Here is a 57,671-nt window from a genome sequence, read left to right as displayed (position 1 = left end):
GGCGTCATTACCGCACGTGCAGGTAAGCCGGCAACACTTAAAAACTCAACCAGCTCTTCAGGCTTTGACCCTGCCAATACTTTTTTAAATGCTTGATCTGCATCTCCCTCTATCGTTACCGCAAAGGCTGTGCCCAACTGAACGCCTGATACTCCCATGGACTGTAGTTTTTGAATGTCCTGTAAATTACTGATTCCACCTGCAGCAATTAAAGGAATTTGACCCTCTATCCCCATCGTTTTAAAAAAATTGATTACCTGAGGAATAACATGTTCAAAATCAAATTTAGGATTATTAATATCGGCAACTGAAGAGGCCCCCAGATGACCTCCAGCTAATTTAGGGTTTTCAATCACAATTGCATCTGGCAAGCGCCCTTTTTTCTCCCATTTTTTTACCAATATTTGCACACCCCTAGCCTCCGATAAGATTGGGATTAATGCTGTGGCTGGATAACCGGCGGCTAGATCTGGCAGGTCAAGCGGCAACCCCGCGCCAACCACAATCGCATCAACACCGCTCTCTAAAGCACAAGCAACATAAGCCTCATATTCATTAACAGCGCGCATAACATTAACTGCGATAAGTCCGAAACTACTCGAACCCTCTTGAGCCATCTTAATTTCTCTTTTCAAGGCCTCAAGGTTGGCTTGATTTATAGCCTTTTTACTTATTGCTGAAGGGAGAAGATGTTGGGTCAGATCCATTAAATCTGGATGTAAGCGGCGTAGATCAATTGAAGAAATGGTTCCCATGCCGCCTAATTTTGCAACTGCGCCAGCTAAGCGATGAGCTGAAACTCCAACACCCATGCCACCCTGTACTATCGGTAAAATAGTTTTGCCTTTTATTGTCAAGCTTTTAAGCCCACTTGATGCAAGCAGATGATCAGATGATTGCGGTATTAAAGGATTCATTTAGCAGCTTTAATAAAGTCTGCAGAAAACATTATTGGAGAGTATTTATGCAAATACAGCAAAAAAGCCAAACACCAACAAGCACCCGATATTGCCAGTAAGGGATTAAATAAATAACTTGGTGCCAGATGAGCTATTAACCAAAAAGTAGCAGCACAAGGCACTAATAAGTAACATGCATGTTCGATCTTGCCAGCAACCAATGGTCTGCCAGTATGGCCAAGTGCTGTGCGCGTAATCATGCCAATAATTAAACCGCCAGTAGCCCCAATCCCAAATGCATGCAAGGCCGGATAGATCGAGACTAATTTAAGCGAGTAAATGCCTAATAAAGAAAAGCCAAGCACCAGCCAAGCATATGAGATATGTAATATCCACAAGATTGGTTTATTTTTAGTTTCAAGTGGTCGCCAGCCCCACAGTAAAATGGCATGTAGCGTAGCAGTTATAAAACATAAGGCAGCTGAAATAATATTTGGCGTAAAAAATGCAAGAGTTAAAAATGATATCGCGGTAAATAATAATGTTGCTTTGGCTAAAGTGGGATGACGAAATTGCTGAATTCCAGGAACCGCATTTGCAGTAAAGCTTGGTATTACTCTGCCGCCAATCATGACTTCAATCATGGTAATTAAATACAAGGCAGTAAAAAGTAAAGGGTTTGGATCGATTGATATATAACCTAAAGCCGCTAAATAAAAAAGTCCATTCAAGAAACCTAATACTAAAATGGTCAGCGGTAGAAAAAGATTTCTAAGCATTCGACGTTGATAAATTAACCGCCCAATTACAATTGCAATTACCGGAAGAAATGCGATATCAAAAATAGCAAAAAATGGGTTTAAAAGAGGGCCAATGCGACCTAAAAGCCACAAAAGAACTAGCAAAGCCAAAGAGAGGCCTGTGGGGGTTTCTAAACCAGTCCAGGCTCGAACGGCTGTTAAAGAAAAACCAGTAATGACAGTAGCGGCAAAGCCAAACAGCATTTCATGAGCATGCCATTGCATGCCCACAATTAATTGCTGCCTTCGTATGCCATATCCATTTAATTCTAAAAGCCACTCAAATAACGCTAACGCAGACCATAAAGCGGCAAATAAATAAAAAGGTCTAAACCCCAAGGAAAAAATTGGGGGCGTTCTGCTTCTCACCTTATATACTCCAATCAATTTTATAAATAGGCTTACTGCGCTGCAGCATCACAAGCAATGCCAGCATTCTCAACTTATTAATGGAGAAATGAAATAGCTCTATAGAACTATTCTTAAGTATAGGGTTTATACCCTATAAAAAAAGCGATCTTTTTGCGCTAGATCAAATAACTAGCTAGATTTATTACTCTTTTGTAATGGTAAAGCTAAAAACACTAAAGTAATTGAAATCCTTGGGCCAGCCAAACTACACTGAGTCTTTCTTCAGGTTTGCTACCTGAGTTACTTTGAAATCACTTACCGTACACTTGCCAATCTTTTCGTTTTTAATCATTTGAATTTCGGTAGCTCTATCACGTGCTCCATCAGAATGAACTGATTGAAATCCGGGGGCAAACATTGCTTCCACCGCTGGCCAGTTGCAGGCGGTAATTTCAGCTAATAACTGACGATAGAGGCGCTCGCCTTCTGTAGCAATATTAATTTCCAGAATAGATTTACTTCACTCAATTTTTATTTAAGCCACGGGACATAAGCTGCTGAAATATTGGATAAACTAAAACCACCAAAGCAATGGCAAACATGGTGCCGGCAATAGGCCGCATCACAATTCCCCATAAATCGCCCTGTACCAAGTAAAGTGACTGCAAGGAGGAGCGCTCCAAAATTGGGCCAAGTGCTAATGCCATTAACAAAATGACTGGTTCAAACTTTAACAAACGTAATAAATAGCCAACTACGCCACTCGCTAAAAGTACCCATAAATCGAGAATACTGTTTGAAATAGCATAGGTACCTACCACACACATTAGCGCTACGATGCTTGAAATTAGATACATAGGTAAGCGTAATAACGAAACAAAAATACCAATTAAAGGCAAATTTAATAATAAAAGCATAATATTGCCCACATACATACTTGATGTAACGCCCCAAAATATTTCAGGGTTTTTAAGCATTAACATTGGGCCAGTTTGCACCCCATGAATTAGCAAGGCGGTAAGCAACATGGCGGATGCTGGAGCAAACGGTATGCCGAGTGCTAATAAGGGAATAAAGGCGCCCTGCGCAGCACCGTTATTTGCTGCCTCTGGTCCAGCTACACCCTCTATTGCGCCATGTCCAAATTCTGCAGGATTTTTTGACAGTTTTCGTTCTAGCGCATAAGAACTAAAGGTAGCAATAATTGCCGTAGGCCCAGGTATTAGGCCAAATAAAAATCCTAACACTGAGCCACGTGCGATCGGTCCCTGCGAGCGACGCCACTCTTCGCGCGTTGGCAAAAGCTCTCGTAGGCGAACTGGTAAAGGTCGTTCTGTCTTGAGTTTATCGTGTGCTGAGGCAATTAATTCCGAGACCCCAAATAAGCCAATGGCAATGGGTACAAGCTCCAAACCTTGGGCAAGCTGTAAGGAGCCAAAAGTAAAGCGGGAAACGCCCGACATGGGTTCCATGCCAACAGTGCTTAAGCCCAAACCAAGCGCTACCATCACCACTGCACGCACTAGAGATGACCCTGTTAGCCTTGAAAGCACTAATAAACCCAAAATACACATCGCAAAAAACTCAGGTGGACCGAAAGTCAACGCAGCACCAGCTAACACGGGGGCCAAAAACGCCAAACCTAAAATCCCAATAGAGCCGGCTACAAATGAACCGATAGCCGCTACAAATAATGCCGCACCAGCTCGACCACGCAAAGCCATGGCATGCCCATCGATAGTGGTAATGACGGAAGAAACTTCACCTGGAACTTTTAATAGAATTGAAGTGGTTGATCCGCCGTACATCGATCCATAGTAAATACCCGCTAACATGATGAGTGCTGCAGATGGTGTCATGGTGTAGGTGACTGGGAGCAATAAAGCCATGGCCCCAATGGGTCCAATACCAGGTAATACGCCAACAATTGTGCCAATCATTACCCCTATAAAGCAAGCGAGCAAATTTTGCCATTCGAAGGCGATTGAAAAACCAAACATTAATCCTTCAAGTGGAGACATATCAATTAAACCAAGTTGAGCTAGGTAAATTCACACGCAGCACTAATGTGAAGAGGATATAAGCTACCGCAGTCATAATTGCAGCTGCACTGATACGACGCCATCGATTTGGCATACCATAAATGCTAAGTGAACTCAGTAACAAAAAAAATGCGGCAATGACAAAACCTGCGCGAGTTAATAAGAAAATAAAGCCCGCAATAGTGAGGATAAATAAAATAATATCTTTGGGAATCTTTAATCTTATTTTTTTTGAATCGGTGTCTAACTTTAAGACTTGAACTAAGTATGTTGTAGCAGCCAAACACATTAGGAGCCCAACTAATGCAGGAAACAAACCAGGTCCCGGCTCTTCGATATTTAAACCAAGCCCACCTGGAAGTCGTAAGGATAAATAAATTTGTCCTATGCCAATACTCAAAAAGAAAAGGGCTGCAAATAATTGCCAAAATCGGGCGCTCATTTTTTACCTAGGCCCAATTCATTAACTAATTTACCGTTAGCTTGATAAGCAATCCACAGGTCCTTTCTTAGTGCTTCAGGATCTTTGACCTCAAGGTTATATCCGCGTTCCTTTGCTTGTGCTTTAAATGCAGGACTTTCAATTGCTGCTTTTGCCGATTTATATAATTTTAGCTTCACATCAGCAGGTAAGTTTTTTGGCGCAACCACTGGATAGTAAACCCCCATCGATACGTCGTAACCCATTTCTCGAAACGTTGGCGCAGCGGGAAAATTGGCATTCCGTTGATCTTCAAAAACGCCAAGGACTGTGACAGTTTTTGCTTTAACGTGGGGAAGTAATTCAGATGGATGTGCTACCACAGCTTCAATATGGCCACCCAACATCGATGGAATCGACTCAGCGCCACTTGCATAAGGAACATGCCCTAATTTGATGCCAGCTTTTTTATTTACACTAACAATAATTAAGTGGCCAACAGAGCCATTACCTGGCGAGCCTACCCTTACTTTTCCGGGATTAGCACGCGCATACTCAATTAACTCTTTCGAGCTCTTCCACTGCGAGTTAGACAAGACTGCCAAGACCATGGGTAGATTAGCGGCCTTAATAATGGGATCGTAATCATTGGGGGTGTTATAGGGAAGATCTTGGCGATGGGGTTGTACTGTTAGCGTTGCTGCAGCACTTAACACGAGGTTATAGCCATCCGGGGGCATACCAATTACCTCTGCAGTTCCAATGGTCCCCTGACCACCTGGCCGATTAGTGACCGTTACGGCCTGCCCCAAAAATGGCTTCATTGATTCAGCCAACATCCGCGCAATAATATCGGCGCCACCGCCAGCTGGATAAGGCACCACTAAGGTAACTGGGCGCGTCGGAAATTCCTGCGCTGCGACAGTCGAAATGCCTATGCTTACGGCAAAAAATAATCCTAACCCATAGTTGAATATTTGACTGTATTTTTTATATTTGTACATAAAGTCTCCTTTTTTATTAATTTAAGATTTATTTATTGGTGAGCAATCCACTAAGACGAGTTAACTCACGCGCACGATCTAATTCGCTAACAATAAAAGTAGCGGTTTGCGCTGAGCCAAGGTAGGCTGGATCCATACCCATCTTATTATTTAAGTCTCCAGTAACTTCTAATAGTGCAGCTAAACAAGCTTCGCTAATTCGCTGCAAAATATCGGTTGGCGTTCCTGCTGGTGCCATGAGTACGTTCCATGATTGGAATGCTAGATCGCAGCCCTGTTCAATCATGGTCGGTACCTCAGGTAGGGAAGTTAAGCGATTGGGCGCAAATACTCCAATAATGCGCGCTCCTTCATTCGCCAGAGCAACTGCAGTTGGAAGTTGTTCTGCTATTAAATCTGCTTGTCCTGCCTTTAGTGCCTCAATTGCAGCGGCAGCACCAGCAAAAGGTTGATGATGCAGTTTAATTTGCAACTTTTGTGCAAATGCTTCCATGCCGATATGTGGCAGACCTCCTACCCCTGGAGTCGAGTAAATAATTTTTCCGGGCTGGGCTTTTGCGGCTCGCACAACCTCAGCCATATTTTTAAAAGTACTTTGTCCTGATGCCATTAACACACTTGGCGTTAAGGTGAAACGACAGACCGGCACAAAAGAATGACGGACGTCGTACTCAACCCGATTGACTAAGGGTTGATATGCTAATGGTCCTTGTGAGACAAAGAGAAGTGTTTGACCATTAGGATTTGCTTGAGCAACCTCAAGAGTGCCTAGCGCACCAGTGCCACCAGGACGATTAATTAAATTAACAGGTCGATCTAATAGTATTGATAATTTAGGTATCACTAACTTTAGAATTAGATCGATCCCCCCTGGAGGAAAGGGCACAATGATATCCAGAGGCTTAAGTACCGGCGCTGATTCTGCTACTAATGAGGTAAATTCCATTGAGGTCATTTGCACTCCATAATTGCTTGACGTAATTTTTGAAAATGGTCTTTATTATTTACAGCCAGTGAGCTAATAATCGATTCTAGGGTTCTAAAACTCAACACATCAGCCCCCTGTACAGCTCGGTCTGCTGTCGCTGCTGCCTCAAGCGAAAGTACCCCGTAACGTGCTAAGGCTGAGCGATATCCCGCAAATAAAATGCTTTGTTCTTTTTCTAGAATGTCGACTTGTGTTAGATAAAGATTACTTTTAGTCAACTGCTGACGTAATAAAACAAGCAGCTCAGCATAATTTTTGGCTTGTTGATTGAAGCGTAAAAGTAATTTTTGGCTCTCAACCTCGTCGCGGCCACGTAATAATACATTTTTCCAATCCTGTGCATTACGACGAAGCGTGATTAACGCGTCACGTGCGGTATTTTCTGCTGCTACCGTTTCTTGCAATTGTGAGACCGCAGTCAGTGCTTCTATACACTCAGCCAGTGCATAAGCTGGCATTAAAAAAGTGATGCAAACCAGTAGTCGTAATGTATATGTATGTATTATCATCTGCAGTCTTAAGCCATGCCTACCGGCTCGGCCAGCACTTCAAGAAGTTCGCCTGGGCGTGCTAGAAGCAATGCATGCATTTGCTCCCTTACCGGCAGCCATGTGGGGTCGTTGAACCGGTTTATCAACTCTAGTGGGTCTTCGCGTAAGTCATATAATTCCCCTACACCTGAACCAAACTCAAAGGTATAGCTGTAACGCAATGTTCTTACCGTGCGCAATTGCAGTGACACACCCAATCTAGCTGGATGAACATACCACTCGCTCCAAGCGCACTCGTGCTCGTCAAGACCCTCTATTACTGGTAGCAGCGAACGGCTTTGCACACTAATATTAGGTAGCTCAGCTACTTGCATAAAAGTTGCAGCCAAATCAATGGTCGAAACAATTGAATTAACTAGGGTACCAGCCTTAATTCCTGGTCCGGAAATAATTAGTGGTACGCGTAATACGCCTTCGTAAATCATCGGTCCTTTGAGGTAAAGACCGTGATCACCCAACATATCACCATGATCACTGGCAAATACAATAAGGGTGTTTTCTGCTAAACCTGCCTGTTTTAAACCCTCAAGAATTCGGCCGATTTGATAATCTACATGAGAAATCATGCCGTAATAATTAGCCATCATTTCTGCTAGCTGAGCATCAGTTTGTGGGGGAACTTTAAAACCTTCAGCCCGAAATTTAGCTAATTCAGGATCAGCAATTTGTGGCGTACCCTCTAAGGCAGCGCGGTGCCACCATGGTCGCTGCTCTAAATCAAGTTGGCGATGCAGTGGCAAAGTCATCTTGGCTGGGTCGTACAGGGTATTCCACGGCGCTGGGCAATCGAAAGGATGATGTGGGTCGGGAAAAGAGGCCCAGGTAAAGAAAGGTTGGGATTTTTCTTGGGTTGAGTGCTCAGGGACTACTGCTCTACTTGCAAGCATCGCTAAGGTTCGCTCAGCCACCCAAGCACTACTATGCCACTCAGCTGGTAATGCCGAAGCCCAGGTTTGCGCAGCACCACTACCCTCAGACAAGCCGGTCTGCCATAAATCTAATGCTTGAGGATGACCGAGAAACCAAGATTCAAAACGATGAATTTGCGGCGCATTATTCTGCAGTCGGTTGCGATGAAACTTGCCAAGAGCAGCTAATTCAACGTGCTGAAAACCCATATAAGGACCAAACCAATCATCGGGATAACTCGGCGCACTCTTACGACACTCGGGTGTACCGGTTGCCGCAAAGGTAATCTTTGAAGAGAAGTGTGCTTTACCAATAAAAGTGGTGGCATAACCGCCGGCTGCCAAACTTGCGGCCATACCCATTTGGCCAATGTTAGGGTCAAGATCTACGCCGTTATCCCAAACCCCATTAGTCAGAGGCAATTTGCCTGTCAAAATGGCTGCCCGCGCTGGCTGACATACTATGCTTGGCGTTATGCAATTAGAGAAGCGTGCGCCACTGCGCGCTAATGCATCGAGGTTGGGAGTAAGTAACGTTGTATTTTCATACCCGATACAATCGGCGCGCTGCTGATCGGTGGTTATAAAAAGGATATTAGGACGCGAATTCATTAGTAAATTTACGCTTTCCCAATTTTTGGCACATGATGGTTACCGATCGCAACACATACATTACGCGTTTCCATATAAAAATCAAAGCTCCAGTCGCCGCCATCGCGACCTATGCCACTATCCTTCATGCCGCCAAAAGGGGTTGCCAAATTACGCGCAATTTCCGTATTAACCCAAACCATTCCCGCTTGAAATGATCGCGCCAAGCGATGTGCTCGTCCAACATTTTCGGTCCAAAGATAGGTTGATAAACCATAACGACTATCGTTAGCTAAACTCAATGCCTCAGCCTCATCTTTAAATGGAGTGACTACTAAAAGAGGGCCAAAAACTTCCTCACGACTAATTTCCATGCCACTGGTAACCCCAGTAATAATCATCGGCATAAACCAATGCCCTTGAGTACTTAATTCGGGATTATTTTTCGGGATACCGCCACATTGAACAGTAGCTCCAGCAGCTTTGGCTCGCTCACAGTACTCGCTTACCTTAGTTAGTTGCCGTGCATGAATCAGGGGCCCTATTTCGGTTGCTGGGCTAAAAGGATTCCCGACTTGAATACTTTTTGCCCGTTGTACCAAACGCTCTACAAATTGATCATGAATTGAATGCTCTACCAACAAACGTGATCCCGCATTACATCGTTGCCCATTTAAACTAAAGATCATGAACGTAACAGCGTCTACAGCCCGATCAAGATCAGCATCAGAAAATACAATGACAGGACTTTTACCACCCAACTCAAAATGAACGCGTTTTAAGCTTGGTGCAGCTTGCGCCATAATGTGTGCACCAGTTGTAGTGCCGCCAACAAACGCAATGGCTTTTATATTTGGATCTTGCGTGAGCGCAAGCCCGGCTTCCTCACCTACACCATGAACTACATTAAGTACGCCTGCGGGCAAACCTGCTTCGAGTGCAATTTTGCCTAGTAGGGCAGCACTTAATGGACTCCATTCAGCGGGTTTATGAACTACTGTACAACCCGATGCAAGGGCTGGAGCAATTTTCCAAGTTGCTAACATAAAGGGCATATTCCAAGGTGTAATAGCGCCAATTGGCCCTATTGGGTCTCGCATGGTGTAATTTAGATGGGTAGGACTAGAGTAACTACGCCCATCGGTAGCCTGATTACATAAGTCGGCAAAATAGCGAAAATTTTCCGCACCACGTACTGCTGTTTTTGTCGTAAAACGTAAAGGTTGCCCAGTATCGGCAGTCTCAAGTAATGCAATTGCCTCGGCATTTGCTTCCAGTCGGTCGGCAAGTGCATGCAATACATCTTGACGCTCGCCTGCAGGCCATTCTCGCCAACCTTTAAATGCAGCACTAGCTGCGCTACTAGCAGCCTTGATATCACGCTTTCCGCCCAAAGCAGTTGTATTTAGTAGGGCTCCATCATATGGCGAAAAGTTATCAAAAGTTCGGCCATCGCTACTTTGACATTCTTCACCATTAATTAAATGCGGCAAAATTGGCTTAGCAAGTGTATTAATTAGGGCCTGCGCTTCACGGCGATTGGCGAGTATTTTTGTTGCGAGTGCAGGCGATTGTTTCTCTATCATTGCAATTCCATCTTTCTTTTTTTGATAATTTGTTCCCAACGTCGTGTATCTGTCTCAACCCGTTCGCGCAAGATTTGAGCTGAAGCGGGCGTGACCTCAATTCCTGCTTTGAGTAATGCGTTACGGATACTTTCATCTTTTAGAGTCTCATACAGAGCATCTTGTAAGGTCTTGATGATGTCCACAGACACACCCTTTGGTACAAAAAGTCCTATCCATCCCCCAACCTCATAACCTGCTAACCCTGATTCGCTAACAGTAGGTAAATCTGGAGCCAGTGGCGAACGCTTGCGAGTTGTTACGGCAAGTGCTCGTAAAGTGCCTGCTTGAATTTGGGGTTGTGCCGCAGCTAAAGCAGGAAACATTAATTGCAAACGCATACCAAGTAAATCTGTGATAGCAGCAGACGCGCCTTTATATGGCACATGAATCATCGTGGTGGATGTCATACTCTGAAACAATTCACCAGCCATATGGACGCTTGTGCCATAACCGGGAGAACCATAATTTATTTCGCCATCATGCGCCTTAACATAGGCAATTAAATCAGCCATATTTTTAACTGGCAGTGCGCTTGGCACAACTACTACTCCGGGTACCTCACCTACTAATAAAAGAGGAACTAAATCTCGCTCAAAAACGTATGGCATCTTTTTTTGAATTGAATTACTAATCGCATTACTAGCACTACCCATCAATAAGGTATAACCGTCGGCAGGAGCTGTTGCAACAGCTGCAGTACCTATTGTTGCACCCGCACCAGCAATATTTTCAATCAATACTGGCTTACCTAAGCGCTTTTGTAATCCAGGTGCTAATAAGCGCGCAGCACTATCTGCAGCACCACCTGCAACAAAAGGAACAATAATTCGAATAGGCTTGTCAGGCCATGCAGCCCGCGCAAAGGACGATCCCATCAACAAAGGCAACATCACGCAGCAGTAAATAAAGAATTTACGCAATTTATAAGTGCCCTTACTCATTTTTCAAGATTATTTTTTTCGCTGTTTAATCCAAGAGTTGCAACAAGATTTTTCCAGAGTGCAAGTTCCCGTGCAATAACTTGGTTAAATTCATCACCACGTTCTGCTTTTTTATTAATAGCTAGTTCTGCCAACCTTTCCTCTACTGCCGGTTCATTTAAGATTGCTATTACCGCTGTAGATAATTGTTGGACTTTTTCTGCCGGCAGCCCACTCGGTCCGATGAGGCCATACCAAGATTCAAATTGCAATGCCACCCCCAACTCCCCAAAGGTGGGTACATTAGGCAAGGAGGCAATGCGTTTATCACCGGTAACAGCAAGCGCGCGTAACTGTTGCGCTTGAATTTTGGGTAACGCCAAGATTGCTGCTGGCAACATCACTTCAACACTACCATTTTGTACCTGACCAATAGCATTCGCTCCGCCGGAAGCAGGTTGGTGGATTAAATTTAAATCGCTACTTTTAAAATACAATTCTGCTACTAAATGATGTGGGCCACCAATGCCGGTTGATGCGTAACGCCACTGCCCATTAGCATTACGTGCTTGTTGTACAAATTGCCCTAAATTGGTTGGGCCAGCAATATTTACAACCAAAATATAAGGTGCTGCGGCAAACCGAATAATCGGTGAAAAACTGGTCACTGGATCGTAGCTTAATTTACCCTCAAAGGCTGATGCAATACCGTGGCTGCTGGGTGTGGCAATTAATAAGGTTTGGCCATTGGGTGCAGACTGAGCCACATATGCTGCAGCCACAGTACCACTTCGACCCGGCATGTTGACAACTTTGACCTCTCCAAACCCCCGCCGACTTAAGCCTGCAGCTAGCAAATGGGCGATTTGATCCGTTGATCCCTGTGCAGCTGTTGGCACGACTAATTCAAGCGCCGATACTGAGTCTGCTGCGATGCCGAACTGGCATAGCAAAGCTGACAAAATAACCAAGAGGCTAGCTTTCTTCATCAGCGCTAGTCTAAATCTCAATTATTTATTTATCAATTTGATATATTGAATGTATTATTTGATTTATCTTATTAATAGTTTTCTATACTTATTTTGATTGTGAGCCAATGATTAACCCCAATTTCAAGCATTTACGGGTATTTATTGAAATTGCTCGACGGGGCAGTTTTCGCAATGCTGCAAATGCGCTTCATCTCAGTGAGCCTGCAACTAGTCAAGCCATTACCCAGCTGGAATCATTAATTAAAGTGAAATTACTTGATCGCACTACGCGCTCAGTACGCCTTACTGAAGCAGGCTTAACGTTCCTCATTGATGCTGAGAAAATGCTCGATGGCATGGATCGTGCCATCGTTGGGCTGCGAGATTTTGCTGCCTCTGGGCGGGAACGAGTTTCTTTGGCCTGTTTATCCTCAACTGTGTTCCATTTGCTTCCACCCGTTTTAGTTGAAATGAAACGGCTTTACCCTGCTATCAATGTTATTTTTTTAGATGACACTATGCGTGGAATTTTACGTAGCCTAGAAAATAGCGATTGTGATTTAGCGATTGTTAGTGAAGACTCGCTGACCAAAGCTGAACTCACTATTCCCTTAGTCGAGGATACTTTTCAATTAGTATGCTCCCGTGATCATCCTCTCGGGGCAAAACGAGAAGTAACAGGGCATGATCTCAGCGCCCATGAACTTTTATTACTGCGACGCGGCTCGGGAATTCGTGATGTTTTTGATCGAGCTATCGAGCCCCTTGGTATTGACTTAAAAATTGTTTATGAAACTACGCAAGTTCACACCTTATTAGGTTTAGTCGAAGCAGGGCTAGGTGTAACCGTTTTACCGTCAATGCTTTGTCCTGGCCCAAGCAATACTGCATTAGCGGTGCGCCCCATTCAAAACCCACTAGTCTCTCGGCGTTTAGGCATTGTTTTCCCCGAAGGGAAAGAGCCCTCGCCAGCAGCCCAATTATTGGCTGAGGTCGTACGCCAAACAGTAGGCTCTGAGACAATGATCAAACCCTGTGGAGTTCATAGCATCTGCTTATAAAGCTATGCAGTAGTTCAATTACTCTTTCTTCAGGTTTGCCGCTTGCACAACTGGACGCAAACTCACTAACTCTTTCGCAATAAATGCAGTCGCTTTTATCCCAGTAATATTATTAATTGGCTGAATCGAAAGGGTAGTCAATTTTTCAATCAGGGCTGGCTCAGAAAGTACCTTCGTACTTGCATTGATTAATTTATTAGTAATTTCAGGCGAAAGCCCATGCGGTGCAGAGACAATATTCCATAAGGCCGCTTGAAAATCTTTCAGGCCTGTAGCCTCACTCACTGTTGGCACATCGGGCAATAAAGCCGAGCGCTTAGAAGTTGCAATAGCGACAATTCTTAGCTTTCCTGCTCGATGTTGATTAATTACAGAACCCAATGTATCGACTGTCATATTAATTTGGCTGCCCATCAATGCTGGTATTGATTGCGCGCTTCCTCTGAATGGAATATGTTGAATTTGTAGGCCGCCCAATTCATATTTCAATCTCTCCCCAACGATATGTAGATAGGTTCCCTCGCCTGCAGAGCCATATTGCAATTTACCTGGATTCAGTTTTGCAAATTCTAGTAGCTCTTTGAAGGTACCAGTAGTGGTGGGGCTTACAGCAAAAACAATGGGGGCATCACCAACCACAGCAATTTCAACAAAATCTTTGATCGAATCATATTGCGGCTTAGGATTGATCAGGCTATAAAGAACATGCGTAGAGGCAGTGCCGAATAATAGGGTATAGCCATCAGGATTGCTATTTTTTACTTCAAGTGAACCAATGGCACCACTAGCACCACTTTTGTTATCAACCACTACTGATACCCCAAGCTGAACCCCTAGCGATTGGGCATATAACCTTGCAAACTGGTCGGTTGGTCCACCAGCTGGAAATGGAACAACCAAACGGATTGGCTTGGTAGGGTAGGTATTTTGTGCTTGTGAAGTACCAGATAAAAAATTTGTACTAAACAAAAATAAACTCATTATTGAAAAAAATATTTTGCTTAAGTTCATCTTGCTTCTCAATTAAAGTTGACTACTATTCCAGTCGGGTGACGGCTCGGCTGGTTCAGCGAGTAGCGTAGATAATTTAATCGCTTCAATTGCGCAATACTCGTCTTTATCTGAGGTATCGCCACTAATGCCAACAGCCCCTATGGCTATTCTCTGCTGATTTAAGATCAGTACACCCCCTGGAACTGGAATAAACCGCCCACCCGCCGCGCCTCCTAAAGCATTTAGAAAAACGGGGCGATTCGCTAAGCGATCTCTAATTTGGCGAGTGTGCATGCCCATGCCAAGAGCTGCCCAAGCTTTACCAAGCGCAATATCGAAGCGCATGATACCGCAGCCATTTTCACGTTTAAATGCCACAAGTTGCCCTCCCGAATCCAGGACAGCAATCGCCTGCGGCAAAATTCCATTAGCTGCACGTATTTTAATTGCTGCATTAATAATGCTATCCGCTATTTCCAAGTCTAGACTTGAATAAATTGAAATCAGTTTTTCTTCCATGATGGTTCTTTATAAAGGATTATTAAGCTGCGTTACTAAGACCAACTGTAATGCCACCACAAACATAGAGTACTTGTCCGGTAATAAAGCTAGCGCGGTCATCCAAAAATAGTGCAACAGCGTGCGCAACATCTTCTGGCTCACCCATTCTCTTCACTGGAATATTGGCAATAATTTTTTTTGTTTTAGGATGGTCAGGATGATTACCCAAAGTAAATAATTCAGTAGCTATGGGCCCTGGTCCAATGGCATTTACCGTAATACCAAAGTGGGCCATTTCAAGCGCCCAGGTGCGCGTCATTCCGAGTAGACCAGCTTTGCTAGCAGCATAAGCCGTGCGCTCTTCTTTGCCTAGTGCCGCTCTACTAGCAATGTTAATAATTCGCCCAAATTGAGCAGTGCGCATCGCCGGCATCAGACTTTGAGCCAATAGCATCGGTGCCTTCAGATTTAAGTCCATCACGGCATTAAAATCATCAAGACTAACATCCTCAAGGGCGCCGGGACGAATAATACCGGCGTTATTTACTAAGCGTAATATGCTGGTGGTCTTCAGCAAGTCTACAATTAACCCCTGAGTTGCTTTGGCGTCAGTTAAGTCGACTCGATGAAATGTTTCGCTAGCAAGTAATTCTTTCGGGGGTACTTGATCTAAATTAATAACGCTATAGCCATCCTCAATTACTCTACGTGCAATAGCTCTGCCGATGCCGCCGCTTCCACCCGAGATGAGGATATTTTTAGTCTTGCTCATTTCATGCTAAATAGGTTATAGATAAGAATAAATTGATATGCCGGACATACCACTAGAATAGTGTGAAAATTAAGTATTCTTTAATTTTAATAGATTACAGCTAAATTGACTCAAATTTACCATCTGCAACCTAAAAATAATATACTTTCACTGGCTTAGGCGATAAGTTATCTTTCGCAGTAAAAATATAGGGCGACATCCTTGAAATATATTTTCTTCAGTATCGGCGCATTTCTAATCAGTACCTCTTCCATGGCACAACTTCAAGTAATTATTTCTGGTGGATTTAGTGGCCCATACCAGCAAATGCTACCGCAATTTGAAAAAATGACGGGGATTACAGTCAAAACTCTATCTGGAGCATCCCAAGGTACAGGACCAAAAACAATCAAAGCACAACTTGAGAGTGGCGCCACTGTAGATGTGGTGATACTGTCCCGCGAAGGGCTTGCAGAATTAGTTGCTTTAGGTAGAATTATTCCCGGCTCAGATGTCGACTTGGCTCTTGCGCCCTTAGGTGCGGCAGTTCCATTAGGCGCCTCAAGGCCGGATATTAGTACTGTTGCCGCCTTCAAACAAGCATTATTGAACGCTAACTCTATTGTTGTCCCTGGCAGTACAAGCGGTATTTATCTCACAAAAGAACTTTTTCCGAAGCTGGGAATTACCAAACAAATCTCAGTAAAAATTACTGAACGCGGTAGCCAAGCAACCTCGCTATTAGCCGCAAGAGAAGCTGCTATAGCTATTCAACCAAGCAGCGAACTTGTCAATGTCACAGGCATTGATTTTATTGGGCGCTTGCCAGAAGAAATTCAGCTTTTACAGATATTTGCTATTGCCATCACGCAAGGTTCTACACAGGTTGAATCGGCGAAAAAATTAATTCAATTTTTGACCTCTCCCGAGGCTTCAGTTCCCATTCAAAATAGCGGTATGGATTTAATTAAACGGTAATGATCATTTTAATATAAATTATTTGACTACAGCACTACAAGCAAAAGGAAGCTAAATGATTGTCGAAGAGCGAATCTATACATTACATCACGGCAAAGTTGCCGAGTATCTTAAGCTTTATGAAGATGAAGGTCGGTCAATACAGTTAAATATTTTGGGTTGTAATGTGGGTTATTACACTGTAGATACTGGCCCGCAAAATACGGTAATTCACCTCTGGGCATACCAAGACGCCGCAGATCGAGAAAAAAGACGGGGCGTTTTGGCGCTTGACCCTCATTGGCAGGCTTATCTGCCTAAAATTAGGCCACTGATGCTGGTACAAGAAACCCGAATTTTAAAACCAGCACCCTTTTTTGCGCAGTGGCTTGAGCAGCAATTAAAAGCTACAAAATGAATTACGAATTACGACTTTATCTTGATCAGCTAACTGCAAAGTCAGCATCGATCGAATTGAACTCAACCTATGCTCGAGCCATATATATAGTTGAGGGAAGTATAGCCATCAAAAATGGCGTCTCTACAAGGCTCACTCTATCGCAGAATAGCGCCCTTTCTATTCCAGAATCATTTTCCTTGGGTGGTGGAAGTGCTGACGCAATCATGTTGCGCTGGGAACTGGTTAATGAAGTTGATAATTCTAATAAAATTCAAGCGTCACAAAGTACTCTACTCTTAGCGGCCAAGATGGCGTTAGGTGATTTAAGTCAGTACATTATTCGCTGTGATAGAGTCGATTTTCCTCCTGAAGGCGAGGCGCTGACTCATCGACATCTGGGTGGGGGTATTCGCTGTTTACTATTTGGTTCTATCCAAATTCATACCCTCGGCAATATCCATACTCATCAACCCTTGAGCGCCTGGTTTGAGGCTGGCCCTGATGCAGTTTATGCTGCCACCGATAAGACCTTAGCCTCAGCGTTTGCAAGGGTCATGATTTTGCCGAGAGGGTTAATTGGTGGAAAAACATCCATTGAATATGTGAATTCTGAAGATAAGAATAAACCCAAAAGTCAGCGTTACCAGATTTTTATTGACGAATTAATACAACATTAAACTCTAAAGGAAAAGCATATGCGGAAAATAATCATTGCTCTTTTTTTTGCAAATTTGTTCACGGGGTGTGCGAGCAATTTCAGTAAAGATGGCGGGATGGATGATGACTTCAGAAATCAGATACCGAATGCAGGCAGTAACTCTCTTAGCTCTTATTAAATTTGGTATTTGCAGTGCACTAGTATGTCTGTAGTGCAAAGTAATCTTGCCATCTTGGCCGAAAAGATTCTGCTTCAGCCTGACTCACTTTTGCCGCATTGAGTGCTAGCTGTAAAACAATCCTCGCCTTTGGGGGTGATAGGCTTCCAGCAGCAATGCAGCCCTCAGGATCTTGTGCGGGTATGTTGGGCCGAACGATACCAGCGCCAGTTCTGGTGGCTCGAACGATCGCAACCCCTGCGGCAATTGCTTGATTAACCGAGTCTTGCCATGCCTTATTAAACCCACCCTGACCTGTTCCTGCAAGAACTAATCCTCTTACCCCAGCATTAATACACAATTGAACAAGGTCGGCGCGTGCGCCTGCATGGCTTGTCAAAATCTCAACCCAAGGCCACTCCTGAACTTGGGGGATAGGTAAATCGTCTACTAATACTGCTTGTGCTGCTCTTACTGTGGATAGCCATGAAGGATTAATTAACGAGACGGAGCTAGAGGGCGAGTCTAGCAAGGGTGCAGCTAGGGCACTACTATGTCGTTTTGCTAAATCACGCGCCATACAGACCTTACCTGCAAAGACTGCGAATACACCCCCTGGACAGTTATCAATCGCCGTGTATGCCCATTGAATTGCGTTGAGTAAATTTTCTGGTCCATCTGCACCAGCCGCATTCGACGGCAACATCGCCCCTGTAAGGACAACCCGCTTTCCCAGCTTTTCAGCATACTTGCCACAAGTAGCTTGTAAAAATATACCGCTTTCTTCGATTGTATCTGTGCCATGCGTAATAACTATGCCTATTAGCGTAGAACTTGCTAGCGCCTTTTTAACCTGCTCACCTAATTCCGTTAACAAGGATTCACTTAAATTACTACTGTTAATATTTGCAATCTGCCTAGAAATAATACGAAGACCTTGAGGGAACATTTGCTCAATTTTTGTTAACAAATCACCAATTTCAATTTGACCCGCCTCATAAGCCAACGGATTTACTTCTGGGTTTGGTGCTAGCCCAGCAATCGTCCCTCCCATTCCTAAAACTAAAATATGGGGAGATTGTTCGGCATTTAAAGGCTTAGTGTTCATACGCCATTAGCAAAAAAATTGCACATAAAAACGCCCCCTTGGTTAGACTTGAGGTCCAACTGTTGGGGGCTCTAGGTCAAGAGTAACCTTAAGGGCTTACTGTATGCCAGATATTGTTTACTCCATCACCTGTTTTATCGCCAGGATTTTTATCTTTGGCAAAAAAGTATAAAGGCTTCCCTTTGTAGGCCAGCTGCTTTTGTCCATCACTACGAGTAATAACGGAGAAATCTCCTGAAACTTTAATGCCCGACTCAACGTATACAGGCGGCCAGTTATCAGCGCAAGTGGCTACGCATTCAGATTTACCTGAATTAGCCTGATCTTTATCAAAAGTATAGATAGTTTTGCCATAACTACTAGTCAAGATACCGTTATTGATTTTAATAAAATCTGCTGATGGGGTTTTAACATCTGGCATCCCTGAGCAAGCAGCCAAAAGAAGACCAGTAACTACGGCAGCTACTACTTTAAATTGATAACTCATTTTTAATCCTTAATTAAAAAAACTGGAGATTAGGTACCTGGGCCAACTAAGGTAACTTCAATACGGCGGTTTTGTGCACGACCATCGGCGGTATCATTTGGCGCCATAGGACTAGCTTCACCCATACCTTGCGCAGAAATTAAACCAGGGCTAACGCCTTTTTTGATGAGGTAATCAACCACATTGTCGGCACGTCTTGAAGAGAGATCAAGATTTGTTTCTATGCCTTCTTTTTTGAGGCCTGCCCCAATTGGCACATTATCGGTATATCCCCGTACAACAACTTTCGTATTTTTAAAACCCGATAAGGTTGGTGCCATTTTGGCTAACACTGCATCAGCCTTACTATTCAAACGATATCCGCCTTCTGGAAAGAGGATTTTATCTTTAATGGTGATGCGTAATTCACCTTGTAACTTACGAATTTCCACTTCATCGCCTTGAAACGCCTGCTGTAATTGACTATAAGCCCCGTCAAGCTGGTTATAACTTTGTTGAGTTACACAGCCAGCCAATAATCCAAGGCTTGCTGTACAAATTAAAAGTAAATACTTTTGAAGTAAATTCATACCATTCTTTCTTTGTTGATGACTCAAATAAAGTCAATTGATTCTTTATAACTGTCTTTTTGAGTATAGCAAATGCGCAAGTCACATTTGCAGTATCTTGGCTAAGATTATGAAATCAAGCTATTTACAGTTTGCCATATCGACAATTTTATGTTGAGTTGCCTTCTTAGCCATTGCCTCAAGGCGGCTACGAATGTTATTTTTTATAAAATAAGCAATTACAAAAGATGGCACTACTGAATCTAGCTCAACTAAGCTATCGTATTTGAAGACTGTTTTAGCTTTCTCAGATACAAGTCTCCACGTGCCTTTATAGAATTTAGCATCGCCACTAATTTGTTCGAAACTAATTAATTGATATGGGGTCTCGGTATATTCAACCAAGGATTTCAGCTCAACCTGAAAAAAAAGAATCTCTTCCTCTATCGCCCTGTATACGCGAACTCTATTGGCAGTTCGTGAAATGATCTGCGCATCAACAATACCAGGAATATTTTTTGAGGCTTCATAGTCGGTAAGGAATGTGTAAGCACTACACATATTAACTGGTACTGCATAAGTAGCGCTGATTTGCAAGCGTCCTCCTAAGGAGGTAACTGTCACTTTTACATCATAAGGATTAGTGCTGTCTTGAGCATGACTCGATATTAAAAAAAAAGTTGCTGCGAAGAAACTAAATAATTTTAAGTGCATTAACTTCAAGTTAAATATCTCGTACCTCAACACCCTTCCAAAAAGCAATATATCCTGCGATATTATTAGCCGCCGCCTTTGGCTCAGCATAATACCAAGCAGCATCTTTATTGACTTGGCCATTTGCCTCAATATCATAATAACTAGCAGTACCTTTCCAAGAGCAAACTGTTTTTTTATCTGATTTCTTAAAAAATTCCATATTTAATGCCGTAGATGGGAAGTAATAATTACCCTCCACCACAATAGTCTGATTTGAATCTGCCAAGATTGTCTTATTCCAAATTGCTTTCATCACTTACCTTTTTTATTGAGGATAAATCGAATTACTATTGCTGGTTGAATTTGCCTATCTTGGTCTTTTTGCCGCTTCCCAAGGACTATCTATTAATTTTCAAATTCACCAGCCACAATGCACTTGGTCCAAATAATTTAGAAATTTGATGTCTATTTCTAGCAAAAAACCGATAGGCTACTTCTAGGCTGGGCTGAAGTGTTTTTCTGGAGAATAACCAAGCTAAAAAAGATAAGCGTGCCCGGCAATAAGCCTCGGGGAAAACAGCAACTCCATGAATGATTGACCCATCTTCATATTGAGCGTACATTGCTGCCAATGCTTGTTCGCACGTAACGCCAATACTAAGAGGATCATATCGAGTGGAATGAATATCAATAAAATTTAAGAGGCCTGCTTCATTTCGGCTGGAAAAAAAACGAATTTCTGCCTGACATAAGGGGCATTTACCATCATAAAATAAGGTAAGTGTTTGCAATTTTTTTGACATTTAGTAAGTGTAAGACCAATTTACTAAAGCTGCTTGCAGGCATATCATGCTTAATTTTTAGAAGATAAATCAATACCCTCAATAGGACGCCATGGGATTACTGCCTAAACCATTCCGCGCTTTAGTCATTGGCTCATCTGGAACTATCGGCTCTGCTTTTATGAGGCTGCTTGAAAATAATCCTGCTTGTGCAAAGGTGGAGGGCATCAGCCGTCACTCTATTTACCCTATTGACTATCGTCTACCAGAAACGATTGAATCTTCTGCCCACAGTCTTGCTGCCCTAGGGCCATTTCAGCTCATTATTAATACAATTGGCTTATTACATTCTGAAAAATGGATGCCTGAAAAGAAAATGGCTGACTTGAATCATGCTCAATTAAATGAGCTAATGAATATTAATGCCATTGGCCCAGCATTAAGCATCAAAAACTTCTCAAAACTGTTGGATCCACAAAATAGCGTAATGGCTACCCTCTCGGCTAAAGTTGGCAGTATTGAAGATAATCGGCTTGGGGGCTGGTATAGCTATCGTGCTTCTAAAGCAGCATTAAATATGTTGATTAAAACAGCGGCCATTGAACTCAAAAGAACAAAGCCAAATATTGCTTTAATCGCCTTACATCCTGGTACTGTCAATTCCAATCTATCGAAACCATTTCGTGGCCAAGACATTGGCAGGAATGCAGATGATGCCGTCAAGGATATGTTTCATGTCTTAGAAAGCGCTACCAAAGAAGACTCTGGCAGCTTTCTTTCTTATTCAGGAGAAAGGCTACCCTGGTGAATAGTAAAGCAAGATGGAAATTCAAGCCTGCTAAATCTTTTTTTTACTGCTGTGCTTTATTGGCTTTAAAGGCAACCGCTGCGCCTGGTGCAAGGACAATATAGGCACGTTTCCATGGTGCAGAGCCGACTAATTTCCAAGAATGCCCAGTGCCAGTTGAATCTTCGGCCAACAAGATATCACCTGGATTAATGGTGAAGCGCTCATTATTGCGCGTGACAAAATCTAAAGTGCCGGTTAAGGTAATGACAATCTGCCTTACAGGGTCATTATGCCAATCATATTTACCCCCCTCGCTTGTTTCTTGAAATGAAATCGTTTGAGCTGTAAATGCTGATGAAAGTACATCACCGCGATTATTTTTTAAATTCAAATCAATCACGCCCTCTTCAAAATACGAGTTATTGTCTGCGCCTGTCCATAAACGGATACATCGAATCACGTTAGTTCCTCCAGAGAATTTTCATATGCTACCCCAAGCCACGCCTTAATTGTAATGAAACTGGCAATTGAACCCGAGCATACTGTCATAGGTTTATTTAATTAAACTCGTAGGAATATTTGCAACATAGCCATTCAATGCAATCGGACCCGGTAAATAGGTTCCTAAAAGATTATTTTGGTAAACAGTATTGGCATATTGGGTTGTTGCTCCAGGAAAGACTGCTTGGACCCATGTTGGGGTAGTTGTAAATCCAGCCGTTTTTAAGGGTCCTAAAATGGTTCTAGTCATGCTGACCAAAGCACATGAAACGGCACCGCCTGAGGTTACTTGACCAAACCCAGCCAAATAATATCCGCCGTTGCCATTAGTCGTAATACCTTCAAAATGGGTCAAAGCTGAAGCCTGGTTATTGTAGGTATACGTTGTTGTATTAGTTATAACCCCCGTACTTGAATCGTAATCAAGAATATAGGCCTGCTCTTTGGTGGTTATATCGGTATAACCACCAACAATGGTGTAACTGTTACCACCATTGTGCCAAACACCATAAGCGGTCACCGCATTGTTGGCATCAGTTACTACTTTAAGATCGGTAAATTGGCCAGTACTAATTTGGTAAATAAAAGCCCGCAATTTGCCGAGCGGCGTCTCATATCCCCCAACCACCAGATCATTCATAACACTATGTGGAATGGTTTGACGAGCGCTCGGATAATTCAGCGTGACATATCCAGAAGTCGGATTATTCGTGACAGACCCAGTATAAATAAAGCCCTGTTGATTGGCATTTTGAGTAGTGGTATAGCTACCAACTAAGTTCACTGCACCATTTGCAAGATTGTCAACACTATATGAATTAGTACTGCTAATAGTAGCTCCAGTAGAAGAGGGAAAGGGCATCGTATAGTATGTGCCGCCTCCAGTAAGGGGACCTTTATAGAGCTGGGCTATATATGTTGTCCCTACTATGGTTGCTCCAGTAATGTAAACATCAGTGGAATTATCAACACCACGAATACCAGTCAAGCTCATATAATTTGCTGCAGTAGCTATGGGGTTATTCAGAGTAGTGTAAGTAATAGCTGTTGAAGAACTACTAGTCCCGTCGCCGCCACAGGCTGCTAATACACTAGCGATAACAATGCTAATTAAAAAAATACTTCGTTGCATTGCTGATGTCATGAAAACTCCATATAAAGGGTCGGCGATAAGTTAATAAAATATTTAGTAATGATTTATCCAGTATTACATATATGTCAAAATTTATGAAAATTAGTTTAGCCGGCGCTGAAAATCTATAATAAAAGGTGTACAGTTATCGTTTAAATAAACAATTAACTCAAGTGACTAAATTTTTACTTTCTTTACAGATTCTAGTTTCTACGCTTTACTACTTAAGCGCGCCTTTCAATTTAACTTTTTTTATCTATCTTTTCTGGTCTATCAATTTCTGTTCAGTAATCTATTTGTTGATCAATGCAAATAAACTCCATGCTCCCTTGTTACAAACCCTAAAAAAGGCACGCTTAATTTTTACAGCTTCAGTTGTGTTTTTAGAATTAGCGATTAATTTAAACTCGAACTCTTACGCGGCAGATAATTTTCACGGGCTGGTAAGTGATGCAGAGGTCTTGATAACGGGCATTATCTTAGGGGTACTTTGGTTTCATAACATTACCGCACCAATTAAGAAAAAAATTAATTAATTCACATCCCTGGCTAATAGAAGTGAAACGTTTGAGCCACCAAAGGCGAAGGAATTACTCATCGCATAAGGAATCGGTATTTCAGCGGATCTTAATGGCAAGAAATTGAGATCGCAGTCAGGATCGGGTATTTCCAAGAATGCGGTTCCAGGAGCAATTCCTTTTTGCATTGCTTGAATAGTAATCAGCAACTCTAATGCGCCTGCGGCTCCAAGAGTATGCCCATGAATGGCCTTAGTTGAGCTAATCGATAGGCGTTTGGCGCCCTCATCTCCAAATATTTTTTTAAGGGCAATGGTCTCGGCAATATCACCAACTTGCGTGGCAGTACCATGAGCATTAATGTAAACCACCTCGGCAGAGTTAAGGCGGGCCTCTTCTAAGCTTTGCTGCATTGCTTTAGCCTGACCCAGAGGATCTGGCTTGGTAATGTGTGATGAATCTGAGCAAGTGCCATAGCCAATAATTTCTCCAAGGATAATAGCGCCACGCTCTTTTGCGCTAGACCATGATTCCAACATAATTGCAGCAGCTCCCTCACCCAATACAAAGCCACTACGATTTTTTGAAAATGGTTTGCAAGAATTGGCAATATTTTCGAGATCAGGAGTGGCAAGTGTTTTCAACGCCTCCCAAGACTTAATCGACGCTGCAGTAAATAGGCTCTCTGCACCGCCTGCAATTGCGCGATCACAGTAACCATGTTTGATGCTACGATAAGCCTCGCCGATCGCATGCGCTGAGGAAGCACATGCTGTGGCATAAGTCATTGAAGGGCCTTTAAAACCCGTCTTCAATGAAATTAATGCCGCTGAACCATTCGCCATTACACCAATAACAGTAAAAGGTCTAACACGCTGCTTCTGTTTGATAAAAATATCCTCGAAGGCACTTTCAAGCGTATTTGCGCCCCCAAAACCAGTGCCCCAAAAAATTCCGCAACGATCTAATGTTTTCTCGGGCAGATCCTTTAGCCCAGAATGTTCAAGCGCTTCTCTTGCCGCACTCCAAGATAACTGCGCCACACGATCGAACATGCCTTGTGATGAAGCATCCAATTGGATTGGCAGTGGATTGGCGACTAAACCAGCACAGGCTAAATCAACGGGGATAGCTAGTGCTTTATTAAGGCTGGTTATTCCGGACGTACAAGTAGCGGCTTTTTGAAATTGAATAACTGCACCAACGCCTAAACAAGAAACTGCACCTAAACCAGTAATAACCACACGATTGGGCTGTGAATCTACACTCACTTTATTTTGCAGAATCAATTAAATCTGCGACATCTTGAAGCGTGGTGAGATTAATAGTTTCATTCGGAATCCGCACTTTAAAATGATCTTCTAGATCAAATAATAATTCTATTTTTCCAAGGGAATCAATCTCCAGTGACTCTAAAGTCATATCTGGACTAATATCATCGATATTTTTATCAAAGCGATCCGCCACTTGCTGAAGCAGAATTTTCATTGTTTCAGACATTATTTTCTTTTTTCAATGCATTCATGAGCTCATTATCGCGGTGCAATAAAATTAAATAGCGCGAGTCTGCAACCAATAATAGTAATTTCGTTTTATACCGCTCACGTTGCAGATATTCAATCAATAATATGCACGTAAAACCCAGTGCAAAGTTTAACGCCCATTGTTGCAAATCGTGAAAGCTGAATTCAAATTCTCCAAAGGGGGCGACAAACCAATAATTAGCATAAAGGGTGCCACCAATAATAAAAACTAAGGCAGGCAAAAAACCAAAGGAATATGCTAAAAAGATCGCTATTAAATAGTAGAACTTATAAGGATTTTCACTATAGAAATCTTGCCCTAAAGCAAATAAACCCCAAGTTATCAAAAAGAATGCCAGAAGGGTTACGGGGTAAATAGCCCGCTTGGGCACCGCGCACCAATTATTGGCATTTTTTATTTGCATTGCCTACCCTTCCCAAAAAAGCCTAAAATATCTTTACATGAATACAATCGCAGCCACTCCAAGCTCTAGCCCATTAATTGTACTATTTCATGGGCTTTCTTCTTCCCCGCTCGAGTTAAGCTATTTGGCTAATGTCCTCAGGAAGAGTGGCTTTCGTGTTGAAACCCCTACTTTTAATGGCTATAACTTTGGTGATCATGCTGGTAATTGGAATGATTGGCTTAATGAGGCAGTTAATTATGTGAGTAATTTACAGATAAAAGAGTCGCTACCCATCTCTCTTGGTGGAGTTTCACTTGGGGCAACTTTAGCGCTCGGTGTTGGCTCCAGGCTAGATAATATTCATGCAATTCTGTGCCTGTCTACTACCTTAAATTACAACGGATGGGCCATTCCTTGGTACCGAATTTTTGCTAAATTAGGAATATGGCTTGGCTTAGGAGGGCGATTTAAATACAAGGAACGAGATCCCTTTGGGGTTAAAAATATTCAAATTCGAGCCTACATTAAAAAAGCGATGTCAAACCATCAGATTTCAGAAATTGGCGGGTCATATATGACGCTTAACCATATTTATCAAGCGAATCAATTGTGCTCTTATGTGAAAAAAAATCTAGCTTATGTTACTGCTGCAACATTAACTATTCATGCGGTAGATGATGAGATTGCGCATCCAAATAACGTTGAATTACTGAATCAGTCAATTAGCTCTGAACTCAAGAGATCTATTTACCTTGGGAATAGCTATCATATGATAACGGTTGATAATGAACGCGAAACCGTTGCTTATGAGTCAATTGCTTTTTTAAAAGAAACGTATGACATCTTGTCTAATTCAAAAATTAGAAACAAAATTATTTCTCCTGAACTGCAGCGTTTTTTAAGGGTGGAAAAGTCGCATCAAGAGCTCAATAAATTGACTTAAGGAATTGGCTTGTGCTAACTTCTGAGACGTCAATCATTGCTCTTGTTGCAGTTACTGGTTTTTTTATTGGCTTAGAAAAAATTCGCCCATTACATCGTTATAGCCCAGATAAATCCTGGCTTATAAGGCTATTTATCTTCGGCAGTCTTGGGGTACTACTGACAATAATAATTGGTATATTTTTGGTTCCTCATTTGGGCGCCATCGTAATATTTCCAAATTTTTCAACGCAATTTTTAAAAACTCCCCCCTGGCTGAATGGCCTCTTTGCCTATGTTTGCATTACTTTTTTTGTTTATTGGTGGCACCGCCTTCGACATCACAATAGTTTAATCTGGAAAATATTTCATCAAATTCACCATAGCACCCATCGTATTCAAGCTCTAACTGCGCTGTATGCTCACCCCAGTGATTTCTTAGCGAATGCCCTCATTATTAATGTTGTTGCCTACTCTTTTCTGGGATTAAACATTGAATCTGCAGTCTGGGCATCTCTTTGGGTTAGCATCTTCGAACTCTGGGAGCATACCAATACCCCTACCCCACATTGGCTAGGCTATTTCATTGTCAGACCTGAAATGCATCGCATTCATCATGAACGCAATCGCCATACTAATAATTATGGCCTACCTATTTGGGATATTCTTTTTGGCACCTATGAAAACTCATCTCGCCGAGTAGAATGCGGCTTTGAAATTGATTCAGAGCGCAAAGTAATGCATATGCTCTCTTGCCGCGATATTAAATAAAGTAATTTTTACTTAATGCGTTGCTTCCTCTTTCTTCTTTTTTTTACCTCTTCTTTTTTTTGCTTGGCTCAAGATAAACCCTATGATGATGACATTCCTGATCATTTAGTTGGTGACATTGGTTTAGCAACTTATACCTCTAATTTACACCTTGGTACTTATGGTACGCAGACATTTGTTGCGCCCTATGTTTTTGCTAACTATAAAAGAGCTTTTGCAAGAATTGATATGTTCGGTATTAAAACAGCCAAAATTGGTTATGGGTACCTTGAGGTAACTGGCAAAGCAATTCTCGATAACTTCGTGGTTAAATCGCCCTTCACAACCACAACTATTGTTAAGCGTTACCCCATTCCCATTGGGATTGGCACCTTCCAAGAAACACCAATTGGGGGATTTCTTATCAATGCTTACCATGACTTTAGTCAATCTAAGGGGGCTTTATATGATTTTTCCTACTTCGGTGAGCTTGAAATAGTTCGTAAAATAACCCTGTACCCCCAACTCGGTATTGAAAGACAGTCGAGCCAATATGCAAACTATTACTATGGTTTAAATAACCAACAAGCGAACACCATCGGCTACCAAAGCTATACCGCTCCTGCTACTAATAATTTAATGTTAGGTTTCTTATTAGAAGTGCCAATTATTGAAGATTGGTATATTAATATTTATGGCAAACGCAAGTGGATGGGAAGCGGAATTAGCAATAGCCCGGTCATGAACCGAACATTTGAAGACAACCTATTTATGGCATTAGCTTACCGATTTAAGTAATTTGTATAGGAAAAAATAATCGCAAGGGGTTTGGTTCAAGTGGGTTGCTTTTTTTGTCCCATAAAAAACCCTGCATAATACAAGCCGATACTAACCAATATCAAGCACATAATTTTATCGAAATAGGCGTACTGATCTACTGTGATAAAAAAATAAATAGAAAATAAAATTGTCACAGAAAAAATAATCACTGCAACCCATTTCTGCAGCCCCGTCAAGGGTGGGTTATATATTTGAAAGACATTAGCAACTACCTCTGAATCCTTCACCCCTTCGTCATTGGGCCTCCAAGTAGGACTCTTAAAGAAGATTTTGAGTTTCGTTATCAGCCCAGAATAGTTGCGACTTTTCTTATATAGGTTAATAAATACTGAACCAAGCGCCCATAAAGGATTCCAAGAATTTAAGGGGGTTTGGGTGCCATAGATACAGGCGCTTTTTTCTTCCCGATAAGTGCCAAAAATTCGGTCCCAAATGATTAAAACTGCGCCAAAATTTTTATCAATATATTCGTCGTTGATTGCATGATGCACTCGATGATTCGAGGGTGAAGAAAAGACGCTATCAAACCATCCTAATTTGCCGATATGTTCAGTGTGCATCCAGAATTGATAAATTAATACAAATAGGCCAATTAAAGCAAATTGATATGGTGGAATTCCGAGTAGCGCCATGACTGCAAAAAAGAAACACGCAATAATGGGGAAAAAACTTTCCTGTCTTAAAGCAGTAGAAAAGTTAAATAATTGACTTTGGTGGTGGACGACATGAGAACCCCAAAGCAGAGCAGATTGGTGGCTGACCCGATGAAGCCAATAATCTATAAAGTCATATATTAGAAATGCAATGATCCAGCCATACCAGCTTTCCCAAAAAAGCGTAAACGATCTTGCTCCTAAATATATGTAGAGTAATTCATAAGCCCCAATTTGAAAAAAAACCAGGCAAAGCAAAATAGACTGGCTTAGTAGTCCCTGGCTGATGCTGCTGATGGTATCGTTTAGCCGATAAGTATTTTTAGCAATTGCTAAGCCATAAAAAAATTCGCCCAACATAAAAATGCTGAAAATGGGGATGGCTATTAGGATAATCTGATTTAGTAACTGTTCGTTCACTCAGCAATTTTAATAGAAATTTAATTGACCTGATTTACTGTTTACTTAGCTATCCAGAATAATATATAGTATTAAAAAAACGATAACAAATAATAAAACATAAGAGGCCAAGCATGAAGTTAACCATTAACGAGCAAATATACAACGTCGATGTCGAGCCTAATATGCCCCTTTTATGGGCAATTCGGGAGTTCGTCGGCCTTACAGGAACCAAATATGGTTGTGGTATTGGGCAATGTGGGGCCTGTACAGTCTATATGAATGGCGAACCTGTGCGTTCCTGCATGATTCCCGTCTCTGTGGTCGGTGGCAAGAAAATAACGACTATTGAGGCGCTCTCTAAAGATAGCTCGCATCCTGTGCAAAAAGCCTGGATTGCACTAGATGTTCCTCAGTGCGGATACTGTCAATCTGGTCAGATCATGGCCGCTGCCGCTTTGTTGAAAAAGAATCCTAGGCCAACCGATCAGGATATTGACAAAGCCATGTCTAATGTTTGTCGCTGTGGTACTTATCAAAAAATTCGCGATGGCATTCATGTCGCCTCTGGACAGAAGACGTTAGTAGATATTTTGGCTCTGTATGCAGCCTCTCCTCAGAGTCGTGGTTAGGAAAAAATATGAGACTAATTGACCAAACTCCAAATCTTGATAACGCTTCGCGTCGTCAATTTATTATTAAGGGCACGCTTGCTGGCGGTGGTTTAATGCTCGGGCTTGGTGCACTGCCTGAATATGCTCTGGCTCAAAAAAATAATGCCTATGACCACAATAGCCCATTAAAAATTGGCGCACCAGAGGTAAATGCTTGGGTCAGTATTAAGCCAGATGAAACTGTTCTGATCCGCATTGCCCGCTCAGAAATGGGCCAAGGTACAAGAACAGGTTTAGCGCAGATGGTTACTGAAGAGCTCGAGTGTAATTGGAAAAATGTCAGTACAGAGTCACCAACTCCGGGGCATAGCCTAGCCAGAAAACGAACATGGGGCGAGCATGGTACCGGTGGCAGTCGTGGTATTCGTATTTCTGAAGACTATGTGCGTCGCGGTGCAGCAGCAGCGCGAATAATGCTGATGCAAGCAGCAGCGAATAAGTGGGATGTTCCAGTCAGCGAATTGACGGTAGATAAAGGGATCATTACTCACGCCAAAACAGGTAGGCAAATTAGCTATGGACAAGTTGCCGAGCTTGCCTCTACTTTAAGTCCTCCCGACCCTAAAGCTATTACCTTAAGAGATCCGCGCACCTGGAAGGTCGCGGGGCAACCTTACGCCCGTATTGACACCGCAAATAAAGTCAACGGCTCTAAGGTATTTGGTGCAGATTTGCAATTGCCTGGCATGCTTTGTGCCGCTATCAAAGCATGTCCCGTTTTTGGTGGCAAGTTAGTGAGCTTTAATGAGGCTCAAATTAAAAATATGCGTGGGGTTAAAGGCGTTGTACAGGTAAGCGATAACTCGGTAGCGGTAGTTGCAGATTCTTGGTGGCGCGCTAAAACAGCGCTAGACGCTTTACCTATCGTCTGGGATGAAGGCAAAGGCGCAAATGTATCTTCAGCTGCTATTAACAAAACACTTAGAGAAGCTCTAGATGAAGAAGGTAACTACTGGCAGCGAAAAGAAGGCGATGCCCTAGGCGCTATTCAAGGCTCACCTAAAAAAGTGGAAGCAATCTATTTCACTCCATATCGTGCCCACGTCAATATGGAGCCCATGAATGCCACAGTCAAAATTTCAGGGGGTCAGGCTGAAGCATGGGTTCCCACGCAAAATGGGGAAGGTTCTCATGCTGCGCTCTCTGAGGCTACGGGTATTCCGCTTGATAAATGCGAGATCTATAAATTAGATTCAGGTACAGGCTTAGGACGTAGGGGCTCTACACAAGATTATGTAACCCAAGCCGCTAAAATTGCGCAACAATTTCCAGGTGTGCCTATCAAATTAATCTGGAGTCGTGAAGAAGATATGACTCATGATTTTTATCATCCCATTGCGATGGCAAAAATGACTGCTGGCATAGATTCATCAGGAAATCTAACGGGTATGCATATTAAGGTTTCTGGCCCGTCGATTAATGCCACGCTTGCACCACAGAATATTAAAAATGGTAAAGATGAACGGCAACTTCAAGGTCTTTATGAGAAGGGTCCCGATGCACAGCTGGGCTATCAATTTCCGACGCTGTTAACTGAATATGTCATGAGAAATACGCATATACCCGTTGGTCCATGGCGTGGTGTCAATACAAATCAAAATGCGATTTTCATGGAATGCTTCATGGATGAGTGTGCTAAGGCAGCAAATAAAGATCCACTACTTTTTCGACAAGCATTGATGCAAAATCATCCCAAGCATTTGGCCGTCTTGAATGCAGCAGCGCAGAAAGCAGATTGGGGAAAACCACTTCCGCCCGGGGTGTATCGAGGTATAGCTCAGTTTATGGGATATGCTAGCTATTCTGCGTGCGTGGCCGAAGTATCGATGCAAGGTAATACCGTCAAAATCGATCGATTAGTTTTTGCCCTCAATTCTGGTCATGTAGTTAACCCCTATTTAGCACGCGAACAAATTGAAGGTTCGGTAGTGATGGCATTGGGAGCGATTTTCAATCCCGAAATCACTGTAGAAAATGGGCGTATCGTGCAAAAAAACTTGGATGCCTATCCATTGCTGGGCCTTGCCTCAACTCCACGCATCGAATCTGTCTTAGTGCCTAGTTTTGACTTTTGGGGTGGTGTTGGAGAGCCTACTATTTGTGTAGTTGGCCCTGCCGTAGCCAACGCAATTTCAGCGGCAATCGGCAGGCCTGTGCGTAACTTTCCCTTAAGTAAAGAGGGGCTGAAGTTAGCTTAATTGTCCGACGTCAGCAACTATGAGACAAATAGGGGCACTTGATTAAAGGAGGATTTTGGTTCATCTTCTAACATAAGGAATGAAGATGAACATCAAATCCAATCAACCTAAGAGCCCTGCTGAGCAGGTGGTTAAAGACATCCGTAGAGCAACTAGGCGCCAAAAATTCCGTCTTAGGGCTATATCAAAAAGATGGTGGGCTGTAACTTACGTTAATGTAAATTTAAGATTACCTAATTTTTAATTCGAAGGCTGGGCATTTTCATCAATAAGCTAAACTATTGAAAATTAACGATACTGGTACATGGTGAAAAAATACATAGTTACTTGCTGTATCTTGATTACCAGTATTCTCTCTGGTAATAATTCTTGGGCTGAGGAGTGGCCTAAAGATCGACCTATTCGCATTATTGTGCCGCAGGCAGCAGGCGGCACTAATGACATCATTACCCGAATAATTGCGATTGAGTTAGGTAAAGCCTTAAATCAGTCCATTGTTATTGAAAATAAGCCCGGAGCTTCCGGCGCTATTGGGTTGCAGCTGGCCGCTAATGCTATTCCAGATGGCTATACCTTTGCCATTGCCTCCGACAGTTCTGCCATCCTAAGCGCCACCAGAGAGTCCTTAAGTTGGCGCCTAGGGAGAGATCTAATTGGCGTCGCCTTAATAGGCGATCAACCCATTGGGATCGCAGTGTCAAGTCAAACGCCCTACCTTACATTAGCAGACCTATTGAATGCGGCAAAAAGTAAGCCAGGGACTATTTCATATGGAACCTCTGGCCAAGGTACAAACCAGCATTACATTGGTGAGTGGTTAGCAAAATCAGCAGATTTCAAATGGACGCACATTCCATATAAAGGCGGCGGACAAGCAATTATCGATCTGACCGGGGGCACAACCCCTGCCGCAGTTTTAGGTTTTGCGCCCCTACTTTCACAACAAAAGAAGGGGGGAATTCGCATTTTAGCCCTTACTAGCGCACAACGAAATCCTAATGCCGCAAATGTGCCAACTTTAGCTGAATTAGGTTTTAAAGATATTATTATTACGCAGTGGGTGGGAGTCGTTGCCCCTAAAAATCTACCCCCAGCGATTCTCAATAAAGTTTCTAAAGAAATTTTATTGATTTTAGAAAAGCCCGAGATAAAACTAAAATTACTTGATGTTGGATTAACAGCAAGGCCTATGCCTGCAAGTGAATTTGAGGTATTTTTAAAAAACTCAATACAGCGCTGGATCGAATTAAATAAGATACTAAAAATTCCAGTCGATTAATATTTGCTCTTTATCGCTAATAAATTTTATAATGAAAAAAATAGATACTCAACCAAACGTTGTCTTAATACTTGCCGATAATCTTGGATGGGGCGAACTAGGTTGCTATGGCGGTGGAGCAATTCGCGGTGCGCCAACTCCCAGAATTGATGCCCTTGCCCAAGAGGGCACTCGCTTTCTCAACTTTAATGTAGAAAGCGATTGCGTTCCAACTAGATCTGCACTCATGACCGGTCGACACCCCATTAGAACTGGGGCAATTCAATCGGTTCCAGCTGGCTTACCTCAGGGGATTATCCCCTGGGAAAAAACTATGGCAGAGCTATTTTCAGAAGCAGGATATGCGACTGCAATGTTTGGCAAATGGCATTTAGGCGATAAAGCAGGCCGATATCCTAATGACAAAGGCTTTGATGAGTGGTATGGAATTCCAAGAACTACTAATGAAAGTATGTTTTTTGATTCAATTGGATATGACCAATCCGTTGTTGAGGCTCCTTACGTGATGGAGGGTAAAAAAGGTAATCTAGCTGAAAAGAAAGAGCTATACGATTTAGAAATGAGACGAAAAATTGATGCCGAGTTAACAAAACGCAGTTGTGAATTCATTCACCGTAATGCAAATAAAAAACCATTCTTTCTTTATGTTCCATTAACTCAGTTGCACTTTCCAACCCTGCCTCACCGTGATTTTGAGGGTAATTCAAATTATGGCGACTTTGCTGATTCATTAATTGAAATGGATGCAAGAGTAGGTCAAATAATGGATGCAATTAATCAAGACGATCTCGCAGAAAATACCATATTCATTTTTGCCAGTGACAACGGGCCAGAGTATCGTCGGCCCTGGCGGGGTAGCGCAGGCATGTGGACGGGTACCTACCATACCGCAATGGAGGGCGCCCTTAGAGTGCCTCTCATCATTCGCTGGCCTAATAAAATTCCAGCTGGAAAAGTGACAAATGAAATTATTCATGTGGTAGATTTATTGCCTACCCTAGCACATATTGCTGACTTAAAAATGCCGATAGATCGACCGATTGACGGGATCGATCAAAGTCAATTTTTACTAGGCAAGGAAGAGAAATCAAATCGTGAAGGATTTGTATATTTTATAAAAACTGAACTTAGGGCCGCAAAGTGGCGTGACTGGAAAATGCATTTTGTTTGGGAAGTAGAGCCTAATGCTGGTGCCAATCATCTAGAAACACCCTATCTATTTAATATTGTCCAGGATCCAAAAGAAGAATCAGATGTGAATACGACACAGGGCTGGGTGAGGGGCCCAATTCGAAAAATGGTAATAAATTTTCAGAACTCTTTAAAAACGCACCCACCAATACCCCCTGGCGCATCTGATGACTTTAAACCAATCTGAACCATGTTTTGCTTAACCACACGAATTAGCTGTATTTAAGTCCTGAACCAGTATTAAATAGGCAAAAGTGCTGGTATAAAAACGGGTTAGAAAGAACTTACGGCTTGGCTCTATGATTACTTAATTTAAATAAAAGTCGTCATATTATTAATTTGCCTCTAAAACTAACCCACCATTTGTATCTAACTTTAATCGATCCACGTGATCAAGTTTTCTTTTACTAGCGAACAATATTAAAAAGATGGTGGGCTGAAGTTGGCTACAAATAAGTATGAGAATGGGTTCAGTTTTAGATGCAAAGTAACACCTAGGAATTTTTGAGAACGGGTGTATAGCTTTAATTAATATTAACCAAGCCCAAAGTCTCTGCAGTGTTGGCCCTAATTTTTTTACAAAGGGCGGCATCTGTAATTAAAGATTCGCCATAAGATGGAATCATTTTTTTCATCTGAACTCTCCACTCGCTTGGCAGAAGTTTAGTAGGGGTCATTCGCTCTATTATATCTACCATGATCGCAACAGCTGTGGATGCACCTGGTGAAGCTCCAAGCAAGGCCACCATGGACGAGTCTTTAGATTCAACTATCTCGGTACCAAATTCTAAAATCCCAATTTTGGTGGCATCTTTCTTGATAATTTGCACACGCTGGCCAGCAACTTCAATTACCCAGTCTTTCGCATTGGCAGTTGGGTAATATTGTTTAAGTGAATTCAGTCGATCTGTACTGGATTGCAATACTTGCCCTACTAGATATTTAACAAGACTTAAGTTTGTAATACCAACAGCTGCTAGTGGCAAGAGATTGCCTGGTCGAATCGACTTGAAAAGATCGAGCCAAGATCCATACTTTAAAAATTTAGTAGAGAAGCCTGCAAAGGGGCCAAAGAGTAATGAATGTTGACCATCAATAATGCGTGTATCCAAATGAGGAACAGACATGGGAGGTGACCCTACAGAGGCTATTCCATATACTTTTGCTTCGTGCTCTCTGACTACATCTTGGTTATTGCAACGCAACCATATGCCGCTCACTGGAAAACCAGCATATCCAACCGACTCAGGAATGCCCGACTTTTGCAATAAAGGTAGCGCAGCTCCGCCCGCGCCCAAGAAAACAAATTTGGCTATTACGAAACGCTCATTACCATTGCGCTGATTTTTAATCGTAAGACGCCAACGCTGATCGGGTTCACGCTGTAGATGAATAACTTCTTCTAAAAATGTAACCCGAAAATCAGATAATTTTATTAAATGGCCTAGCAACTGCGAAGTTAATGATCCATAACTTACATCCGCCCCAGAAACAATGCGTGTTGCTGCAATTTTTTTACCAACATCTCTTCCTTTAATTAACAACGGGGCCCACTCAGCAATTTGATCTGGGTCTTCGGAGTACTCCATCCCATGGAAACAATGATGGGCACTAAGTGCCACTTGTCTTTTTTTAAGAAAAGCTACATTGTCATTTCCCTCAACAAAACTCATATGAGGCACAGGATGAATGAAAGATTGCGGTTCTGTTATTGCGCCTTTTTGAATGAGGTAAGACCAAAATTGGCGGGACAGATCAAATTCAACGTTGACTTCAAGCGCTTTAGATATATTAATAGAGCCATCAGCTTCAAGGGGGGTGTAGTTCAGCTCGCAATTGGCTGCATGGCCTGTCCCTGCATTATTCCAACTTTCTGAACTTTCTAAAGCCGCACTCCCCAGCTTTTCAATAAGCTCGATTGATAAATCTGGATTGATCTCCTTTAAGAAAACGCCTAAAGTAGTGCTCATAATTCCTGCGCCAACTAAGACGCAGTCAAGCTCGCTAATAGCTTTATATTCTTGCATTTGCTTTGGCTACTCGGCTACCCCATTCAAGTAACTCAATAGAGCAATCATCTCTACTCAGAGAGCATTCGATTAACACTGGACCACCCTCATGCACCAAGGCTTGTTTAATTGCACTACTTAGTTCACCAGCCGTATTAGCACGAATACCAAGGCCATTGCCTTTGCCTGCATTAAAGATGTTGATTAAGCCCGCATAGTCCCAATTTTGAATATTGTTATAAGGCCCATCATGAATCTCTACTTCAATGGTGTAGCCGCCATTATTCATAAGAAAAATAATAGGGTTGACCTTGTAGCGAATCATATTGGATAGCTCTTGAGCCGTTAACTGAAAAGACCCATCACCAATTAGCGAAATGACTCTACCCCCAGGCTTACAGCCCAGAGCGGCTCCAAATGTAGCCCCTACCGACCAACCAATTGACCCGTATTGCATTTGCACGTGATAGCGTGACCCCCTTGGTAAATGCAAAAGTTGCCCATTAAACCAAGAGTCACCCGTTTCAGCAATTAAGATAGTGTCACACGTAAGAATTCCCTGAATTTGTCTGCGTAATTCTTTTAAAGATAACTTATCGGCTGGTGCAGCTGGTGGAGTAGTTGGAGGATCAACTTTAAGGCGCAAAAATTCTTGCATAGAGTCATCATTTTTCGCTACTTTGGTAGCCAAGGCAGCCAAAAAATCACTCATTTGCACATTAGCAAAATAACCTTCTGGCATGCTAATAGAATTTTTACCAATTTTTATTGATGAGTCCTTTTTATAAAGATCAGTTCTACCTGTTGTGGTGTAGTCGGTTAACTGTACTCCCGTCATAATTTGACAGTCACTAGATTCAACAATGGCAGAACAACTTGGGCTACTGACCTCTGGCCAATAAGTGCCGATAAAAGTGGATAAATCCTCAGGTACGATTCCCTTGGCATCGGGAGTGACGACTACAGCGGATTCCATTTTGTTTGCTAGTTGTAAAAAGGACTCGCTCGCATCAGCAGTTCTAATATCAACACCTGCGATCAAGATGGGTTTAATAGCAGCATTGATGCGAGAAGCAGCTGCTGCAACAGCTGCATTTAGGGCTCTCTCATCACTCTTAGCCTTAAAACTAAAATTTTCTAAAAAAGAGTCGGTTGGGGCCGGGATAAGTTGACCAGCTAGGTTACAAGCAATTTCTAAATAAACCGGTTTTTTCTCAATCAAACAGACCTTAATAGCATCATCAATCATTCTGGCGGCATCTTCTAGGTGGCGAATCGCACATACCGCCTTCACTACCGGGGCATAGCATTGCTCTTGTTGATAAATATTGTATTCACCAATAGTGTGGTGGGTTTTATAGTGCTCCGGTGAATCATTGGTATTGGGACCGCCTGATACTGCCAATAGGGATAAATTTTCAGCATATGCCCCAGCAACGGCATTTAACATACTAAGACCACCTACTGTATAAGTTACAGCGGCCATTGAGAAGCCTGCTTCACGAGCGTAACCATCTGCAGAATAGCCGGCATTAAGCTCATTACAACAACTAATCATACGCAAATTAGGCACTTTTAATAATTGATCTAATAAAACTAAATTGAAGTCCCCTGGAACAGTAAAAAAATTTCGCATCCCAGCCTGCACGAGCCGCAGCCCTAAATAAGTGCCAACGCTGACTAATGGAGCATTATTCATATCTATCTTGTTTAAAATTTAATCGATTTTTAAGGCAATTTATTAATACTAGAAAGGAAAATATTGCAGATTTATGGCATATGCCCTATTTTAGTGCAGATTAACTTAGCCAAAATTACGGCCAAACAATACCACAAAATTTTTACAATGTGCTCTTTAATGAACTGACCTGATTTTTAGTACCCCTCCCAAAGAGAGGATTTTTGATAATCTTCACCTTAAAGGTGAACTGAATCGCTACCAATATCCTAGACACTTCCCAGTCTCGCTTGGTACTACTTTTCATATACTACTGGAGAAAGCCCATTGTTGTAACCATGGCGCCTAACCGGGTTGTCCCACGGAGACTTCCTTTGGTCGTAAAACATTTTGATGTAATCAAAGATGCCCTCCCTTCTTTTGCACTACTGGCATAGGTTTTGCGTTTGATGCGCTCCCTTTTGAGTAATTGGAAGAAGCTCTCGACCACCAAGTGATTAGGTTTTCTTTTACTAGCCGACTATATTAAAAAGACGGTGGGCTGAAATTGGCTGCAAATAAGTATGAGAATGGGTTCAGTTTTAGATGCAAATTAACAACCAAAGGATTTTGCCAGCAATACGCTGTAAAGCAGACCGTTCTAATAATTTTGAACTAAAAGCACATAATTATTTCATTTAGCCTCTCTAGCCATTTGAATATTGTGGATTGAAGGTTTGAAAAAGGCTAATTATTAAAATAGCTAGAAGTAGTAATAATGAAATGAAATTCATGATTCGCTCTTTTTTGGCAGTCCATACCCACCCCAAGAAACCAATAATGGCCAAGACTACGGCTAATACAGCCAACTGAGAAAGATTTATCAATAATAGGGTTGCTATATTCCAAAAGCCTTTGGCACCTGGAACGAGATCTTGATTGACAATATATTGCTCTTTCCCGGCACCAAAAATACTGACAAATAAAGTTCCAATCCAATTAGCCCATAACGAGATATACAAGGAAACCGTGGCAATAGACTTAGTAAATCTTGGAAGAGATAATTGAGGCCACATCCAAGCAAAAGAAAAGAACACTAAAGCTTGTAATGCTCCAATTAGGTGCGCCTGTAAGATGCCTATTTTTGCTAATGCATAGGGCGAATAAATTGGCGCTAAAAGCCCAAGCACCAACATGATGAGTCCGGATATCAAAAACCGTTTATCGTATTGAGAGTTCATTTAATCCTCAAAAATATGGTGTTAGTAATACTACTGCAGTAATAAATTAAATGGCCAAAAATATAGGCATCGATCTTTGTTTTAATATTAGGTATCTAGTAATATATTTGCAAAAGAGGTGCTATTAACTGCCTCATATTGCGCAAAAGCCAGTCAAGCGTTACTTAAAGTAACGCTCAAAAGATAAAACCCCCGCTATTGCTAGTGAGGGTTTTTATGGTGGGCCCAAGAGGACTTGAGCCTAGGACTAAAGGATTCCGGAACTAATATTATTGGCCTTACTCAGCTCTATTTTCTTGAATAAATCTCTGCCGATGCAATTGCGCCGCCGGAGTTTCCTCCCACGCTTGCGCCACCCACTATTAAGACATCACCATTTAATAAACGCGCTTCTGCATGACGCCAGCGAGGTACTGTCATAGATCCAGTAACAGAAAAGGTGCCTGTAATTGGATCATAAAGCTCTGCAGAAGAAAGGACATTTGTCAGATCGTATCCACCTGCAATCAAAACCTTGCCGTCAATCAACAGTGTGGATGTTTGTCGGCCAGTGGGAATGTTCAATGAACCCGTATAAGAAAAAGTACCAGTTTGTGAATTGTATAAACTAGCAGAAGCAAGGACAGAATTATTTTCACCATATCCGCCAACAATCAGTACTTTTCCATCTAACAAAAGATTGGCCGTTGGAAAGCGTCGAGGTGTACCCATTGAGCCAGTCACACTAAATTTACCAGTAATAGGATCGTAAATTTCTGGTGCATCTAAATTGGTTCCATTATAGCCACCAGCTATTAATACGTTACCGTTATTAAGTAGGGTTGCTGTTGCGTTTCGACGTGCAGTAGACAATGATCCGGTAGAAGAAAAGGTTCCGGTAGTAGGATCGTAGACTTCAGCGCTAGCAAGAGCACAGCAATTGCTATCGTAGGAATATCCACCTACAACCAACACCTTTCCATTATTGAGTAATGTTGCTGTTGGGTTTACACGTGGGGTACTCATATTGCTGGTTACCTGCCACGTACTAGATGCGGGATTATAAATTTCAACAGTACTAATACCAGTTCCATCAACACCCTCACCGCCAGCTACAAAAATACGCCCATCTAAAAGTCGCACAGAGGCTGCTGCGTAGCGCGGATTTGTCATCGATCCAGTAGCGCTAAATGTTCTTGAGGTAGGGTCATAGAGATCAGCAGAGGCAACAGCGATACTTGCAGGTCCCACTCCACCCGCCACCAGTACCCGACCATCGGCCAATAAATTCGCCGTTGGCATAGAGCGAGAAGTTGTCATCATGCCAGTTGCAGTAAATGTACCCGTAGTGCTAGTTGATGTCGATGATCCTGAATCTCCATTACCACTGCAAGAAACTAGGAAAGCGGCAATGAAGGTAGATAAAGTCAATAAGACAAATTTTTTCATATGTAAAGCTCTATTAAAATTTAGGTTGGCGGAACTTTAATTTACAAAAGAAATAGCAAGGTAAATTCTAAATTATTTTATTATGACATAAAGCGGGGGTTTACTTTTCTGGTGAGCCCGTCAGAAGTTGAACGGGGCTAGAGAATTGAATGGTACCCGCTTATCTAGGTCGGTAAATGCCCTGTCTTCACAAAGATCTCTTCTCCACCGTAATGCCGATGTGGATTGAAATATGTTTGCGGCGCCCATCGAACTAAAGTAGACCCGCTACCCTGCTGCATGAGAGGCATAACATTTAAACCTAGGACCATTCCTTGATGCCAAGGAGCTGTTTTTGTATCAATTACTTCTCGCTCTATTTGATCCGCACCAAGATGTCGCAACTTGACAAAGAGGGTACAGCCAGAATCACTAAATGGCGTATGGGCAGAGCCTGGAGGATTCATGATGTAGGTGCCTGCAGGATAATTGCCGATCTCATCACTAAATATCCCGTCCAAAACGAATATTTCCTCACCAAATTCATGGGTATGAACTTGAAACTTGGATCCTGGCTGATAGCGAACAATAGAAGTTGCCTTTGCTACCTCACCCCCCTGCCGCTCAAGCATTCGTCTCTCTACCCCTAATTCAGGGCTCAGAGTCCACGGCAAATCATGATGGTTCATCACGATCTTCTGACTGTAATCAGCATTGATATTCATTTATTCAGTTGGGCTAGTTAAGTAGATGACAAGAATATCAAGCAAATTAAATTCGCGCTCAAAAAAATACCAAACCTAGAGTTGGTGCTGAGATTATTGGTGGGCCCAAGAGGACTTGAACCTGGGACCAAAAAATTCCGGTTTGTGTTAGTTTCCTAACTCCCTGGACTATGCGTTCTAAAGGGTATGCTAGTATTTTATCAGCAGCTATCGGAGCTGACCTTGATAACGGAGGCAAGCATGCCATTGATACAAATTTCACTAGCTGAAGGAAAATCCCCAGAATATATTCAAGCAATAGCTGATGGCATACACCAAGCATTACAAACTTCTTGGAAAATTCTATTAAATGATCGATTTCAGATAATTTCGGAACATAAAAAATCCCATTTCCTGATCGATAAAATGATGTGGAATGGAAATCGCTCTGACGATGTTGTGGTAATACACATCACTTCTGTTTTAAGAACAAAAGAAATGAAATTGAATTTATATAGTGAATTGGTAAAAGTGTTGACTGTCAATCCAGGAGTTAGAAAAGAGGATATCTTTGTAACTATTGTTGACAACACTCCAGAGAATTGGTCATTCGGCAAAGGACTTGCACAACTCTCAACCTGACATTTATTAGGTGTATGCAATCGACCAGGGCCTGGGATGCCCAATCCCCCCCCCTAAGCGTTACTTAAAGTAACGCTCAAAAGACTAAACCCCCACTATCGCTAGTGAGGGTTTTTTTATGGTGGGCCCACCAGGACTTGAGCCTGGGACCAAAGGATTATGCTTACCACTACAGTTTTCACTGCCTGTTTCCAAAAAGAATTGCTCTCTCACTCTTTGTTTTTCAAAACCTAAGAATATTTGGAACAACCGTCTAGCACTTCGTTACTCCAAAGTGATTTTTTATCAATCAGATACGGCTGTTAAAAAATTCTCAAAAGCCTAATTTGTTTTTCAACTGATCGCGTTGCTCGTGATACTTGCTTGGATTATCAGATCTTAATCTTTCTATATTTTGCAGCTTCCATTTAACCGAAGGGAAATCTTTAAAGTCATAAACACTCCAATCAGGACTTAGATCTTTGACGCTAAGCAGAAATTTCCGATCTTCTAAAGTTAGCCCACCCTGAATTGCCTCTAGCAAAGATTGTCTAGCCTTTTCAAAATCTGAATACGTAAATGGCTCAACACTCATCCCTTCAAATTGACTTTCTAGAATTTTTCGTTGATCCAATAAATTGGGCAATAAAACCTCGTTAATAGGAGCGCTACTTGAAAGCAGGTTGTATATAAACCCTTGCTTGATTTCATCTGTAAAACCTTCGTTTTCCAAAAGATATTGGACATCAAATAAATCTCTAGGATGCTGACGATTTAATGCGGCACAAATCTTTCCGCCATATAGTTGACCAGTTGAGACAACATTGATTTCAACAAACCGATCAAACTCTTCTTGTGCTTTATCGCAAAGAATCATTTTTTGTGCTGGCGCAATTAAACCCCGCCCTACCGGATTAACTTCAACCTTGACTTGGGCTTTTGAAGATGTTGCAACCAATTTCTGGGTGTCCGTTTGATATTGAACTGCTACACCTAAAATTTTCTCAATTCGATTTTTCAATCTTTCTAGCGCAAGATGAATTTGTGACAAGCTTTCTTGACGATCCCCCAATGGTAAATAGGTTAAGTCAATATCCACTGACAGTCTGGGCATATTTCGTACAAAAAGGTTGATCGCTGTTCCACCATGCAATGCCAAAAACTCTTCCTGCGCCACCAAAGGAAGCACATCTAACAGCAACTCAATCTGGTCTCTGTAGTTACTTGTATTCAAGTAAGCCCCTTAGGTAGCGTGATTTGATATTTTGGATCTAATTGCCCACCTATGACTATGCTTCGTTTTCCAGAGCCTAAATTTACTTTACTCAAATCCACATGCTTAAACCAAGCATGTCCGGCTTTTTCGGCCATAAAAACAAACAACCTTTTCACCTTGATTGACTCGCAAGCCTCTAGTAATTTTTGCACCTGCAATGGTCTCAAATTATTAAGACCCTCCATCAACTCATAACACTCCACCAAATCTTGCTTTTTTGGAGCAAGATATAAGCACTCTAGAAATGCTCTCAGTGGACTAGATATTTTGATGGTGAAATTTTTAACTTCGAACTCTACTAGTTCGAGATTGGATGGAAGAAATGAAGTGCGATGGTATTCAACGGACACCCCCCAATCCGTACTTGAAAACCAAAGTGGTAAATGCTCCTTCCAATCCCCAAATAAACAAACCGCCGTAGTTTTTAGTTTTAAGTAGTGCAGTCTGCCTTGCAACTCCAAGGCTGACTTTCCACCAACATGGATAGAAGAATTGCGCTGGGATTGCAATGCATACAATGCGCCCTGATATCCAACCTCGTCACCAACACGCTTAACGGCACCACTTCCTACCGACGATATCCATCCACTTTTCTTATAACGATTGAGCAGTTGGCCGGATATGCCAGATTGCTTTAGCCATGAAGATAGATAGACTGCGCCAGATGGCCAATCACTGATTAAATGGTTTATTTTTTTGGAATTTATAAAACTCATAGTTTAATTTTACACAATAATTTAAACTTAAACTAGAAATAGTTTATTTTTATCTATGTAAAAAAACTATTAGTTTGTTTTTATGCAACAATTTAAACCTATTATTAATCGAGATAAGCCTTTTAAGCGATAAACTGTTGATTTGTATACAAAACTAACCCAATTAGCGCCCTAATTTGCAACCAATTTCAGACCAACATCCGCTCAATATAGGCTGTCAGTCAAAGATAACAATATCATTTGGATGGATTAAAGTTAGATACAAATGGTGGATCAGTTTTAGATGCAAATCAACAATCTATCACTACATTTACACCCCAGGCATCACTGAGTTTTTTTCCAACAATTCTGCCAAGGGTATCGTTAAACCCCCCAGGTGGATAAGGAACAATGATTGTGATTGGTTTATCTGGGTATGAAACTGGGCTTTGCGCAAATAATTGATTCGCAGTAACAGAAAGAATGCCAATTGCAAATGCAATAAAAAATCCTATTTTTTTAGCCTTCATGAACTTCTCCATTAATTTATCAAACACTTACTCGTTTAATTAATTCTTTACGCTCTTCCATATCTTGTGAATTGCCCTCAAGAACCACCCTTCCACGCTCCACTACATAATGTCTATCGCACAAATGAATAGCTTTATGAATATTTTGCTCGATCAAAAGAATTGAAATTCCTTGAGATTTAAGCTCCTCCATTAGCCGAAAAATATCAGCAACTACCATTGGAGCAAGCCCTTCAGTAGGCTCATCAATTAATAGTAATTTTGGATTGCCAACCAATACTCGCGCCATTGCTAACATTTGCTGCTCTCCACCAGATAAGGTTGTACCTGATTGGTCACGTCTTTCACTTAAGCGGGGAAATCGCTCAAAAACCATTTGTATGCGCTGTTCTGCTGCCTTTCGCTCACTTGCTTTAACTTGCATCAGTCCAAGCTTCAGATTCCCTTCAACACTTAGCCCTGGAAACACCCTTCGATCCTCAGGCACCAACCCCAACCCCAGTCTTGTGATTTCATTTGGCGGTAAAACATCAATAGACTGACCTTGAAATAATATTTTTCCTTGAGAGGGTCTATGCCAACCGGCAATAGTTTTAACAATCGTTGTTTTGCCAACCCCATTTCTTCCAAATAAACCTACAGTCTCACCGGGACGTATGGATAAGTTAACTCCCTGTAAAACATGAGACAACCCAAGGTTGACATGTACATCGTGCATCTCCAGAATCATGCCAACTCCTCCCCAAAGTATGCTGTTTGTACCAGTGGATTGGAGCGAACTTGCTCAGGATTACCTTCGGCTAATTTCTTTCCCTGCGCCATGACGATGACCTTTTTGGACAAGTCCATTACAAGGTCTACATCATGCTCAATTAATAGCACTGTTATTTTTGATCCTAGTTGCTTAATAAGCTCAGCAGTCTCCTGAGTATCTGCCTGTGACATTCCTTGGGTGGGCTCATCTAAGAGCAAAAGCTTTGGTCGAGCTGCTAGTGTCACTGCAATCTCTAAACGTCTTTGCTGGCCATGAGATAAGGCTCCTGCAAGCTGATCATGACAATCAAATAATCCGAACTCCTGTAATAATTCGTTCGCTCTTGCAATTGCAATAGTGCTTTTGTTCAAAGGGAGAAATAAATGGGAACGAGGCTCTAGCGCCTGACTTGCTATTCTCAAATTATCAATTACAGGGAGGTCAAAAAAGAGATTGGTAATCTGAAAAGAACGGGCCATCCCACATGACAACCGCCTTTCGGGACTCATATTTGTAACATTCGACCGATCCAGATCAACGCTACCAGAGTCAGCTATAAAAGTACCACTTATTAAATTAAAGAGCGTGCTCTTACCTGCACCATTTGGTCCAATAATAGAAGTGACACCTAAGCGCGTCACTTCAAAACTAACATCATCAACCGCTTTAAGACCGCCAAAACGCTTGCTTAAATGATTTGCTTTAAGAATGATTTCTACGTTTTCCATCATTCCTCCCCTTTATGAGAATGTTTCTTACTAAGGTATTTAGCGAGCAAGCCAGAAATTCCCTTAGGTGCGGAGACAACGATAACCACAAAGATTATTCCTATAACAATATGGTGATGAACGGTCCAAGTTCCAATAATGGATTTGAATGCGGTTAAAAGAACGCTGCCTAGAATTGGTCCTATTAAAGTACCTACACCACCCAAAACAACTGTTACTACGGCATTACCAGAAACACTAAAGAACATGAGCTCTGGCGAAACGAAACCCCTCAACATCGGATAAAGAGCACCAGATACTGCAGCAACCACTGCAGCCAAAATAAAGGCAACTTGCTTAGGCCCTTTGGACTTATAGCCTACGTAAGCCAGGCGGTCTTCATTAGATCGAATAGCATGCCATATTGATCCCATTGGGGTTGTTAGAAAATATTTCAAGACGGCGTATAAGCCCCCAATAGTCAACAAAGTAATCAGAAAAAATGAGCCTGGCTGACTGGTATCGATGGCGCCAAATGGCGTCCAGATTTGTAAAATGGGTACGCCCATCATGCCATCAGATGCTCCAAGGCTGCGAGTGTTATAGACAACCTTGGCTGCTACCTGCGCCAGCCCAAAAGTAATCAGCGCAAAGTACACTCCTTTTGATCGAAGAGCCACGAAGCTAGCAATCCACCCTAATACAGTTGCCGACAGGGTCACAATCCCTATTGCCAAAAAGAATGATGGAGAAATTTCTTTCAGAACTAAGGCGGATAAATAGGCGCCAAAACCAAAATATAGGGCCTGACCAAGAGACAATAATCCAACAATCCCCAACAACAAATCAACTGACATCGCAAGTCCGCCAAAGATCAACGATTCTGTCGCCAGCCGGAGAAAGAATGTATCTTGAAGAATGCTGCCAACGATAAACAGGACAAGGGCTGATGTTAGTAAAAGTATTTCAATGAGGCGAATGGCTCTTACTTGGGGATTAAGCATTTTTCATACCCCCGTATAAACCAGTTGGCTTGAACATCAATACCAAAACCATTACAGTAAATACCAGAGGATCTGACCATACAGGAGAAATATATAAAGAAGAAATTGATTGCAATTGTGTCAATAAAATTCCTGCAACAACTGCCCCTTTAATGCTTCCAAGACCTCCGACAATGACAACGCTAAAGGCCATCAAGATAAAGTCTCGCCCCATAGTAGGAAATACCGAATAGATAGGGGCTAAGAGCACTCCAGCAAGGCCAGCTAAAGCAACACCAAATGCAAAAGTCAGCGCATAAACTCGCATCACCGGTATACCCAATGAGGAGCTCATATCTTTATCATATGCAGAAGCTCTTACGATTGCGCCTAATTGGGTTTTGTAAATGAGTACCCATACAGCAAAAATAATTAAAGCGCCAAATACCATCAGAAATAATCTGTAATTTGGAAACATTACACCCAACAACTCGCTAGCTCCCGAGATTGGTGCGCTAGGTTTAATTGGATTTGCACCCCAAATAATCTTGTATCCATCCTCTAAAACCATTGCTACGCCAAATGTCAACAACAAAGTGAGAATGTGCCGATCTTTATAGTGAAATACTTTTTGAATCAAAAGCCTTTCCATTGCAAAACCGATGGGCACTAACAATAAGGGGACTAATAGCAGGCAAAGCCAGAATGAAACACCCATTGCCATAAGACTCACACTGAAGAAGGCCCCAGCTGCATAGAACTCACCGTGGGACATGTTAATAACATCCAACAGGCCAAAAATAATAGTCAAGCCTAATGCCATTAGGACCACAGCTACGCCAATGGAAAGACCATTAACCATCTGTGGCGCATAAATATATTGTAAGCTTTCTAGCATTTAAAACCCAATCCCTTAGTAATATTCACAAACTGAAAAACTCCACACCTCTAAAAAATAGATGTGGAGCCTTCTATTAGCACATTAAAAACGAGTACAGACATCAGGACCAATCGCCTGATCAGAAGGCACTCTTCCAACAATATTAAATTCGCCATTCTCCACCCGAACTGCAAACATATCCTGCATTGCCTGGTGGTCTCCAGCACGCATCTTCTTTGTGCCTTGCGGAGTTTGCCAACTTAAGTCATCCATAGCTGCACGGACCTTATCAGTTTCAGTAGACTTAGCTTTTTCTACAGCAGCTTTATAAAAATAGAGTAGCCCGTAAGAATCCGCACCATAAAGATCGGGAAGTTTGTTATAGGCTTTCTGGAAATCAGCAACAAACTTTTTATTTGCTGGGTTATCTAACTTAGGTGAATAACCAACGCCTGTTACAAACCCATTTGCAGACTTCCCAATAGCGCCCATATTTTGAGATGTGACTGTGCCAGATGCACCAACAAGCGTTACCCCTTTATTGAGGCCATACTCATCCATCTGCGAAAATAATCGTACCGTATCATTACCGGCCACAGAGGTATAGATTATATTCGGCTTAGCAGCTCTTACTTGACCAAAGTATGGTGAATAATCTTTGTTGTCGAGAGGTGCAAAAACCTCGCCAACATCTTTAGCGCCTTTTTCAGTAGATGCTTTCTTAAAGGCCGATACTGTGCTTCGCCCCATCTCGTAGTCAGGTCCGATAAAGAATATGTTAGCTTTAGGAATTTCTTTATCAACCCATGCAGCCAATGCAGCAGACTGCATACCTGCACGTGCATTTACACGAAATACATTTGGAGAGCATTTATCTCCAGTAATCGAATCCGCAAATGACACTGTTGTAGCAATAAGCTTATTATTTCGTTCGGCTAGCTGCCCTACCGCTAAAGTAGATCCTGAATTGACAGTGCCAGTTAAAAAGTCAACTTTTTCTACCTGAAATAGCTTTTCTGCCTTTTGAGTTGCAACCGCAGGATTTGCCTCTTCATCTTCATAAATTAGATTAATTTTTCGACCATTAATGCCACCCGCAGCATTAATTTCTTTGGCTGCTAAATCTAAACCCATTTTGACTTGCTCACCAATTGGGGTATAGGTACCAGATAATGGCGTTACAACTCCAATTTTGATGGGGCCAGATTGCGCTACAACTAATGATGCGCCGAGACTTAGTGCTACAGCCAGAGCGATTTTCTTTGTTTGAAATTGCTTTTTCATTGTGACTATCTCCTAAAAAAATTAACGACCAACAAAATTTGGTTGACGCTTTCCATGAAAAGCCTCAACCCCTTCTTTGAAATCTTCTGAATTACGCAAGCGACTGTAACAATGGCCCTCAACTTCAATTGCTGTAGTTAATAGGCAATCCTCTGTTTCATTTAGCATCTTCTTAGCCGTTCTTTGGGCAATTGGAGAAAATGCGCGCAGTTCATCCACTAATTTAGAAACGGCACTAGCAAGTTCCGAGTCTGGTACGCACTCAGTTGCTACGCCCCATTCATATGCCTGCTGCCCTTTGATGCGCCTAGAGCGCATCACAATATCTTTGGTTCTAGTAATGCCTACCATTTTTTGCAAGCGCGCAGATCCTCCTGAGCCAGGAATTTGTCCTAATTTTTGCTCAGGCAGTGCATAGAGAGTTGATTCAGCCGCGATACGAAAATCACATGCTAAGGAAATCTCAAAGCCAACACCGAAACAATAGCCATGATTAGCGGCAATAACTGGTTTTGTACAGCGCGTAGGCGCAGCAATATTCCATGCTAGCTTTGAGACATGCTCCGGACTTGCCTCCAAAAATCCTTTAATATCTCCGCCACTAGAGAAGTGCTCGCCTTCAGCCCTTAATACAATGATACGAACCCGATCATCAGCGTCTAAGGCCTCAAATGTAGCCCGCAATTGATCGCGTTGGGGCATCTGTATCACATTAAAAGGTGGTCTCTTCAACACAATATCCGCTCTTTGTTGAGATTCATTAATCTCCACATAAAACCCATCAAGGTTATCGAGGATATTGCTAAAAGGATGCTTCAATATAGCAGTCATAAGGTCTCTCTAGTAAAAAAATTAAGCTCTTTCATATTCGCCAGCAACCAACATCCGTCGCAATACCTTTCCCACAGGCGACTTGGGAATTTCTTTAACAAACACATACTCCCGAGGGCGCTTAAAGTTAATCAAATCAGAACCGCGGCAATATTCATCCAGAGCATTTGAATCTACGCTTCCTGAGGCCCTAATGAAGGCAACTACTTTTTGCCCAAGGCGATCATCTTTCAATCCTGCAACAGCTACTTCGCTCACGAAAGGATGCAAGGATAAAACTGACTCAATTTCGACAGGGGAAATATTTTCTCCGCCAGAAATAATCATGTCATCTACGCGACCGGTAACAAATAGATCTCCTGACTCATCAAAATATCCTGTATCACCCGTGAAATACCATCCGTCTCGAATAGACTTTTGATCTGCATCTGGGCGCTTCCAGTAACCCTCAAATGCCTCATCACCAGAGAGATCGCAAATGATTTGTCCCTCTTCATTTTTGGATGCCACTTGTGTAGGCAGTGCCTGTACAGATCCTTGATCTAACTTAACTACTCTAATACGCGCATTTATACCCGCCCTACCAGCACAACCTGGCTTGGCAAATGCATTCTGATTAATAGTGTAGGTATAGATTTCACTGGATCCGTAATGGTTTACGAACAATTCAGGTGAGAAGGCCTCGTTTAGACTTAGCAATAATGCATCATGCATCGGAGCACCTGCAAATCCAAGCTTCTTAACAGTTTTGACTCGACTTGAATTGAAGTCTTTTGACTGGAGCATGTCATGGTAAAGCGTTGGCACTAAATAGAGATGCGTCACTGCCTCCCGCTCAATTGCGTCTATTGCCCTATCTACATCCCAACGAGGTACTGCAACATATGTTCCATTAACAATGCATAGAGATAACAGCGTGCGCACGCCCATGGTGTGATAGAGGGGCATTACACCCAAGGTGATCTCGCCCATTGCATATTGGTTTTGCGCCACATGAGCAATGCCTGCGGCTCGCTCAGCCCGTTGCTTTCTTGGGACCCCCTTTGGCTTACCGGTTGTACCTGAAGTGAACAGCATGACGGAGATATCCTCAACATGACCCCGAGCAACCGGTTCAATTCCTTCCTGCGTTAGTTGCTCAAAATAGGTATATCCGTCTGAAGCACCCTTCTCCATACAGAGAATTACAGAGATTGATTTACTAGTTTCAGATTCTAAATAGTTACTAAGCGATATTTCCTCAACAAATGCTAATTTAACATCAGCGTTTTGAGCGCAATAATCAATCTCATCAGACTTGGAACGCCAATTTAAAGGGACGATAGCAATACCCGCCATCTGGCAAGCCCAATGAATTGTTGCTGCCTCATAGCGATTTTGCAAAATAGTCAAAATTCGGTCGCCACTCTTCAAACCTTTTTCATCAAAAAATTGTTGAATGGCGCCAATATAAAGTGCCCACTCTCCGTAGGTATAGCGCCTGTTTCCATCTACTATCGCCAAGCTAGCTGGATCACGTTCAACAGCTTGCAAAAAAGTTCGGCCTAAATCAAGCATGCTCTCCTCCAATTTTGCGCGCTCTGGTAGATGCGACCTCTAAAACTGCTTCAATAATTCCAACATATCCAGTGCATCGACACAAATTTCCCGATAAACCCTCTCGAACTTCAGTCTCAGTCGGATTAGGGTTCTTTTTAAGTAAATCATCTGCTGAAATTAAAAAACCTGATGTGCAGAATCCACACTGAAGCGCATGGTGTTTCTTAAAAGCATTTTGCAAATCAGACATATCGCCTGATTTTGCAATTCCTTCTACAGTATTCACGCTAGAGCCATCGGCTTGGCATGCAAACATGAGGCAAGAGCGAATAATTTGCTGATCTACTTCAACAGTACATGCCCCACAAACGCCATGCTCGCAACCTGCATGCGTACCCGTTGCCCCCAAATCATGTCGAATAAAATCTAGCAATGTAGTGCGTGACTCACACAATCCTTCACGCTCAACTCCATTTAAATTAATTTTTACCAAATGGCTTTTCATCTTATTCCATCACTTTTGAAATCAATGGCCTGTTGGCATGCGCGCTTACCAAGTGAGCGCATTAAATGTCGACGTAACCCAGAAGTTGCAGTAGGATCTTCCCTAACCTCGACTGCAGCAGCCAAATCATCGATAAACTGATTGACCTCATTTAAAGAACTAGCCACGCATTGATAAGTCTGCGCTACATCATCAATACCACCAAAACCTATAGTCCAACTATCGCCTTGCTTAATGGCCGCAACAGCTACAACTGCAAAATCTCCATGGCGATAGCCATATTCTGAAAATCCGAATCCTGCTTCGGGATTGCAAATGGGGAACTGGACAGCCTCGATGAGCTCATTCGATTGGCGACTGGTTTGAAGTGCACCTACGAAAAAATCTTTCGCTTTAACTATCCGCCTCTTCTTTTTACTTACCAAAATAACTGAACCCTCTAATACAGCTAATGCAAGAACGAGTTCAGCACTAGGATCTGCATGTGCAATCGATCCGCATACTGTTCCACGGTTACGAATTGGGGTGTGCGCTATCCATGGGAACATCATGCCTAATAGTGGTTGAGCCTTATGAAGACCGCTCCAATTCTCCAGTTCGGCCTGCCTCACGCCAGCGCCGACCTGAAGTAAACCATCAGATAGGCTGATATTTTTGAGCTCAACAACCTTGTTGATATCAATCAAATGATCAGGGCTAGCTACCCTCATTGCCAATACAGGCAACAATGTTTGTCCGCCTGCAATAATGCGAGCATCTTCACCATACTGATCCAACAAATTCAAAATCTCTAATTGTGAATTTACCTGGTGCATTGCAAATGGAGCGGACTTCATCTAGCGATCCCCAATAATGCGTAAATCCTGTCAATTAAGGTTTTAAATAAACCTTCTTGTTTAGCGCCAGCCTCTTTTGCAAGCGCCCTAAATAATTGGTCCAATACCAAGCGAATTGCACCCTCTAATAACCTACTGCCAATTGCTGCAAGTTTTCCAGATACTTGAGCCTGATAGTCATACCTTAGGATAGTCACTCCGTCTTGATTTTTAAGGCTGACTTGCCCCATTCCTAGGGCCATCCCTAGAGGCCCTCGTCCTTCTCCGCCCAATGAAAAGCTATCAGGATTTTTAATATTTGTTAGATCAATCTTAGCTTCAAAGCGAGCTTTTGCAATCCCAATTCGTACAACTGCTATGCAATCGAACTGAATGCCATTCGTTGTAGATGTTTTGTGAATGGATTCGCACCCCGGAATAACATTCTTCAACCTCTCTGGATCCATTAAAACCGCAAAGATATCTTCTGGAGGAACTTGCAGTCTAACTTCGCCTTGGGCTTTTAATGGATAGTCAGTATTTAACTCCATTGATGAAGCCTGATTTGAGGGCCTATCCCGTTTAAGTAAGCCTTTTTCTACAAGGAGAGCATGAATTCGACTAGGAGTTGCAGGTAAAACAATATTCTCCATATCCAATGCATCTGCAATAGCATTTGCAATACAAACTGGCGTACTCATGCTGTTTCCCTCACCAATACCCTTAGCGCCCAATGGGGTGAATGGACTTGGAGATTCCTGGTGATAAATTGTTGGAGCCTTAACATCACTTGCGGTAGGTAAGCGATAGTCGGCAAAAGTTCCTGAGAGAAAATTACCATCGCTACTGTAGACAAACTCCTCAAAGAGGGCCGCTCCCACAGCTTGTGCATAGGCACCATAAATTTGACCGTTCGCTAAAGCTGGGTTTAGTATTTTTCCGGCATCATGCACGGTGATGTACTGATCAACCCTTGCTGAGCAGGTCTCGGGATCAATTTCGATTCCGCAAGCATCAAGGGCAAAGCCATATGTCACAGAAGTATTAATTCGATCATGCTCATCTGGTGCCTCTAAAACGTCGGCGCTCCAAAATTGCGTTTCTTGTAGGGCAAGAGTAGTTTCATGACCAAGCGCCTCTTGAACCAATCCAGGAGACCAATGAAAATTTCCACATATTCTTGAGAGAGGAATTTCCCTACCCTCATCTCCAGCTACTGATATATTCCCATTGGCAAAAATTAATTCCTCTGGCTTTGCCTTCAGAACGTGTGCTGCATATTCAGCAATCCGAGCCTTTAACTTTTCAGCCGCTAGAAATACTGTTCCAGCTACCGCACCAGCAAACCGACTAGAATAATTTCCCGCTGCAATTGACCATGCATCTTTAGCAGTATCAAAATCTACATTTACCTGAATTTGTGATGGTAAGACACCAAAAACATCCGCCAATAGCTGACTGATAACAGTTTGATGGCCCTGCCCCGCTGGAGCAGATGCGATATTAGCGCTAATATTCCCCGAAGGATCAACACTTACCGTTGCTGAAGTAATAGCGCCATTTTTAGGTCCAGCCTTTTTTCTTTGCTCTTTCGTAAGAACAGTAGTGATGTAACCCATATTTGAAACGGAGGGTTCAATAATTGAGGCAATGCCAATACCGTAGTACCGACCTTCTTTTTGAGCTTGCTCTTTTCGATCTAATATATCCCTAAACTCGGGAGAATTCTCTAGTGTTTTTAAAGCTTGCTGATAATCTCCAGAATCCAGCAATGCCCCTGCGGCTGCTCGATAAGGAAACTGCTCCTTTTGAACATAATTGAGCGCAGCAATTTCCTGATGTGTTTTACCTAATGTTTTAGCTATTTTGTGAACCAAACGTTCAAGGGCGTAATAAACCTGAGGGCCACCAAAACCTCTCACTAGTCCAGTTGGAGTTTTATTAATTAATACAACCCGATTGCGAATTTTTAAGTTCTGAATTTGATATGGCCCAGTCACACAGCCATGCATACGATATAGAGTTGCAGGCTCAGGAGCTCTTAAATAAGCACCACAATCTTCAATTTGATCGTAATCTAAAGCTAAGATTTTTCCATCTACATCCACTGCAGCACGCAAGTGAGTGTGACGGGAAGTAGCAGAGGTAGCGGCCTGAAGATGCTCTAAGCGATCCTCAATAAATTTCACTGGAGCGCCTGCCTTACGCGATGCTAAGCAACTCATAATGATATATGGCAATACTGATTGCTTAACACCAAAACTTCCACCCGAATCCGGCGCAACATGATGACGCAATTTTGTTCCTGGAATCTTTAGGGCAGCAGCCATGACCACATGCAATGAAAATGGTCCCATAAAATTCGACGTAACTTCATATGAAGAATCTGCTCCTCGCCATTGCGCAATCACACCACCAGTTTCAATGGGTGTACAAGAGTTACGTGGATAGCGAATATCAACCTCAACGATACTTTCGGCTTTTTGGAATGCAGCATCTGGGTCACCATATTCAAATGAGCGATCAGAAACACAATTACTGCCAATATCCTTATGCAAAATAATCGAGGCATCTGTTAGAGCGACGTCTACATCCACTACCGCAGGAAGCGGCTGAATGTTTAACACAATCCTTTCCACCCCATCTTCTGCAAGCGCCCTGGATTCAGCAATCACTACCGCTATAGGTTCTCCTACATAGCGTACATACTCGCTAGCTAAAATCCACTGGCGCATGGGAGTTTTCACAGCAACCACCAATGGGTTAGACCATGCTTGGACATCTTTGATTGTTAATATCGCCCTGATACCCTTAATTTGTAATGCAGAGTCAATATCTACTGAAATGATTTTTCCATGCGCAATGGGGGAGCGCACCACTGCTGCATATAGGGTTCCAATAGGCAATGGAAGATCATCTAGATAACGACCTCCCCCCGTTAGAAGAGCGGCATCTTCTACGCGTTCACATGCAATGCCTAAATATTTTGCGCTTGGTTTCAATCTACACTTTTCAGCTAAATTAAGAATAATTAATGCTGAGAGAAGCTTAATGACCGAAACAGTAGAATGCTTACCCTAAAGTCCGATTGCTTACCTTAGAGTCCGATTATGTGTATCAGGAAAACCCTAGGAGTCTAACTTAGGGGCCTTTTCGACTTGCTGGCGATAGAGGCTTGGAGTGACCCCCTGGTGCTGCTTAAAAAAACGAGTGAAGTTACTTTGAGCAGAAAAACCTAACTCATCACCGATATGCATCAAACTCTCTCTACCTTCAGCAAGCGCATCAAATGCATGCTCCATTTTTAGTACGTTTGCATATACGATAGGAGACAGACCTGTACACCTCCTAAACAACTCAAAAAAATGAGAGCGCGATAAATCAACCCTTTGCGCAATTCCTGCGATATCCCCCACTTCCTGAGGGGAGAGTCGCATATGATGAATAGCCTTCCGAATCCGAGGATCCATAAAAGACAAGGTATTGGCGGTGTTTCGAATATCGCCCGGAGTTAATGAGTTAACGTTTTCCATAAAAGACAGCACCAACTCAAGCAGCATTGACTCTAAATAGTCATGTGTAATTTGATCTGCCCACCATAACTCCATAGAAATTTTTTCCAAAGCTTGCTTTTGATATGCACCAAGCTTCGTAAGGTTATTGGTAAAAAATCGAGGATGGCTACTGCTAAGAAATTTCTTGCTAAACAAGGCCAACCATCTTGGCTCCAGATAAAGAGCAAGCAAAACCGGATTTTGTCCATTATTTGGGATGTGAAGGTAGGAATGTTCCTCCCAAGCATTTATAAGCACAGCATTGTCATCCGTCAGGGGATAACTCGTTCCTCTTACTTCAAAGGCGGTATCGGGCCCTGCCACCTTACATAAAATATGACAATGATGATGCGCATGAGTAATAAGAGGAGCATCCATCTCTAAAAGAGCCACCCTACCAAACTCACCATGCATTAGACGAATTGCTTTTGACATTAAATATCGGTCCTGATTAGGGTTACAGCATAACTTGATAATTAATTATTGCGACGCAATAAATATAGCTTAAGACTTAGCAAATTAAAGGAATAGTAAAAAAATTCCTGCTTATTAGTAGGAATAAGCCATATACACCGACGGAGTAGACCAACTAAATCCTACTCTGAGGGTGTCCCATATTTTGTGTAAACGGGGTTCGTTTACTACAGAGGGATTCTCTCCTCATACTTAATACTAAACTGATTTAATGCACCCTTCCAATCTCTGATGGGCATACTCCACTTTTGGCTGA

At 42.3% G+C, this 57,671-nt stretch carries 59 protein-coding genes and 1 pseudogene (1 of these 60 running past the window's edge); 13 read left to right on the top strand and 47 right to left on the bottom strand.

The window, feature by feature from the left end; genetic code table 11:
* From LZT21_RS07945 to LZT21_RS07895, 12 genes are all read right to left on the bottom strand, one after another.
* Positions 1–917, bottom strand: partial view of a nitronate monooxygenase family protein gene (locus LZT21_RS07945; protein WP_233925342.1) — the 5' portion only. Its footprint begins 304 nt before the window's first position; only the first 917 of its 1,221 coding nucleotides appear in the window; the start codon lies at positions 915–917; the stop codon falls past the left edge of the window.
* The gene (locus LZT21_RS07940) at positions 914–2,068 is read right to left on the bottom strand and encodes an NnrS family protein (protein ID WP_233937223.1); all 1,155 of its coding nucleotides are present in this window, start codon (positions 2,066–2,068) and stop codon (positions 914–916) included. The genes LZT21_RS07945 and LZT21_RS07940 overlap by 4 nt, the downstream gene beginning before the upstream one ends.
* Positions 2,069–2,315: 247 nt before the next feature.
* Complete coding sequence (locus LZT21_RS11935; RefSeq protein WP_370634815.1) at positions 2,316–2,546, bottom strand: DUF4440 domain-containing protein; 231 nt, start codon at positions 2,544–2,546, stop codon at positions 2,316–2,318.
* A gap of 28 nt (positions 2,547–2,574) precedes the next feature.
* A complete protein-coding gene (locus tag LZT21_RS07935) occupies positions 2,575–4,071 on the bottom strand; it encodes a tripartite tricarboxylate transporter permease (protein ID WP_233990175.1) in 1,497 nt (498 codons plus the stop codon).
* A gap of 1 nt (position 4,072) precedes the next feature.
* Entirely contained in the window at positions 4,073–4,534 is a 462-nt protein-coding gene (locus LZT21_RS07930; RefSeq protein ID WP_233990173.1) for a tripartite tricarboxylate transporter TctB family protein, read from the bottom strand.
* Positions 4,531–5,517, bottom strand: a complete 987-nt coding sequence (locus LZT21_RS07925) for a tripartite tricarboxylate transporter substrate binding protein (protein ID WP_233990171.1) — start codon at positions 5,515–5,517, stop codon at positions 4,531–4,533. The genes LZT21_RS07930 and LZT21_RS07925 overlap by 4 nt, the downstream gene beginning before the upstream one ends.
* Positions 5,518–5,545: 28 nt before the next feature.
* Positions 5,546–6,472 carry a tripartite tricarboxylate transporter substrate binding protein gene (locus tag LZT21_RS07920; RefSeq protein ID WP_233990169.1) on the bottom strand — a complete coding sequence of 309 codons (927 nt, stop codon included), beginning with the start codon at positions 6,470–6,472 and terminating at the stop codon, positions 5,546–5,548.
* Positions 6,469–7,014: a hypothetical protein gene (locus LZT21_RS07915; RefSeq protein ID WP_233990168.1), complete on the bottom strand. Its 546-nt coding sequence runs from the start codon at positions 7,012–7,014 to the stop codon at positions 6,469–6,471. Before LZT21_RS07915 ends, LZT21_RS07920 begins: the two co-directional genes overlap by 4 nt.
* Positions 7,015–7,022: 8 nt before the next feature.
* Positions 7,023–8,576, bottom strand: coding sequence for a sulfatase-like hydrolase/transferase (locus LZT21_RS07910; protein ID WP_233990167.1), 1,554 nt, complete (start codon positions 8,574–8,576; stop codon positions 7,023–7,025).
* 8 nt (positions 8,577–8,584) lie between these two features.
* Entirely contained in the window at positions 8,585–10,141 is a 1,557-nt protein-coding gene (gene hpaE, locus LZT21_RS07905; RefSeq protein ID WP_233990165.1) for a 5-carboxymethyl-2-hydroxymuconate semialdehyde dehydrogenase, read from the bottom strand.
* Positions 10,138–11,124 carry a tripartite tricarboxylate transporter substrate binding protein gene (locus LZT21_RS07900; protein WP_233990163.1) on the bottom strand — a complete coding sequence of 329 codons (987 nt, stop codon included), beginning with the start codon at positions 11,122–11,124 and terminating at the stop codon, positions 10,138–10,140. The genes hpaE and LZT21_RS07900 overlap by 4 nt, the downstream gene beginning before the upstream one ends.
* Positions 11,121–12,092 (bottom strand): tripartite tricarboxylate transporter substrate binding protein, encoded by a 972-nt coding sequence (locus LZT21_RS07895; protein WP_233990161.1) that lies wholly within the window; start codon positions 12,090–12,092, stop codon positions 11,121–11,123. Before LZT21_RS07895 ends, LZT21_RS07900 begins: the two co-directional genes overlap by 4 nt.
* 107 nt (positions 12,093–12,199) lie before the next feature.
* Between LZT21_RS07895 and LZT21_RS07890 the strand changes: the two genes are divergently transcribed.
* Positions 12,200–13,135 (top strand): LysR family transcriptional regulator, encoded by a 936-nt coding sequence (locus LZT21_RS07890; RefSeq protein ID WP_233990159.1) that lies wholly within the window; start codon positions 12,200–12,202, stop codon positions 13,133–13,135.
* An 18-nt stretch (positions 13,136–13,153) separates the two neighbouring features.
* Here the strand turns inward: LZT21_RS07890 and LZT21_RS07885 are convergent, their stop codons facing one another.
* From LZT21_RS07885 to LZT21_RS07875, 3 genes are read right to left on the bottom strand one after another with little or no spacing between them, the layout of a single operon-like run.
* Positions 13,154–14,146 (bottom strand): tripartite tricarboxylate transporter substrate binding protein, encoded by a 993-nt coding sequence (locus tag LZT21_RS07885; RefSeq protein ID WP_233925337.1) that lies wholly within the window; start codon positions 14,144–14,146, stop codon positions 13,154–13,156.
* A gap of 12 nt (positions 14,147–14,158) precedes the next feature.
* Entirely contained in the window at positions 14,159–14,647 is a 489-nt protein-coding gene (locus LZT21_RS07880) for a heme-binding protein (RefSeq protein WP_233990157.1), read from the bottom strand.
* A 22-nt stretch (positions 14,648–14,669) separates the two neighbouring features.
* Positions 14,670–15,401 carry an SDR family oxidoreductase gene (locus tag LZT21_RS07875; protein WP_233990155.1) on the bottom strand — a complete coding sequence of 244 codons (732 nt, stop codon included), beginning with the start codon at positions 15,399–15,401 and terminating at the stop codon, positions 14,670–14,672.
* A gap of 201 nt (positions 15,402–15,602) precedes the next feature.
* Here LZT21_RS07875 and LZT21_RS07870 point away from each other — a divergent pair, with 201 nt between their 5' ends.
* The 3 genes from LZT21_RS07870 to LZT21_RS07860 are packed head-to-tail and all read left to right on the top strand — an operon-like array spanning position 15,603 to position 17,414.
* Positions 15,603–16,358: an extracellular solute-binding protein gene (locus tag LZT21_RS07870; protein ID WP_233990152.1), complete on the top strand. Its 756-nt coding sequence runs from the start codon at positions 15,603–15,605 to the stop codon at positions 16,356–16,358.
* Between the two features lie 55 nt (positions 16,359–16,413).
* Positions 16,414–16,755 (top strand): NIPSNAP family protein, encoded by a 342-nt coding sequence (locus tag LZT21_RS07865; RefSeq protein ID WP_233925333.1) that lies wholly within the window; start codon positions 16,414–16,416, stop codon positions 16,753–16,755.
* A complete protein-coding gene (locus tag LZT21_RS07860) occupies positions 16,752–17,414 on the top strand; it encodes a hypothetical protein (protein WP_233990151.1) in 663 nt (220 codons plus the stop codon). The genes LZT21_RS07865 and LZT21_RS07860 overlap by 4 nt, the downstream gene beginning before the upstream one ends.
* A gap of 178 nt (positions 17,415–17,592) precedes the next feature.
* Here LZT21_RS07860 and LZT21_RS07855 read toward each other — a convergent pair whose 3' ends face one another.
* From LZT21_RS07855 to LZT21_RS07830, 6 genes are all read right to left on the bottom strand, one after another.
* A complete protein-coding gene (locus LZT21_RS07855) occupies positions 17,593–18,660 on the bottom strand; it encodes an asparaginase (protein WP_233990149.1) in 1,068 nt (355 codons plus the stop codon).
* 88 nt (positions 18,661–18,748) lie between these two features.
* The gene (locus tag LZT21_RS07850; protein WP_233925330.1) at positions 18,749–19,147 is read right to left on the bottom strand and encodes a hypothetical protein; all 399 of its coding nucleotides are present in this window, start codon (positions 19,145–19,147) and stop codon (positions 18,749–18,751) included.
* A gap of 29 nt (positions 19,148–19,176) precedes the next feature.
* The gene (locus LZT21_RS07845) at positions 19,177–19,716 is read right to left on the bottom strand and encodes an OmpA family protein (protein WP_233925329.1); all 540 of its coding nucleotides are present in this window, start codon (positions 19,714–19,716) and stop codon (positions 19,177–19,179) included.
* A gap of 120 nt (positions 19,717–19,836) precedes the next feature.
* On the bottom strand, positions 19,837–20,409 hold the full coding sequence (locus LZT21_RS07840) for an SRPBCC family protein (protein WP_233990354.1): 573 nt from the start codon (positions 20,407–20,409) through the stop codon (positions 19,837–19,839).
* Between the two features lie 10 nt (positions 20,410–20,419).
* Positions 20,420–20,704 (bottom strand): DUF427 domain-containing protein, encoded by a 285-nt coding sequence (locus LZT21_RS07835; protein WP_233925328.1) that lies wholly within the window; start codon positions 20,702–20,704, stop codon positions 20,420–20,422.
* An 85-nt stretch (positions 20,705–20,789) separates the two neighbouring features.
* Complete coding sequence (locus LZT21_RS07830) at positions 20,790–21,194, bottom strand: thiol-disulfide oxidoreductase DCC family protein (RefSeq protein WP_233990147.1); 405 nt, start codon at positions 21,192–21,194, stop codon at positions 20,790–20,792.
* Positions 21,195–21,285: 91 nt separating this feature from the next.
* Between LZT21_RS07830 and LZT21_RS07825 the strand changes: the two genes are divergently transcribed.
* Entirely contained in the window at positions 21,286–21,981 is a 696-nt protein-coding gene (locus LZT21_RS07825; protein ID WP_233990145.1) for an SDR family NAD(P)-dependent oxidoreductase, read from the top strand.
* Positions 21,982–22,024: 43 nt separating this feature from the next.
* On the opposite strand, the gene LZT21_RS07820 is transcribed toward LZT21_RS07825, so the two are convergent.
* From LZT21_RS07820 to LZT21_RS07800, 5 genes are all read right to left on the bottom strand, one after another.
* The gene (locus tag LZT21_RS07820; protein ID WP_233937218.1) at positions 22,025–22,423 is read right to left on the bottom strand and encodes a hypothetical protein; all 399 of its coding nucleotides are present in this window, start codon (positions 22,421–22,423) and stop codon (positions 22,025–22,027) included.
* Positions 22,424–22,516: 93 nt separating this feature from the next.
* Complete coding sequence (locus LZT21_RS07815; RefSeq protein ID WP_233990143.1) at positions 22,517–23,608, bottom strand: hypothetical protein; 1,092 nt, start codon at positions 23,606–23,608, stop codon at positions 22,517–22,519.
* A gap of 520 nt (positions 23,609–24,128) precedes the next feature.
* A complete protein-coding gene (locus LZT21_RS07810; protein ID WP_233990141.1) occupies positions 24,129–25,403 on the bottom strand; it encodes a beta-ketoacyl synthase in 1,275 nt (424 codons plus the stop codon).
* Positions 25,387–25,614: an acyl carrier protein gene (locus LZT21_RS07805; RefSeq protein ID WP_233925624.1), complete on the bottom strand. Its 228-nt coding sequence runs from the start codon at positions 25,612–25,614 to the stop codon at positions 25,387–25,389. Before LZT21_RS07805 ends, LZT21_RS07810 begins: the two co-directional genes overlap by 17 nt.
* Positions 25,607–26,062 carry a DUF4118 domain-containing protein gene (locus LZT21_RS07800; protein WP_233925623.1) on the bottom strand — a complete coding sequence of 152 codons (456 nt, stop codon included), beginning with the start codon at positions 26,060–26,062 and terminating at the stop codon, positions 25,607–25,609. Before LZT21_RS07800 ends, LZT21_RS07805 begins: the two co-directional genes overlap by 8 nt.
* Positions 26,063–26,099: 37 nt before the next feature.
* Here LZT21_RS07800 and LZT21_RS07795 point away from each other — a divergent pair, with 37 nt between their 5' ends.
* From LZT21_RS07795 to LZT21_RS07785, 3 genes are all read left to right on the top strand, one after another.
* The gene (locus tag LZT21_RS07795) at positions 26,100–26,987 is read left to right on the top strand and encodes a carboxylesterase (protein WP_233925622.1); all 888 of its coding nucleotides are present in this window, start codon (positions 26,100–26,102) and stop codon (positions 26,985–26,987) included.
* 11 nt (positions 26,988–26,998) lie between these two features.
* Positions 26,999–27,736: a sterol desaturase family protein gene (locus tag LZT21_RS07790; RefSeq protein ID WP_233990139.1), complete on the top strand. Its 738-nt coding sequence runs from the start codon at positions 26,999–27,001 to the stop codon at positions 27,734–27,736.
* Positions 27,737–27,799: 63 nt separating this feature from the next.
* Positions 27,800–28,513, top strand: coding sequence for a MipA/OmpV family protein (locus LZT21_RS07785; RefSeq protein WP_233925620.1), 714 nt, complete (start codon positions 27,800–27,802; stop codon positions 28,511–28,513).
* A 35-nt stretch (positions 28,514–28,548) separates the two neighbouring features.
* Here the strand turns inward: LZT21_RS07785 and LZT21_RS07780 are convergent, their stop codons facing one another.
* The gene (locus LZT21_RS07780; RefSeq protein ID WP_233990137.1) at positions 28,549–29,628 is read right to left on the bottom strand and encodes a sterol desaturase family protein; all 1,080 of its coding nucleotides are present in this window, start codon (positions 29,626–29,628) and stop codon (positions 28,549–28,551) included.
* 113 nt (positions 29,629–29,741) lie between these two features.
* On the opposite strand from LZT21_RS07780, the gene LZT21_RS07775 reads away from it, so the two are divergent.
* The 4 genes from LZT21_RS07775 to LZT21_RS07760 all read left to right on the top strand — a co-directional run bounded on the left by LZT21_RS07775 (position 29,742) and on the right by LZT21_RS07760 (position 35,136).
* Positions 29,742–30,239, top strand: coding sequence for a (2Fe-2S)-binding protein (locus tag LZT21_RS07775; RefSeq protein ID WP_233990134.1), 498 nt, complete (start codon positions 29,742–29,744; stop codon positions 30,237–30,239).
* A gap of 8 nt (positions 30,240–30,247) precedes the next feature.
* Entirely contained in the window at positions 30,248–32,479 is a 2,232-nt protein-coding gene (locus LZT21_RS07770; protein WP_233990132.1) for a molybdopterin cofactor-binding domain-containing protein, read from the top strand.
* A gap of 307 nt (positions 32,480–32,786) precedes the next feature.
* Positions 32,787–33,758, top strand: a complete 972-nt coding sequence (locus LZT21_RS07765; RefSeq protein WP_233925618.1) for a tripartite tricarboxylate transporter substrate binding protein — start codon at positions 32,787–32,789, stop codon at positions 33,756–33,758.
* A 31-nt stretch (positions 33,759–33,789) separates the two neighbouring features.
* Positions 33,790–35,136 carry an arylsulfatase gene (locus tag LZT21_RS07760; RefSeq protein WP_233937210.1) on the top strand — a complete coding sequence of 449 codons (1,347 nt, stop codon included), beginning with the start codon at positions 33,790–33,792 and terminating at the stop codon, positions 35,134–35,136.
* Positions 35,137–35,473: 337 nt separating this feature from the next.
* Here LZT21_RS07760 and mqo read toward each other — a convergent pair whose 3' ends face one another.
* From mqo to LZT21_RS07730, 6 genes and pseudogenes are all read right to left on the bottom strand, one after another.
* Positions 35,474–36,976 carry a malate dehydrogenase (quinone) gene (gene mqo / locus LZT21_RS07755; protein WP_233937209.1) on the bottom strand — a complete coding sequence of 501 codons (1,503 nt, stop codon included), beginning with the start codon at positions 36,974–36,976 and terminating at the stop codon, positions 35,474–35,476.
* The gene (locus LZT21_RS07750; RefSeq protein WP_233990129.1) at positions 36,963–38,657 is read right to left on the bottom strand and encodes a thiamine pyrophosphate-binding protein; all 1,695 of its coding nucleotides are present in this window, start codon (positions 38,655–38,657) and stop codon (positions 36,963–36,965) included. Before LZT21_RS07750 ends, mqo begins: the two co-directional genes overlap by 14 nt.
* 275 nt (positions 38,658–38,932) lie before the next feature.
* A pseudogene (locus LZT21_RS07745) lies at positions 38,933–39,135 on the bottom strand (IS3 family transposase); the annotation flags it as partial.
* A 187-nt stretch (positions 39,136–39,322) separates the two neighbouring features.
* Complete coding sequence (locus LZT21_RS07740; RefSeq protein ID WP_233990127.1) at positions 39,323–39,856, bottom strand: hypothetical protein; 534 nt, start codon at positions 39,854–39,856, stop codon at positions 39,323–39,325.
* Between the two features lie 288 nt (positions 39,857–40,144).
* Positions 40,145–41,284, bottom strand: a complete 1,140-nt coding sequence (locus tag LZT21_RS07735) for a kelch repeat-containing protein (protein WP_233990125.1) — start codon at positions 41,282–41,284, stop codon at positions 40,145–40,147.
* 164 nt (positions 41,285–41,448) lie between these two features.
* Positions 41,449–41,952 (bottom strand): cupin domain-containing protein, encoded by a 504-nt coding sequence (locus LZT21_RS07730; RefSeq protein WP_233990123.1) that lies wholly within the window; start codon positions 41,950–41,952, stop codon positions 41,449–41,451.
* A gap of 276 nt (positions 41,953–42,228) precedes the next feature.
* Between LZT21_RS07730 and LZT21_RS07725 the strand changes: the two genes are divergently transcribed.
* The gene (locus LZT21_RS07725) at positions 42,229–42,609 is read left to right on the top strand and encodes a tautomerase family protein (RefSeq protein ID WP_233990121.1); all 381 of its coding nucleotides are present in this window, start codon (positions 42,229–42,231) and stop codon (positions 42,607–42,609) included.
* Positions 42,610–42,922: 313 nt separating this feature from the next.
* On the opposite strand, the gene LZT21_RS07720 is transcribed toward LZT21_RS07725, so the two are convergent.
* The 14 genes from LZT21_RS07720 to LZT21_RS07655 form a co-directional block, all read right to left on the bottom strand.
* Positions 42,923–43,822: a nucleotidyl transferase AbiEii/AbiGii toxin family protein gene (locus LZT21_RS07720; protein ID WP_233990119.1), complete on the bottom strand. Its 900-nt coding sequence runs from the start codon at positions 43,820–43,822 to the stop codon at positions 42,923–42,925.
* Positions 43,819–44,580, bottom strand: a complete 762-nt coding sequence (locus tag LZT21_RS07715) for a type IV toxin-antitoxin system AbiEi family antitoxin (RefSeq protein WP_233925002.1) — start codon at positions 44,578–44,580, stop codon at positions 43,819–43,821. The genes LZT21_RS07720 and LZT21_RS07715 overlap by 4 nt, the downstream gene beginning before the upstream one ends.
* A 290-nt stretch (positions 44,581–44,870) precedes the next feature.
* On the bottom strand, positions 44,871–45,089 hold the full coding sequence (locus tag LZT21_RS07710) for a hypothetical protein (RefSeq protein WP_233990117.1): 219 nt from the start codon (positions 45,087–45,089) through the stop codon (positions 44,871–44,873).
* A gap of 19 nt (positions 45,090–45,108) precedes the next feature.
* Positions 45,109–45,819, bottom strand: coding sequence for an ABC transporter ATP-binding protein (locus LZT21_RS07705; RefSeq protein ID WP_233937379.1), 711 nt, complete (start codon positions 45,817–45,819; stop codon positions 45,109–45,111).
* Positions 45,816–46,571: an ABC transporter ATP-binding protein gene (locus LZT21_RS07700; RefSeq protein WP_233990115.1), complete on the bottom strand. Its 756-nt coding sequence runs from the start codon at positions 46,569–46,571 to the stop codon at positions 45,816–45,818. The genes LZT21_RS07705 and LZT21_RS07700 overlap by 4 nt, the downstream gene beginning before the upstream one ends.
* The gene (locus tag LZT21_RS07695) at positions 46,571–47,554 is read right to left on the bottom strand and encodes a branched-chain amino acid ABC transporter permease (protein ID WP_233937376.1); all 984 of its coding nucleotides are present in this window, start codon (positions 47,552–47,554) and stop codon (positions 46,571–46,573) included. Before LZT21_RS07695 ends, LZT21_RS07700 begins: the two co-directional genes overlap by 1 nt.
* Positions 47,547–48,431 (bottom strand): branched-chain amino acid ABC transporter permease, encoded by an 885-nt coding sequence (locus LZT21_RS07690; RefSeq protein WP_233990113.1) that lies wholly within the window; start codon positions 48,429–48,431, stop codon positions 47,547–47,549. Before LZT21_RS07690 ends, LZT21_RS07695 begins: the two co-directional genes overlap by 8 nt.
* A gap of 84 nt (positions 48,432–48,515) precedes the next feature.
* Positions 48,516–49,697, bottom strand: coding sequence for an ABC transporter substrate-binding protein (locus tag LZT21_RS07685; protein WP_233937371.1), 1,182 nt, complete (start codon positions 49,695–49,697; stop codon positions 48,516–48,518).
* A 21-nt stretch (positions 49,698–49,718) separates the two neighbouring features.
* Positions 49,719–50,528 carry an enoyl-CoA hydratase/isomerase family protein gene (locus LZT21_RS07680; RefSeq protein ID WP_233937370.1) on the bottom strand — a complete coding sequence of 270 codons (810 nt, stop codon included), beginning with the start codon at positions 50,526–50,528 and terminating at the stop codon, positions 49,719–49,721.
* 21 nt (positions 50,529–50,549) lie between these two features.
* Positions 50,550–52,085, bottom strand: a complete 1,536-nt coding sequence (locus LZT21_RS07675; RefSeq protein WP_233937369.1) for an AMP-binding protein — start codon at positions 52,083–52,085, stop codon at positions 50,550–50,552.
* On the bottom strand, positions 52,078–52,572 hold the full coding sequence (locus LZT21_RS07670) for a (2Fe-2S)-binding protein (RefSeq protein ID WP_233937367.1): 495 nt from the start codon (positions 52,570–52,572) through the stop codon (positions 52,078–52,080). The genes LZT21_RS07675 and LZT21_RS07670 overlap by 8 nt, the downstream gene beginning before the upstream one ends.
* Positions 52,569–53,387, bottom strand: coding sequence for a xanthine dehydrogenase family protein subunit M (locus tag LZT21_RS07665; RefSeq protein ID WP_233990111.1), 819 nt, complete (start codon positions 53,385–53,387; stop codon positions 52,569–52,571). Before LZT21_RS07665 ends, LZT21_RS07670 begins: the two co-directional genes overlap by 4 nt.
* Before the next feature lie 17 nt (positions 53,388–53,404).
* Positions 53,405–56,389, bottom strand: a complete 2,985-nt coding sequence (locus LZT21_RS07660) for a molybdopterin cofactor-binding domain-containing protein (RefSeq protein ID WP_233990108.1) — start codon at positions 56,387–56,389, stop codon at positions 53,405–53,407.
* A gap of 126 nt (positions 56,390–56,515) precedes the next feature.
* Entirely contained in the window at positions 56,516–57,376 is an 861-nt protein-coding gene (locus tag LZT21_RS07655; protein WP_233990107.1) for an AraC family transcriptional regulator, read from the bottom strand.
* Positions 57,377–57,671 lie beyond the last annotated feature (295 nt).

Source organism: Polynucleobacter sp. IMCC 30228 (genome assembly GCF_021395205.1).
Classification (GTDB): Bacteria; Pseudomonadota; Gammaproteobacteria; order Burkholderiales; family Burkholderiaceae; genus Polynucleobacter.
Note: the sequence above shows the minus strand (reverse complement) of the source record. Positions and strands in the feature narration are given on the sequence as shown.

Excerpts from the sequence above, each read along its gene's own strand:
- mqo (WP_233937209.1), bottom strand. The coding sequence starts at position 36,976 with ATGCAAGAATATAAAGCTATTAGCGAGCTTGACTGCGTCTTAGTTGGC.
- LZT21_RS07920 (WP_233990169.1), bottom strand. The coding sequence starts at position 6,472 with ATGACCTCAATGGAATTTACCTCATTAGTAGCAGAATCAGCGCCGGTA.
- LZT21_RS07845 (WP_233925329.1), bottom strand. The coding sequence starts at position 19,716 with ATGAATTTACTTCAAAAGTATTTACTTTTAATTTGTACAGCAAGCCTT.
- hpaE (WP_233990165.1), bottom strand. The coding sequence starts at position 10,141 with ATGATAGAGAAACAATCGCCTGCACTCGCAACAAAAATACTCGCCAAT.
- LZT21_RS07910 (WP_233990167.1), bottom strand. The coding sequence starts at position 8,576 with ATGAATTCGCGTCCTAATATCCTTTTTATAACCACCGATCAGCAGCGC.
- LZT21_RS07665 (WP_233990111.1), bottom strand. The coding sequence starts at position 53,387 with ATGCACCAGGTAAATTCACAATTAGAGATTTTGAATTTGTTGGATCAG.
- LZT21_RS07875 (WP_233990155.1), bottom strand. The coding sequence starts at position 15,401 with ATGAGCAAGACTAAAAATATCCTCATCTCGGGTGGAAGCGGCGGCATC.
- LZT21_RS07695 (WP_233937376.1), bottom strand. The coding sequence starts at position 47,554 with ATGCTTAATCCCCAAGTAAGAGCCATTCGCCTCATTGAAATACTTTTA.
- LZT21_RS07850 (WP_233925330.1), bottom strand. The coding sequence starts at position 19,147 with ATGAGTTATCAATTTAAAGTAGTAGCTGCCGTAGTTACTGGTCTTCTT.
- LZT21_RS07730 (WP_233990123.1), bottom strand. The coding sequence starts at position 41,952 with ATGAACCATCATGATTTGCCGTGGACTCTGAGCCCTGAATTAGGGGTA.
- LZT21_RS07930 (WP_233990173.1), bottom strand. The coding sequence starts at position 4,534 with ATGAGCGCCCGATTTTGGCAATTATTTGCAGCCCTTTTCTTTTTGAGT.
- LZT21_RS07740 (WP_233990127.1), bottom strand. The coding sequence starts at position 39,856 with ATGAACTCTCAATACGATAAACGGTTTTTGATATCCGGACTCATCATG.
- LZT21_RS07775 (WP_233990134.1), top strand. The coding sequence starts at position 29,742 with ATGAAGTTAACCATTAACGAGCAAATATACAACGTCGATGTCGAGCCT.
- LZT21_RS07800 (WP_233925623.1), bottom strand. The coding sequence starts at position 26,062 with ATGCAAATAAAAAATGCCAATAATTGGTGCGCGGTGCCCAAGCGGGCT.
- LZT21_RS07890 (WP_233990159.1), top strand. The coding sequence starts at position 12,200 with ATGATTAACCCCAATTTCAAGCATTTACGGGTATTTATTGAAATTGCT.
- LZT21_RS07935 (WP_233990175.1), bottom strand. The coding sequence starts at position 4,071 with ATGTCTCCACTTGAAGGATTAATGTTTGGTTTTTCAATCGCCTTCGAA.
- LZT21_RS07840 (WP_233990354.1), bottom strand. The coding sequence starts at position 20,409 with ATGCACTTAAAATTATTTAGTTTCTTCGCAGCAACTTTTTTTTTAATA.
- LZT21_RS07735 (WP_233990125.1), bottom strand. The coding sequence starts at position 41,284 with ATGAAAAAATTTGTCTTATTGACTTTATCTACCTTCATTGCCGCTTTC.
- LZT21_RS07670 (WP_233937367.1), bottom strand. The coding sequence starts at position 52,572 with ATGAAAAGCCATTTGGTAAAAATTAATTTAAATGGAGTTGAGCGTGAA.
- LZT21_RS07815 (WP_233990143.1), bottom strand. The coding sequence starts at position 23,608 with ATGACATCAGCAATGCAACGAAGTATTTTTTTAATTAGCATTGTTATC.
- LZT21_RS07900 (WP_233990163.1), bottom strand. The coding sequence starts at position 11,124 with ATGAGTAAGGGCACTTATAAATTGCGTAAATTCTTTATTTACTGCTGC.
- LZT21_RS07710 (WP_233990117.1), bottom strand. The coding sequence starts at position 45,089 with ATGAAGGCTAAAAAAATAGGATTTTTTATTGCATTTGCAATTGGCATT.
- LZT21_RS07750 (WP_233990129.1), bottom strand. The coding sequence starts at position 38,657 with ATGAATAATGCTCCATTAGTCAGCGTTGGCACTTATTTAGGGCTGCGG.
- LZT21_RS07885 (WP_233925337.1), bottom strand. The coding sequence starts at position 14,146 with ATGAACTTAAGCAAAATATTTTTTTCAATAATGAGTTTATTTTTGTTT.
- LZT21_RS07700 (WP_233990115.1), bottom strand. The coding sequence starts at position 46,571 with ATGGAAAACGTAGAAATCATTCTTAAAGCAAATCATTTAAGCAAGCGT.
- LZT21_RS07835 (WP_233925328.1), bottom strand. The coding sequence starts at position 20,704 with ATGAAAGCAATTTGGAATAAGACAATCTTGGCAGATTCAAATCAGACT.
- LZT21_RS07690 (WP_233990113.1), bottom strand. The coding sequence starts at position 48,431 with ATGCTAGAAAGCTTACAATATATTTATGCGCCACAGATGGTTAATGGT.
- LZT21_RS07685 (WP_233937371.1), bottom strand. The coding sequence starts at position 49,697 with ATGAAAAAGCAATTTCAAACAAAGAAAATCGCTCTGGCTGTAGCACTA.
- LZT21_RS07830 (WP_233990147.1), bottom strand. The coding sequence starts at position 21,194 with ATGTCAAAAAAATTGCAAACACTTACCTTATTTTATGATGGTAAATGC.
- LZT21_RS07805 (WP_233925624.1), bottom strand. The coding sequence starts at position 25,614 with ATGTCTGAAACAATGAAAATTCTGCTTCAGCAAGTGGCGGATCGCTTT.
- LZT21_RS07860 (WP_233990151.1), top strand. The coding sequence starts at position 16,752 with ATGAATTACGAATTACGACTTTATCTTGATCAGCTAACTGCAAAGTCA.
- LZT21_RS07770 (WP_233990132.1), top strand. The coding sequence starts at position 30,248 with ATGAGACTAATTGACCAAACTCCAAATCTTGATAACGCTTCGCGTCGT.
- LZT21_RS07855 (WP_233990149.1), bottom strand. The coding sequence starts at position 18,660 with ATGAACACTAAGCCTTTAAATGCCGAACAATCTCCCCATATTTTAGTT.
- LZT21_RS07725 (WP_233990121.1), top strand. The coding sequence starts at position 42,229 with ATGCCATTGATACAAATTTCACTAGCTGAAGGAAAATCCCCAGAATAT.
- LZT21_RS07680 (WP_233937370.1), bottom strand. The coding sequence starts at position 50,528 with ATGACTGCTATATTGAAGCATCCTTTTAGCAATATCCTCGATAACCTT.
- LZT21_RS07865 (WP_233925333.1), top strand. The coding sequence starts at position 16,414 with ATGATTGTCGAAGAGCGAATCTATACATTACATCACGGCAAAGTTGCC.
- LZT21_RS07760 (WP_233937210.1), top strand. The coding sequence starts at position 33,790 with ATGAAAAAAATAGATACTCAACCAAACGTTGTCTTAATACTTGCCGAT.
- LZT21_RS07705 (WP_233937379.1), bottom strand. The coding sequence starts at position 45,819 with ATGATTCTGGAGATGCACGATGTACATGTCAACCTTGGGTTGTCTCAT.
- LZT21_RS07895 (WP_233990161.1), bottom strand. The coding sequence starts at position 12,092 with ATGAAGAAAGCTAGCCTCTTGGTTATTTTGTCAGCTTTGCTATGCCAG.
- LZT21_RS07825 (WP_233990145.1), top strand. The coding sequence starts at position 21,286 with ATGGGATTACTGCCTAAACCATTCCGCGCTTTAGTCATTGGCTCATCT.
- LZT21_RS07915 (WP_233990168.1), bottom strand. The coding sequence starts at position 7,014 with ATGATAATACATACATATACATTACGACTACTGGTTTGCATCACTTTT.
- LZT21_RS07880 (WP_233990157.1), bottom strand. The coding sequence starts at position 14,647 with ATGGAAGAAAAACTGATTTCAATTTATTCAAGTCTAGACTTGGAAATA.
- LZT21_RS07675 (WP_233937369.1), bottom strand. The coding sequence starts at position 52,085 with ATGCTTGATTTAGGCCGAACTTTTTTGCAAGCTGTTGAACGTGATCCA.
- LZT21_RS07655 (WP_233990107.1), bottom strand. The coding sequence starts at position 57,376 with ATGTCAAAAGCAATTCGTCTAATGCATGGTGAGTTTGGTAGGGTGGCT.
- LZT21_RS07925 (WP_233990171.1), bottom strand. The coding sequence starts at position 5,517 with ATGTACAAATATAAAAAATACAGTCAAATATTCAACTATGGGTTAGGA.
- LZT21_RS07715 (WP_233925002.1), bottom strand. The coding sequence starts at position 44,580 with ATGAGTTTTATAAATTCCAAAAAAATAAACCATTTAATCAGTGATTGG.
- LZT21_RS07795 (WP_233925622.1), top strand. The coding sequence starts at position 26,100 with ATGAATACAATCGCAGCCACTCCAAGCTCTAGCCCATTAATTGTACTA.